Raw genomic sequence first — 57,554 nt, 5'->3', positions numbered from 1 at the left:
GTTCCGTCTCCGTCTCCACGCCCTCGGCCGCCGCCAGTCGTTCGAGGAGCGTCGCGCCCTCGTCGAGTGCGCTGGCGGCGTACCCCTGTACCTCGGCGAGAGCGAGCGGTCTGTCCGCGACGGTTCCGTCCGCGAACCGGACGCTGTCGGCGGTATCTTTCCACGCGTTGTGGTCGAGGACGCCGTCGTCGCCGTAGTAGAGGAACGGGTCGTCCGTCGTGTCGTCGCTCGTGCGGAGAATCCACGCCAGTGCGTCGGCCAACGCGTCGGCGAGTTCCGTCGCCAACGAGTCGTCGCCGCGCCACCGACACGCCTCGGCGAGGAGCGTGACCCACAGTGGCGTCGCGTCGACCGTGCCGAAGTACGGCGTGTGAGGAACCCGGTTGCGCGCGGCGAGTTCGCCGTGGCGAATCTCGTGGAACAGTTTCCCCGGTTGCTCGCCCGTCGACGCCACGTCGTCGCGTCCGCGGTGGGCCGCGAAGTATCGGAGCGTCCCTTCGACGAGTTCGGGAGCGACTCCGACCGTCTGGTGCGCCGTGAGCAGTGCGTCGCGGCCGAACGGAGTGACGAACCACGGCGTGCCCGCCAACGGAACCGGGCCCTGCGGTGTCTCCGTCGTCAACGCGGTGAGGTCCGCCGCCGCCCGTTCGAAGACCGCATCGTACTGCGGGTCTCCGGTCTCGACGGCGGGAATCGAAACTGGTGGCGTCCGCGTCGGGAGCGACGCCCCGGACGCCTCGGCCGACTCGCCCGATTCGCCGACTCGGACGGCGAACGGCAGTTCCGCCGTCTCCTGCGGGCCGACGCGGAGCGAGAACGTGGCCGTCGTCGAAGAGAGGTCGTCCGGTATCGCGGCGAACGAGACGAGGGACGTTCGGCTGACTCGCTCGCCGTCCGCCGTCTCGAAGTCGTACCGGAACGTGACCGAGCGGTCGCCGACGCTCGTCCGAACGGTCCGGTCGACGTCGCTGCCGAACCCCCGCACCTCGAACAGGTCGGCGAAGTCGACGGCGAACCGAACCCGAACGGTCAGCGACGTCGGCGACGCCGAGTGGTTGGAGAGCGCCACCGTCTCCGCGTAGCCCGCACCCTCGTGGACGGACTGTCGTCGCTCGACGACGAGTTCGGTGTGTTTCGGGACGTTCTGGTCGTGCATCTCGTTGACCGACGGACCGGCAGTCGCGAGCGTGACCGTCCGCGCGTTCGCCGCGTCCAACGTCTCCCCGATGGGCGTCACCGTCGCTCCGACCACGTCCACCGCGAGCGACGAGAGATGTCGCGTGTCTCTGTGGTACAACCCGCCTTCCGGACCGAGCGTCGTCGCGTCCGTCCCGACGAAGAAACTGTATCCGTCGACGAGCGTCTCTAACGGCATCTGTACACCCCCCTCGCGGACCTCCGCGACGTCGATTCGCCCTCGCGAACGCGGCACATAGCTGTTGACTACGGAGCGACCGAATTAACTCTTGCGGGTAACAACAACTACGAGTAGTTGTTCTGCGTTAGATTTATCACGAACGATGTACATGGTTGCCGCATGACGTACTCTGACCGACTGACGAGACGGAACGTGCTCCGAGCGGGGACGGTCGGCCTCGCCGGAGGGCTGGCAGGCTGTGTCGGGAGTTTCGGCGGAGGCGGTAGCGGTGGGTCGGCGGACGCAATACAGTACTGGAACATCCACAACGGCGACGACTTCCGCGGCCCGATAAACGAAATCGTCGCGAGTTTCGAGGAGAGTAGCGGGACGACGGTCGAAGCGCGCTACATCGACAACGACGCCATCGCAGAGCAGATTTCGAGCGCCGTCGCGTCGAACACGCTTCCGACCGTGGGTCTTCTCGCCATCCAGACCATCCAGCGTCTGGGTGCGGACGGGTCGCTCGCTCCCGAGAGCACCACGCAAGTCGTCGAAGAGATAGGGAAAGACGACTTCCGTGAGGGGCCGCTGAAGTTCATGAGTTCGGGCGACGGCGGCTACTACGGCGTCCCCGCCGATGCGTGGGTGCAGGGAATCTGGTACCGAAAGAGCGCGTTCGAGGAGGAGGGCCTCGAACCGCCGGTGACGTGGGACGCCATCTTGGAGGCCGCAGAGACGTTCCACGACCCGGACAACGACGTGTATGGAATCGGATTCGGGACGAAGGTGACGGCCTACGCCCGGCAGTGCTTCACGCAGTTCGCGCAGTCGAACGACGCCCGCGTCCTCGACGCCGACGCCAACGTCGTCTTCGACTCCCAAGAGATGATAGAGGCACTGCAGTTCCTCGCGGACCTCGGCGAGTTCGTCCCCGGCGCCGTCTCGTTCGAGGACACGCGGAACCTCTACGGCAACGAGCAAGAGCACATGTTCATGTACTCGTCGTACCTCCTCCCCGACTTACTGGCCGACGAGGGCGAGGAGATGGTCTCCGACACGGGTCTGGCCCCCGCGACGGAGAAGAAGCGGCGCAGCACGTACGGACAGGTGCTCGGACACTGCATCTTCGGGAAGTCCGACGCGAAACAGCAGACCGGGCGAGACTTCCTGAATCACGTGATGAGCGACGACCAGTACGTCAAGTGGGTCCACACGAACCCCGGCGGGACGATGCCCGTGCTGAAGTCCACCTCCGAGAGCGAGGCGTACCTCGACAACGAAATACTCTCCGCGTGGAGCGACACCATCGAACAGATATCGTCCGCGCTCGGCAACATCGACCGGTTCGACTTCGTGGACGGGACCCTGCTGCCCGAGTTCGGGCAGATATCCGGCAACTCGCTCGTCGCCGAAGCGGTCAACCGCGTCGTCATCAAAGGCCACGCGCCCGACACCGTCGCGAAAGAGCAAGCGGAGAAGATGCGTAACGCCCTCTCGTGATGTCGGTCCGAGAGGTCACCGCATCGCTGTTCGGCGAGTACACGGAGAGCCCCGTCGACCGACGAGAGGCGTTGCTCGGCATCGTTCTCATCCTCCCGGCGGTCGTCCTCATCGGAGGCGTCATCCTGTACCCCATCGCTTACAACGTCTACCTGAGTTTCACGACGGTTCCGCTGAACCCGGACCGCGCGCCCGAGTGGGTCGGACTCGCGAACTACGTCGAACTGCTCGCGTCCCGCCGGTTCTGGTCGGCGTTCACCACGACGGTCACGTTCACCGTCGGAACCACCGTCCTCTCGACGGTCGTCGGCCTCGGCGTCGCACTCCTGTTCGACAGGGAGTTTCGCGGCAGGCGGTTCGCCCGCGGACTCGTCTTACTGCCGCACGTCACGCCCATCATCGCCGTCGCGTTCGTCTGGCAGTTCATGCTCAGTCCGCTCTGGGGGACGATACCGAACGTCCTCGCCGACTGGGGACTGTACAGCACCCGCGTCGGCCTGTTAGAACGGGGGTCGACGGCGCTCCCGGTGGTCATCGTCTTCGCCGCGTGGCGGAACTTCCCGTTCGCGTTCCTGCTGTTCGTGGCTCGCTTGCAGGCCATCCCCGAGTCGATGTACGAGGCGGCCCGCATCGACGGCGCGGGCGCGATAGCGCAGTTCAAAGACATCACCCTCCCGGAACTGAAGGGGACCATCGCCATCGTCGTCCTCCTCCGGTTCATCTGGGAGTTCAACACGTTCGCGGAGGTGTGGCTTCTCACCAGACAGATTCTGACGCTGCCCATCTTCGCCTACCAGACGGCGTTCGCCAACTTCGAGCAGGGCCTCGGGGCGGCAATCTCGCTGCTGCTGTTTCTCGTGCAAGCGCTGTTCGTCGTCGGCTTCGTGCTGTTGTTCGGAGAGGATAAGGTATGATATCGTTCGTCGCAAGCGTCGCCCGCGAGTCCGTGACCGGCCTCAGACTACTCCGCCGACAGGTCCGGAGCGACACCAGACTCCGGCGTGCCGGGTTCTACGCGAGTCTCGGACTCACGCTCTTGGTGTCGCTGTTCCCGTTCTACGTGATGTTCGCGACGAGCATCACCACCGACGACGCCATCTACGTCAACAACCCCTCGCTGTTGCCGAGAGAAGTCACCCTGTCACAGTACGCGGTGCTCTTCAGTTCGGAGACGTTCGCGTTCACGACGTACTTCGTCAACAGCGCCATCGTCGCCACCGTCACCGCGACGTTCTCGCTTTTCGTCGGCGTCATCGGCGCGTACAGTTTCACGCGATTGTCGTACCCCGGGAACACGCTGATTCGGCGCGGCGTCGTCGTCGTCTACATGCTGTCGGCCATCACGGTGGTCGTTCCGCTGTTCCAACTCATCGCCCGCCTCGGACTGGTCGACACCCGCCTCAGTCTGTTCATCACGTACACCGTGAGCACGCTTCCGCTCACGCTCTACATGCTCTGGAACTACTTCGAGAGTCTGCCCGTCGCCATCGAGGAGGCGGCGATGCTGGACGGCTACTCGCGCGTCGAGACCATCTTCCGCGTCGTCGTCCCCCTCTCGCTTCCGGTCCTCGTGGCGACGTTCCTCTTCGCGTTCAAAATAGCGTGGAACGAGTACATCTTCGCGTCGGTGTTCCTGAAGTCGCAGGCGAAGCTGACGCTCCCCATCGGTATCGAGCAGATGAACGCCGACTTCTCGAACGTCTGGGGGCAGATAATGGCCGCGTCGTTCCTCACGACGCTCCCCATCGTCGTGATGTTCCTCTACTTGGAGAAGTACATGGTCGAAGGACTGACCGCGGGGGCGGTGGAGGGCTGACCGATGCAAGAACAGGACAGAGACACGCGTTCGTCCGCCGACGGAACCGAGAGACCGCACCGCGACGACCGAACGCCGACCGACGGCGTGGTCGGTGAGGCGGGCGGCGAGACGGTCGAACTGTCGTCGCTCTCGAAGCGGTTCGGCGACGAGGAGGCCGTCGACGGCGTCTCGCTCTCCATCTCGGAGGGAGAGTTGCTCGTCCTCCTCGGCCCCTCCGGATGCGGCAAGACGACCACCCTCAGGATGATTGCGGGACTAGAGAGCGTCAGCGGTGGCTCCGTCGCCATCGGCGGCGTCGACGTTTCCGAACACCCGCCGCAGGACCGCGACGTGGCGATGGTGTTCCAGAACTACGCGCTCTACCCGCACAAGACCGTCCGCGAGAACATCCGGTTCCCCCTCCGGAAGACCGACCTGTCGAAGGCCGAGCAACGGGAACGAATCGAGTCGACGGCCGCCTTGCTCGACATCGCCGACCTCTTGGACAAGGAACCGGCGGCGCTCTCGGGCGGACAGCGACAGCGAGTCGCCATCGGCCGGGCCATCGGTCGCGAACCCTCGGTGCTCCTGATGGACGAACCGCTGTCGAACCTCGACGCGAAACTCCGCGTCCGAACGCGGTCGGAACTCCGGAGCCTCCAGCAGCGACTCGGAATCACGACGGTGTACGTCACCCACGACCAGGAGGAGGCGATGAGCATCGCCGACCGCATCGCCATCATGAACGACGGGCGCGTCGAACAGGTAGGCACGCCGGAGGAGGTGTACGAAGACCCCACGTCGGCGTTCATCGCCGGCTTCCTCGGCGACCCGTCGATGAACCTCCTCCCGACGAGCGTCGGGCCGTCTCGGGACGGCGACACCGGCGGGACGGAACGCGGAGACGAACTGGCCGCGGGTCTCGCGGCCGCCGTCCCCGACGACGCCGCGCGAGTCGGCGTCCGGCCCGAGGACCTCTTCCTCGTCGACGGGTCGGGGAGCGTCGTCGGAGACGGCCCCGCGAACGTCTCCGACGTCTACGACTGCGACGTGCACGTCGTCGAACCCATCGGCCGCGCGTACGAACTGACGCTCTCGACGGCCGCCGGTCCGGTGGTCCTCCGGGCGCGGACGGTTCCCGACGAACTCCGAGGCAGAGACCGAGTAGGTGTCGTCTACGACCGAGACTCGCTGTACGCGTTCGACGCGGACGGCGGCAGACTCCGGCGAGGTGGGAACGGATGGTAGAACTCGTCCTCGACGCGGTGACGAAGCGATACGACGACGCACAGGGGACGGAACTGGCCGTCGACGAGGTGTCCGTCACCGTCGAAGACGAACTCCTCGTCCTCCTCGGTCCCTCGGGGTGCGGCAAGACGACGACGCTCCGGATGATTGCGGGGTTGGAGACGGTGACGGAGGGTCGCATCTCCATCGAGGGGCGCGACGTGACCGACCTACACCCGAGCGAACGCTCCTTGGCGATGGTGTTCCAGGACTACGGCCTCTACACGACGATGTCGGTTCGGAAGAACATGGCCTACGGACTGAAGCACTCGACGGACCTCTCGAAGGCAGAACGAGACGAGCGAGTGCAGGAGATGGCCGAGATGTTCGGCATCGAAGCGCTCCTCGACAGAGACGTGACCGACCTCTCCGGCGGACAGAAGCAACGCGTCGCACTCGGCCGCGCGATGGTCCGCGAACCCGACGTGTTCCTGTTGGACGAACCCCTCGCGAGCCTGGACGCGAAACTCCGCTCTGAGATGCGGACGGAACTCCAGCAACTGCAGAACGACCTCGACATCACGACGGTGTACGTCACCCACGACCAGAAGGAGGCGATGACGATGGCCGACAGAGTGGCCGTCATGAACGACGGCGTCCTCCGGCAACTCGGCCCGCCCGAAGCGGTGTACGAGAACCCGGTCGACCGCTTCGTCGCCGACTTCCTCGGCAATCCGGCGATGAACCAACTCCCGGCGACGGTCGACAGACGGGGGGACGAGTACGTCCTCCGCGCGGACGTCGGTGACGGCCGAATCGCGTTCGCGTCGGTCCCGCGAGACGACTTCGACGTGCGCGACGGCGACCACGTGACGGTAGGCGTCAGGCCCGAGCACCTCCGGTTAGACGACGCGAGCGCCGACTTCGAAGCCGCAGTCACCGTCAGCGAGTACCAAGGAAACGACAACTTCGTCCACATGAGCGTCGGAGAACGCGACCTCACGGCCGTCGTGCCGCCGTCGGTTCGACCCGCCGCGGGCGACACCGTCGCCGTCTCCGTGCCTCCGAATCACATCCACGTGTTCGACGGGGAGACGGGCGCGTCGGTTCGGACGTCGTCCGAGTCGCGGCCAGCGCCGGAGTCGGAGACGTAGCGCGGACGGGCGAGCGCTGAGGAACGACACGCGGACGGAAGACGACGGAGCGAGCGAGGTGGACTACGCGGAGACGGCCGCGTCGAGGCGGCGTTCGAGGACGTCGAGCATCTCCGCCTCGCCGCGGACGCGTTCCACGCGTCGAAGCGCCCGAAGCACGGTCGGGTCGAGACCGGGAGAACGGACGAGAGATGCACCGCCGACGGCGGTCGCACGGAGAGTCCATCGCGCGTATCGCTCGACCGGTAGCCACTCGAAGTCCGTCAGCACCACCGCGATTCGCCACGCCTGGATTCGGCCCTCGGTCAGCGCGTGGTACGAGACCGTCTCGTCGAACCGGCCGAGGGCCGCGTCGACGTCGGCGATTCCCGGCGCGTAGAGTTCCGTCAGCGCGTCCTGTTGGGCGTCGACGAGACGTAGCAAGACGTCGTCGACGCCGACGTGGTCGGCGTACTTCCCGCGCCGGTCGGGGTCGATTCGAACGTCGCAAAGCGCGAGTGCGAGGTCGTAGTTGATGTGTGCGTTGATGCCGAGGAAGGCGTCCTGAACGACGAGGTTGTCGCCGGTGACCGCCGTCCCGAAGGCGATTCGCCACGGGTCGGGCACCGCGTCGAACCGACCGCGTTCGAAGGCCGAGAACGCCCGTCGGTAGTACTCCGCGAACGAGACGACGTAGGCTCGCATCCACGCCGCGTCCGAGAACGCACCGTCCTCGATACCCCGTTGCATCTCGCGCGTCATGCGAGCGTAGACGGTGAGAAACACGGCTCTCCGGTCGTTCCGTTCTCGCAGTCGCTCCTCCAGACGGTCGAGGCGCGTCCGGACGTCGGCGACCGATTCGAACGGCCGGTCGGTGAGTTCGACCAGTTCGGAGTCCGTCGCGTGGTCTCGCTCCCACGCGCCCGTCCGGACGCGGAGCGCTCGGTTCATCGCTCGAAGCCGTCTACGGTCGACCAACCCGAGCAGTTCGGTGTACTGCGGCATACGTTCGCGAACGCTAGCGACGACGCCTCGGACCGATATGTAGCTAGCGACGGCCCGAGAGAACGAACGGTGACGTCGGCGCAGTCGAACTCAGAACGGTACGGACGCCGTCGCTCGGCGAAGTTCGAAACTACCGTCCTCGCGGGCGACTTCGGCGAACAACTCCCACTCGTCGCCGTGTCTCAGTACGTCGAGGTAGCGACACGTTCCGAACGTCGAGAGGCCGGTCCGGCGGTCGGCGGCGGGCGAGGAGTACAGTGGACCGTCGGGGCAGGTGTCGGTGAACGTCTGCAGGTCCGTCGACACCGCCACGCCCGTCCGGAGGTTCCACGTCCGGCCCTCGTCCGCGACGCCGCTTCCGTCGTAGAACGCGAGCCAGACGGGAGCGTCGGGGGCCGGAACGACGGCCGAGACGCGCGTGTGGTGGTCGTGCCAGTAGCCGCGTTCGACGACGGGGTTGTGCTCGGCGCGCGTCCACGTCTCGCCGTCGACGCTCGTCGCGAGGTGCGCCCGTTCGGAAACGCCGTCGGCCCCGGCGTAGAACATGTAGTACCGACCGCCGACGGTGACGATGGCGGGGTCTTTCACGACGCCCGCGTCCGTCTCGCCGGGTCGGGGTCGGAGGACGGGTCGCGCGGTAGTCGGGTCCACCGCTTCGACGGACGAGGCGTCCGCGCACTTGGCGATGACCCAGTCGTTTCCGCCGCGGTCCAAGGGGAGGTACAGTTGGACGTCGCCGGTTCGAGGGTGCGTGACGAGAGACGCGCGTTCGATGCTGACGACGCCCAAGGCTTCGGCGGTCACCTCCAACGCGACGTCGCCGATACCGTCGTCGTACTCGTAGACGACGACGCGGTGCCCGCGTCGGTCGGTGTCGCGTTCCCGAACGGCGAGGTACGTCGTCTCGCCGTGACGGTACGAACAGGGCGCACCGACCCAGTTTCCCTGCCCCGTCTCGTCGGGGGCGAGGAGCGTCTCCGCCTCGCCGAAGTCGACCGTCGGTGCCGTCGCGTACATGTCGGATGACAACCACTCGGAGATGTTATAGCTTTCTGCGTCCTCTCTCACCTCGACGGTGACGAATCGAGAAATCGGTGGTGTGATAGGCGGAGCGACGAGAGACGAGACAACGGAGGCCCCCCACGTGGGGGCGGGGGAGAGAACACTGCCATGACAGAGCGAGAACTCTTGCAAGAGCTACAAGATCTCGGCCTGACCGAGTACCAATCGAAGACGTATCTCGCGGCCGTTCGGGCCGGGGAAGCGCGTCCGAGCGAACTCGTCGACGACTCGGGCGTTCCGCAAGGGCGCATCTACGGCGTCATAGACGCCCTCGAAGAGATGGGACTGCTCGAAGTTCGGTCGGGGACGAAGGGCAAGGAGGTGAGCGCACCGTCACCGAAGGCGGTGCTCGACGACCTGAAGCGACGGCGCATCGACGACCTAACCGAGACGGTTTCGTCCGTCGCCTCCGGCCTCGAAGAACTCCACCAACGGACCGACGGCGAACCGAGGAGTTTCGTCTCGATGGTCAAGCGGGACGAGACGGCGCTCCGACACGCGAAGCGCGCGATAGACGCCGCGGAGTACTGGTTGACCGTGAGTCTCCCGAACGAGCGCTACGCCGAACTCGAACCGCGTCTCGTCGCCGCCGCGGAACGGGGCGTCACCGTTCGGGTGCTGTTCGTCGGCACCGACCCCGACGAAATCGGCCGCGTGTTCCCCGAGCAGTTCAGCGTGCGTCATCGCGCCGCGGCGGACACGTTCGTCGTCGCCGACCGGACGTACGGTATCTTCTCCAGCAAACATCCGATTCAGGACCGCCAGCCCTACATCATCACGCAGGAACAGAACCTCGTCCTCCTCTTTCAGAACTACGCCGAACAGGTGTGGGACACCTCGCGCGTCGTCCAGAGCCCGCGGACGTTCCCGCGTCGCTATCTCGACCCGTGGCGCGTCGTCATCGAACTCAGAGACCAGTTCGACGCGGGAGCGCAGTTCTCGGCCGTCGTGCGAGGGCGGCGAACCGGAGCGCGCGAGCGGGAAACGTGGGAGGGACCCGTCGTCGCGTACGACGTGAGCGGGTCCGACGACGGCACGGACTACATGAGTTCGCCGCCGACGTACGCCTCGCTGACCGTCGAGACGCCGAACGAGCGAGTGACGGTGGGCGGGTGGAAAGCCACGTTCGAAGACGTCGCCGCGTCGGGAATCGAGGTTCGGCGACTTGACCCGCAGGACGAGTCGCCGGCGAAATCCGCGTCCGGGCGAGAATCCCGAGCAGAGCGAGAGTCCGCGTCCGAGTCAGAGAGCGAGTGACTCCGGCCGAGTCGGCCTCACAACTCGAACTCGGCCCACAGCGGGTAGTGGTCCGAGATGTGCCACGACAACGAGCGGTTCGAGAGGTCACGCCGCGGGAGTGCGACGTCTCTGAAGTCGAAGTGGCCGCTGTCGCGGTACGTCAGCGAGAGGGCCGGGCGGCCGCGCCCCTTCGTGAACCACGCGATTTGGTCGTAGAACTTGTCCGGTCCGTCGCCGAAGATGGTGCGCGGGACGTCGTGGAGGTGGCTCGGTACTTCGAGGCCGGTGGACGTGAACGCCTCGTAGCGTTCGTCGTCCTTCCGGTCGATGTTGAAATCACCCAGCGCGACGAGGTTGTGCCCCCAGGCGTTCACGTCGCGAGCCCACTCGTCTAACCACTCGGCGATGGCGCGGAGTTCGGGCGTTCGCGCCGCCGCGTTGTCGCCGTACAGGACGTGGAGTGTGACGAGGATGAACGTCTCGTCGCCGCACCGAAAGCTCACCGCGTACGGCGTCCGTGCGAACTGTCGTTCGAGCGCACCCGGCCGTATCTCCTCGAACTCCTCGTCCGGGACGACCAGTTCGCCCGCGAGACCGCTCATCTGTACCTTCCGCCGGTCGAACAGATAGCCGAGTCGTTCGTCGTTTCCCGCGTCGCCCCGCGTCACGTCCGTGAGGACGAGGCCCCAGTCGGAGCCGAGAACCTTCAGCGTGTGTCTGAGCGCTTTCAGATTCCCCTTTACCTCCTGGAGGGCGACGACGTCGAACCGCCGAATCACCTCTGCGATGACGCGTACCGACTGGAGGTCACGCTTCGGACTGTCGTCCCCGCTCGACGCCCACTTCTCCGTGAGACCGCCGAATCCGCGGATGTTCCACGTCGCGACGAGGAGGTTCCGGTCGAGCGTTCGCGGGGGGAGTTCGGCGTCTAGCGTCTCGACCAACGCGTCGAGGTCACGCGCGATTTCGGTCGGCGGGTCGTCGGTGACGTGCGGCATCAGACGTTATATATCGTCACGGTTACACAAAAAGGAGCGTGCTCGACCGGCCAGCGGTCGCGACAGTCAGCGGACCCCGAGCAGTCGGAGACGGCCGGCGAGAAGTCCCATCACCGCGCCGGCGAAGTGCGCGACGAGCGCGCTTCCGGGGGCGCTGAACGCCAGTGTCAGTCCGAGGGCGACGGCGGCGACGAGGACGACGAGGACGCGCGGCGGGAGTCTGAGGGTGTCGAACAGCATCCCGGACGCGGGGTTCGCCGCGAGGACGTAGCCGACCAGCGCGAACGCGGCACCGCTCGCACCGAGGACGGCGGTCGGACCGCCGAGGAGACCGGTCGCCCAGACGTGTGCGACGCCCGCCAACGCGCCGGTGACGACGAAGAACAGGTGAAAGCGGAGTCGCGTCGTCGAGAGCGAGACGAGCGTTCCCGCGAGGGCGACGACGACGGCGTTCGAGAGGAGATGTCCCGGTCCGGCGTGGGCGTAGACGCTGGTGACCAGTGTCCACGGCGGGAGCAACACGGGCGGTGCGAGGGCGAACAGACCGACGAGGCCGACGAACGACGCGCCCCACGTCAGGAGGGAGACGGCGACCATCGCGACGAGCGTCTCGACGACGGGGTTGCCGAAGAGGAGCGTCCGGGGGGAGGGTCGGTCACGGGTCGGGGCGGAGGCGGCGGACACGAGTGCTCGCAGAGAGTCGGTCGGGACGGAGCAAAGGTCTTCGGTCGGAGCGCCCGGTCACTCTTCGGGTCGCGCGTCGAGACCACCCGACGTCGCGTCGGGACCCGCGTCGCCGGTGTGGCACCGCTGCCCCTCGAACAGTCGTTCGGTGTCCGAGGCGGCGAGCGAGGGGCGCAGCGCAGTGGTCGGCCGGTCGAGCGACCGGAGGCGTTGGAACTGCCTGTGGACGCCGGTCCCGTAGGCGGCCGCGAGATATCCGAACGCGGCGACGGCGACGACGGGGAGCGAGAGCGGACCGGTCAGCGCGCGAATCAGGCCCAAGGTGAGCCCCACCGCGCCGCCGACGACGAAGAGGATGGCCACCGTGATGAGGAACGCGGCGCGCGCGTTCGCGACGGCGTTGAGGCGAATCCAGTCGGCGTAGCTCCGCACGAGCGTGCGTCGGAACTGCCGTTCCGCACCCGACTCTGCGTTCGCGACCCGTTCGAGGTCCGACGGGCCGACGCCGACGACCCGCGGCGAGATGGCGTACGTCACGCCGGCGACGACGGCACCGACCACGAGGAGTGTGAGCCCGGCACCCAGATACGGCATCGAGTCGAGGTTCGCCCCCGCGTCCGCCAGCGAGAGAACCGAGACGACGAGACCCGAGAGACCGACGGCGAACTGCAGCAGTCGAATCGCCTTCGAGTCGATGTCTTCGAGCGTGTCGAGTTGTTCGTCGAGCGTTCGACGCGCCTCTCTCGTCGCGACTCGGAGGTCGGGACGGGAGTCGGCGTCGCCGCCCGGTCGAGAGTCGGCTCCGGGGACGGAGGGTTCGCCGGAGTCGGAGTTCATGTCCGCCACCTTCGAGAGCCGACCACTTACGCTCGTCCCCGGCGGCGGTCCGACGACGGAATCCGAGCGAGGCGAGTCGCCTACGACGCGCCGGACGTTCCTCCGGGGCCGCGGTCACCCGCCCGAGTCACGAGGACGTGATAGCCGAGAACGCCGACGGCGGCGCCCGTGACGGCGCCGACGGGGATACCGACGAGCATCGACGGCCAGATGTACGGGTCGAGGAGGGCCGTCACGCCGAGACCGACGCCGGCGAAGGTGACGACGGCGGCGAGGAGACTGGCGAGGAGGGGGACGGCTCGAACACCCGGTGCCGACCGGTCGGCGTCGGACCGGGCGGCGCGGTCCGTCCGGTCTGCGCGGACCACAGCGCCCAACGCGCCGCCGACGCCGGCGACGACGGCTTGACCGGCGGCGGCGACGATCCAGAGCGCACCGGCGAGGAGAAGTCCGGTGGCGGAGACGCCTTCGACACCACCGACGCCGAGCGTGGCCGCGGCGATACCCACCGAGAGGACGCTCTCCGCGACGGCGACGACGAGTCCGGTGAGACCGCCGACGAGCGAACCGCGCCGGACGTTCCCGCCTTCGAGGAAGCCCGCGACGCCGCCAGCGACCAAGGGGGCGACGAGCGAGACGAACGGGAGATAGCTCGCGACGAGTCCCACGAAGGCACCGACAGCGACGGTGCGTCCGGTAGTCCGAGTGAAGCGAGTGGTCATGATAGCAGATACGTCGTCGGGCGGCCACTGCCTATCGATGGTTCTCGAAAGGGGAGAGACGAGCGTTGCAGGCTCGGAAACGTCCGACTAGCGGGGCGTGAGTCACGCCCCGGGGATGAGAGCCGTCACACCGGTCGACTCCGCGAGCATCCAGCCGACGAACACCGCGTAGACGGCGAGGAGACCGTACGCCTCGAAGTCCGTCAAAGAGAGGTCGGTCCGTAAGACGGTGAAGAGCAGTACCGTCGCGAGCGTCAGAAACCCCATCGTCGGGACGGCGATGGCGAAGTCGATGGCGGCGGCCCCGACGATGAAGACGCCGACGGGGATGGCCACGAGGAGGTCGAACGTGTTCGACCCGAAGACGTTCGCGAGGCTGGTGACGCCGCGCCCGTTCTTCGCGGCGCGGACGCTGACGAGCGTGTCGGGAAGACTCGTCGCCGCGGCGAGGACGGTGACGCCCCAGAGGAAGTCGGGTGCGCCGTAGACGTCGCCGACGAACTGGACGGCGTGGACCAACTGCTCGACGGCGACGAGGATGACGACGAGTCCGGCGACGAGCGTCCCCCACTCGCGCAGGACGTTCGCGTCGGTCACCGGGTCGGCCTCGTGTTCGGCCGTATCGGCGTATTGGATGAAGACGTACAGCGCGTACAGCGCCAACGGAAGCGCCGCGAGCGGACGTGTGACGGTGCCGGACAGTCCCGGTCCGGTCGGGTAGTAGATGACCGCCATCGCGAACGTGATGACCACGACGGAGACGGCTATCATGTAGAACTGCGCCTCTTTGTAGACGAGCGTTCTGCTCGCCTCCACGTCCTCGTCGGTCAGGATGCCCGAGAGCGCGGGAATGACGAGGACGTTGAAGATGGCGGACCCGACGATGGCGCCGACGCCGAGGCCGAACGACCCAGAGAGCGCGGCGAAGACGACGCTCGCCAGTTCGGGAAGACTCGACCCGACGGCGGCGACGATGGCACCTTGGACGACCAGCGGGAGTCCGTAGTACCGAGAGAGCGTCTCGCTTGCCGATTCGAGCCACCCGCTGCCGACGTAGATACCGGCCGTCGCGGCGAAGATGAGCGCGACGTTCACCGAGAGAGATTCGCTCATTCGTTCGGCGGTTAGCACGTGAAAGCAAATGCGTTCGGGTGTCGTCGCCAGTCGCCCGAATACAACTGAATTTGTCTTAGTACAACTGAGTTGGAAAACTTTATCACCCGGTCGCCGAACAAGATACCGTACGGCCGGCCACGGAAAACCGGCAGACAGCGGACGAATCGGGCAGGGGGTCGAACAGTGGCGACGCTGGGCTGACGAGTCGACGCAGCCGGCGGCGGCGCACCCCCACGAGACGACGCAGAGCGACGAGAGGCGACGGCCGACCGACGAGAAGCGACGGTTGACCGACGACAGACAGACGAATCTCCAGATGGCACACACACAGACGACACGGACGACGGACGTACAGACGATTCTCGACGGTGCGCGCGACGGCTACGAAGCCGTCGTCACCGACGAGGTGCGAGACGGACTCCTCGCCGAGACCGAACGGAACCTCTACGACGAGGCGTCGGCGGACGAGGTGTACGAGGCGCTCGAACAGGTGCTGACGGCGCGGGTCGAGCGTGACCCGGCGTACAAGTACGTCGCCGCCGACGTCCACCGCCAGCGACACATCCGGCGCGTGACCGGCGACGCGCCGAGCGAGACGGACGACACCGACCGCACGTATCGCGAGACGTTCGTTCGGAACCTCGAACGCGGCGTCGAGTGCGGACTGCTCGACGACAGACTCGTCGACGGGCGGTTCGATACGGACGCGCTCGCCGAGGCGCTCGCTCTCGAACGCGACGACCTGTTCGACTACACCGCGATGTCGACGCTCACGCAGCGGTACTTCATCGAAGAGACCGACGGCGGCCCGCTCGAACTCCCGCAGGCGTTCTGGATGCGCGTGGCGATGGGTCTCGCACTCGAAGCGGACGACCCCCAGCGGAGAGCGCTGGAGTTCTACGAGGTGCTCTCTCGGCTCCTGTTCACGCCGTCGACGCCGACGCTGTTCCACAGCGGGACGACGCACCCGCAGTTGTCCTCGTGTTACCTCACGACGGTCGAAGACGACTTAGAGCACATCTTCGACTCGTACAAACACCACGCACAGCTATCGAAGTGGAGCGGCGGGCTCGGTAACGACTGGACGAACCTCCGCGCGGAGGGCGCACTCATCGAGAGCACGGGCGTCGAGTCGACGGGGACGGTCCCGTTCCTGAAGATAAGCAACGACGTGACGGCGGCCATCAACCGCTCCGGAAAGCGGCGCGGGGCCGCCTGCGGCTACCTCGAAGCGTGGCACCTCGATTTCCCGGCGTTTCTGGACCTCCGGCGGAACACGGGCGACGAACGCCGCCGGACGCACGATATGAACACCGCCGCGTGGGTTCCGGACCTGTTCATGAAGCGCGTCGAGAACGAGGAGACGTGGACGCTGTTCTCGCCCGACGAAGTGCCGGAACTCCACGAGACGTACGGCGAGGAGTTCGAGGCGCTCTACCGGGAGTACGAAGCGAAGGCCGAGGCGGGCGAACTCCGCCAGTACGAGACGGTCGACGCCCCCGACCTCTGGCGGACGATGCTCACTCGCCTGTTCGAGACGGGCCATCCGTGGATCACGTTCAAAGACCCCTGTAACGTCCGGTCGCCGCAGGACCACGTCGGGACGGTTCACTCGTCGAATCTCTGTACCGAGATAACGCTGAACACCAGCGCGGACGAACACGCCGTCTGCAACCTCGGGAGCGTCAACCTCTCGAACCACGTCGCGGGCGGAGAACTGGACCGCGACTCCCTCGCGGAGACCATCGAGACGGCTTCGCGGATGTTGGACAACGTCGTCGACCTCTGTTTCTATCCGACCGACGAAGCGGAGTACTCGAACATGCGTCACCGGCCGGTCGGTCTCGGCGTGATGGGCTTTCACGACGCGCTGATGCAGGTCGGAGCGCCGATGGCGTCCGAAGAAGCCGTCGAGAAGGCCAACCGCTGGCAGGAGTTCGTCTCCTATCACGCCATCCTGAACAGTTCGCGACTGGCGAGAGAGCGCGGCGCGTACGAGACGTTCGAGGGGAGCAAGTGGGACCGAGGCATCCTCCCCCACGACACGGTCGACCTGTTGGAGGCCGAACGCGGCCGGGAGATTCCGACCGACCGAACCGAGACGATGGACTGGGACCGCGTCCGCGAACACGTCGCCGAGCACGGGATGCGCAACTCGAACACGATGGCCGTCGCGCCGACGGCGACCGTCTCGACAATCAACGGGACGACGCCCTCTATCGAGCCCATCTACTCGAATCTCTACGTCAAATCGAACATGAGCGGCGACTTCACCGTCGTCAACGAACACCTCGTGGACGACCTGAAAGAGGCGGGACTGTGGGACGACGACCTGAGAGACCGTCTCAAGTTCCACGACGGGTCGATTCAGGAACTGGACGACGTGCCCGAAGCGACGCGAGAACTGTACCGAAGCGCGTTCGAGATAGACCCGCGCCACCAACTCCGTCTGACGGCCCACCGAGGGCAGTGGATAGACCAGTCCGTCTCGCACAACGTGTTCTTCCCGAGCACGGACGGGTCGCTCCTGGACGACGTGTACAAAGCGGCGTGGCGACTCGGCGTGAAGACGACCTACTACCTGCGGACGCTCGGCGCGTCGCAGATAGAGAAGTCGACGCTGGACATGGCCGAGTACGGCCGGACGCAACGACGGAACGGCGCGTCCGCCGAGACGGACGCAGAGACGGGACGCGACGGCACCGACTCGGGAGAGACGAGCGAATCGTCGCTCGCCCGCGTCGAAGACCCGACGTGCGACGCCTGCCAGTAACGACTCCGAGACGGACGACAGACACCGAGAGACACCAGCGACCGACGACACACACATGCCCATACTGAACCACGACGCGGAACACGACCCGAACAAGATACTGCCGATAGACTACGAGTGGGCGCGCCAGTACTACCGCGACGGCGTCGCCAACAACTGGGTGCCCGAGGAAGTGCCGATGCAGGAGGACGTCGCCCAGTGGAACGGCGACGCCCTGACCGACTCGGAGCGACAGCTAGTGGAGTGGAACCTCGGGTTCTTCTCGACGGCCGAGTCGCTGACGGCGAACAACATCGTCCTCGCACTCTACGAGTACGTCACGGCCCCGGAGTGCCGACAGTACCTCCTCCGGCAGGCGTACGAGGAGGCGATTCACACGGACACGTTCATCTACTGCTGCGACTCGCTCGGGTTCGACCCCGACCATCTCTACGGGATGTACGACCGCATTCCGTCCATCCGGGAGAAAGACGACTTCGTCGTCGAGTTGACGAAGAACCTCGAAGACGACGCCGACCTGTCGACAGACGAGGGCGTCCGTGACCTCCTCCGCGACCTCGTGGGGTTCTACGTCGTCATGGAAGGGGTGTTCTTCTACGCCGGATTCGCCATGATGCTGGCGCTGAAGCGGCAGAACAAGATGGTCGGCATCGGCCAGCAGTTCGAGTACATCATGCGCGACGAGTCGCTGCACGTGGGGTTCGGCGTGGACCTCGTCAACCAGATTCGCGCCGAGAACCCCGACGTCTGGACCGACGAGTTCGACGACGAGGTTCGCGAGTTAGTCGAGCGCGCAGTGGAGTTAGAACAGATATACGCCCGCGAAGCCTGCCCCGACGACGTGTTGGGGATGAGCCCCGACCAGTTCGCCGAGTACGTCGAGTACATCGCCGACCGGCGACTCGGTCAGTTGGACATCGAGGAGCGCTACGGGACGGACAACCCGTTCCCGTGGATGAGCGAGGCCGTCGACCTGAACAAGGAAAAGAACTTCTTCGAGACGCAGGTCACCGAGTACCAAAGCGGCGGGTCGCTCGACTGGTAGGTCGCGGTGCGACTGCGTCGGTGTCGGTCAGTTCTCGAACGCCGAAACCGCCCCGGCGTCGTCGACGAGGTGGTTCACGCTCCCGTTCTCGCCGACGGCGGCGGGTCGTTCGAGCGACGCGCGAACGAAGGAGACGCCGCGTTCGACGGCGGTCGTCAGGTCGTCGCCGTGCGCCGTGCGGGCCGCGATGGCGCTGGAGAGCGTACACCCCGATCCGTGCGTGGTGTCCGTCTCGATTCGCTCGGCGGCGAACGTCGCGCTGTCTCGGGGCGTAACCAAGCTATCCCGCACCTCGTCGCTCGCGCCGTCCGCCTCGACGTGGCCGCCCTTGAACAGGACGGCGTCCGCGCCCCACGCGAAGAACCGCGCCGCGGCCGCCTCGCGCGACTCCGCGGAGTCGGGCCACTCGCCCGTCAGTCGCTCCGTCTCGTCGGCGTTCGGCGTGACGAGCGTCGCGCGGTCGAACAGGTCGGTGTACGCCTCCACCGCGTCGGGTTCGAGGAGTGGGTCGCCCGAGGTGGCGACCATCACCGGGTCGACGACGACCGGTGCCTCGATAGCCGCGAGGCAGTCGTCGACGGTTCGGACGGCGTCGGCCGTCGCGAGCATCCCCACCTTCACCGCGCCGACGGGGAAGTCGTCGCGGACGGCCTCGAACTGCGCGCGAATCTCCGCGAGTGGGAGGACGTGCGTTGACCGGACGCCGCGGGTGTTCTGCGCCGTCGCGGCGACGAGGACGGACCCGCCGTAGACGCCGAGACGCGTCATCGTCTTCAGGTCCGCTTGGATACCGGCACCGCCGCCGGAGTCGCTGGACGCGACCGTGAGCGCGTACGGCGGCGCCTGCGGGTCGGGACGAGTCATCGGAAGTGCATCCCTCCGTTGACGCTCAGCACCTCGCCGTGCGTGAACGAACTGTCGAGGAGGTATCGAACCGACTCGGCGACGTCCGCGGGCGAACAGGCGTACTCCGGCAGATGGGTGTCGACGTTCTCGTGGCCGAGGAACTCGGTGGACTCCAAGTGGTCGACGATGGTGCCGTTCATCGACGTGTCGACCGGACCGGGCGCGACGGCGTTGACGCGGACGCCGTCCGGGCCGACTTCTCGCGCGAGTGCGCGGACGAGGCCGTGGAGGCCCGACTTGCTCGCCGCGTAACTCGTGTCCACCGTCCCCGCGGTGCCGCCGACGCTGGAGAGGAAGACGAGCGACCCCGCCGACTCGCGGAGAGCCGGGAGAAGCGCTCGGGCGACGCGGGCGGACCCGACGAGGTTCGTCTCTATCACGCGAGACCACTGCTCGTCGGTCGACTGTTCGAGGAGGGCGGGTTCGACGACGCCGACGGTGTGGACGACGCCGTCGACGCCGTCGAGCGTCGCCGTCGCTCGCTCGGCGAAGCGTTCGACCGAGTCGGTGTCGGTCACGTCCATCTGAACGGCGTGTCTGTTCGTCGAGGAGTCGGCGGCGGAGACGAGCGACTCCGCCCCGTCTTCGTCGCGGTGGTACGAGAACACCACGTCCGTCTCCGCGGCGGCGACGACGGCGCGACCGATACCGCCTGTCCCGCCGGTGACGACGAGACCCATCTACGCTTCCACCACGCGTTCGATTCGGGAGTCGGCGTCCGGTAGGTCGACGCCGTCGAGGCCGGCGATGGCGTCGAGGAACGCGACCCGATAGCTGGCCGGACCCGCGTAGTCGCCGAACTGACCGTCCGCCGCGACTTCGCCCGCGAGTCCGTACGCGAGGGTTCCGGCGAGGGCGGCCCGTGCGACGTCGTCCGCCGCGCCCGCGAACGTCGCGAGAGTCACGCCGAGCATACAGCCGGTTCCGACGAACCGCCCCATCATCTCGTGACCGGCGTGGACCTCGAACGCCTCGTCCTCGGTCGCCACCACGTCCGTCTCGCCGGAGGCGACGACGACGGCCCCCGTCCGTCGGGCGCAGGCCATCGCCGTCACCGCGATGTCGGCGTACTCGCCGACGGATTCGACGCCGCGAACGTCGGCGTCCTCGCCCGCGATGGCGCTTATCTCGCCGTAGTTCCCGTTGAGTACGTCGACCGAGAGGTCTGTCACGAGTCGGTCTGCGACGCGGTCCCGAGTCGGCGTCGCGCCCACGCCGACGGGGTCGACGACGAGGGGGACGCCGTTCTCACCCGCGGATTCGCCCGCGGCGACCATCGCCGCCTCGCCCTCCTCGCTCACGGTGCCCATGTTGAGCAGACAGGCCTGCGCACCGGCGACCATGTCGCCGACTTCCCGTTCGTCGTCGGACATGACGGGGAGGCCGCCCCAGTACAACGTCGCGTTCGCCACGTCGTTGACCGTCACCGCGTTCGTCACGCAGTTGACCGTCACCGCGTTCGTCACGCAGTTGACGAGCGGACTCGCCGATTCGATAGTCGAGAGCGTCTCCGCGAGGTCGAAATCGAGGGTGGAACTCACGCTTCGACCCTCCGGTCCTCGACGGCCGCACGCAGTCGGCGCGTCGCCGCCGCGGGGTCGTCGGCCGCGGTAATCTCGGAGACGACTGCGACGCCGTCGGCACCCGCGGCGACCACGTCGCCCGCGTTCTCGGAAGTGACGCCGCCGATACCGACGAAGGGAATCTCGACCGCCTCGGCTATCGCTTCGACCCGCGAGAGTCCGATTTCGGCGTCGTCAGCGCGGACGTCTTTCGTCCGCGTGGCGAAGACGGCCCCGACGCCGAGGTAGTCCGCGCCGGCGCGTTCGGCCTCGCGGGCGGCTTCGACCGTCGACACCGACCGTCCCACGATGGCTCCGTCACCGAGTTGCTCGCGGGCGACGGAGACGGGGAGGTCGTCGTCCCCGAGGTGGACGCCGTCGGCGTCGACGGCGACGGCGAGGTCCAGACGGTCGTTGACGACGAGGGGGACGTCCGCCTCCCGGGTGAGTTCGCGGAGTTCGCGCCCGAGTTCGTACCGTTCTCTGGCCGTCGCGTGTTTCTCTCTGAGTTGTACCACGTCGACTCCGCCCTCGATGGCGGCGCGAACGACGTCCGCCGTCCCCCGGTCGAGAGAGTGGTCCGATTGCGTCACGAGGTACGTCCGCATTCTATTATTCATCGGTTGTATAGTTCAGTTGTTGGCAGCGGTAAAGCGTTGTTGGAAGACCGGTGGCGACGGGAGAGAGGTTCGAGAGGAGAAGTGAGTGAGGAGAGGATGACGAGGGGAGGCAGAGAGGAAAGGAGGGGAGAAGAAAAGAGAAGAGAGGAAAGGAGAGGAGAAGAGAGCAGAGACACAAAGACGCGTTTGCGCCTACGGCGTGGTTATGTCCTCGAACGGAGATATCGTAGCTGTGAACACGACACGACGCGCACTCGTCAGTTCCTGCGGCATCGGGACGCTCGCCCTCCTCGCGGGGTGTCTCGGCGGCAGCGACGGTAGCGACGGCGACGACACGGAGACTCCCGACGAGACGCTGAGTCCGGGTGGAACCGACAACGAGACGGGCGGCACCCGTCCGCGTGGAACCGGCGGACCGGGCGTCACCATCGTCTCGCGCGACGGCGACCCGGACGCGCCCGTCCGACCGACCGTCGAAGTGACCGAAGAGGCGGCGACGGAGGAACACCCACCGGTCCTCACCGCGACGGTGACGAACGAGAGTGACCGGGCGGTGACCATCGGCGAGGGCAGAGACGTGGTCTTCGCGTACCGGTCCGACACGGACGACCAGTTGATTCTCCTCCCCACCGACGGCGACTACCCCGCCGAGGCCGGGTGCTGGCGACTCGCAGAACAGATAGCCGTCACCGAGGAGTACCGGATGGTAACGCTCGAACCGGGCGAGTCGACGAGCCAAGAACTCGGACTGTACGCGTTGCCGGGCGAGGACGCCTGTCTCCCCGTCGGCGAGTACCGTTTCGAGTCCTCCTACGCGGTGATGGACGAACCCGACGGCGAGCGCCAGAACTCGTTCACCTGGGGGTTCAGCGTCCTCCTGGAATGACGCGGGCGGACGCGTCGAACCCAGCCGTCCCCGGCTAGCGACCGAAGCGCGGAGCGTCACGCCACACTTTTCGTTATCCCCGACGACGGTCCGATATCGTGACGGTCGTATGAACCAAGTCGAGTGGCGGACGAGTCTCCGACTGGTCGGAACGGTGCTCAAGTGGTTGTGGGTTCCGTTCCTGCTTCCGCTCGGAATCGCCCTGTACGACGGAACAGCGGTGACGCCGTTCGTCCTCCCGATGGCCGGCGTCGTCGTCGCCGGAGAGGGACTCGAACGGTTGACGACGGACACGACGTTCAGAGAGCGAGAGGCGTTCTTGATGGTCGCCGTCATCTGGTTGGGCGTCGCCGTCGTCGGCGCGGTTCCGTTCGTCGTCGCCGGTGCGGGGACGCTCGCGGACCCGGTGAACGCGCTGTTCGAGAGCATGAGCGGAATCACGACGACAGGTGCGACGGTCATCATCGACTTCGACGCTCACTCGCGGGCCATCCTCATGTGGCGAGCGGTACTCCAGTGGTTGGGCGGCCTCGGTATCCTCGTCCTCGCGACGGCGGTGCTCTCGCAACTGGGGGTCGGCGGTGGGAACCTGATGGAGACGGAGAGTCAGACGCGAGACGTGACGAAGCTCACGCCGAAGATATCGGAGACTGCCGGGCTCATCTGGCGGTTGTACCTCGGTCTGACTGGTCTGCAGGTGACCGTGCTCTACGGACTCCACCTCGGCGGGTTCGCCCCGAAGATGACGCTGTTCGACGCCGTCGCACACGCGTTTACGACTATCTCCACGAGTGGGTTCTCTCCGCGTGCGGCGAGCATCGCCGCCTTCTCGCCGGCGGTGCAGTGGGTCATCATACCGTTCATGGTGATCGGAGCGACGAACTTCATCCTCATCTACTTCGTCTCACAGGGGCACTTCGAGCGACTCCGCGATAGCGAAGAGTTCCGCTTCTATCTGGCTATCCTCGCGTTCTTCACCATCGCCGTCGCGGGCATCCTGTTTCTCGACGGCGGGCCGCACACGGAACCGGAGTCGGTCGTCAGGCACTCGCTCTTCCAAGTGGTCTCGATCGTCACGACAACCGGCTACGCGAGCACCGATTTCAACTTCTGGTCGTCGGGCGCGAAACACCTGCTCTTCGTCTGTATGTTCGTCGGCGGAATGGCCGGGAGTACGACGTGTTCTATCAAGGCGCTCCGGTGGCTCGTCGTCTTGAAGGCGTTCCGTCGGGACCTGTTCGTCGCCTCGAACCCTCGCGTGGTCCGTCCGGTGCGACTGAGCGGGTCCGTGGTCGACGAGCAGACGATTCGAGACATCTACGCGTACGCGCTCGTGAGCCTCCTGTTCTTCATCGGTGCGACGATATTCGTCGCCGTCGACGCGTCGCGCGGCCAACTGACCGTCAGCGAGTTCGAGGCGATGGGGGCGGCGGCGGCGACGTTCTTCAACGTCGGTCCCGCGTTCGGAATCGCGGGCCCGTTCGAGAGCTACGAACCGTTCTCCCGGTCGACGAAGCTTCTCATGACGTTTCTGATGTGGATCGGACGAATCGAGATTATCCCGGTACTCGTCCTCCTGACGCCGTCGTTCTGGCGGACGTGACGGGCCGTACCTTCAGGCGAACCGCACCGTCACGAACCGCTGAAGCGGCTTTATCACGTCTAGAATCGAACAGTATTCATGCAGAGCGTTACCATTCGGCCCGCCGTCGACGCCTCGAAGCTTCCGAGCGTCGAGCGTCTCGGGGGAGACAGCGTCGCGGAGACGGACGACGTGTTCCCGCAGTCCGTCGCCAGCGGCGGACCGACGCCGACGGGGGTGATTCTCTGGACGCGTATCGCACCGGAGCAGTACGACCCGCCGACGGCGCTCAGAGTCGAAGTCGCGGCCGACGCCGACTTCGAGGACGTGATTCTCCGGTCTGAACTCCCCGAACCGAGCGTGAAGCCGAGCGACAACTACACCGTTCGCGTCGACCTGGCGGGCGTCCTCGAACCGAACAGCACCTACTACTATCGGTTCGCGTACGGCGGCGTCAGGAGTCGGACCGGGCGGTGCCGAACGCTCCCCGCGCGCGACACCGAACTCAGGCGGTTGCGACTCGGACTGTTGAACTGTCAGAACTATCAGAACGGCTACTTCGGGGCGATGGCGCATCTCGCGGCGGCGGACGTCGACTTCGTCCTCCATCTCGGAGACTACGTCTACGAGTACGCCGACAGCGACGAGGGAGCGTCCGGACCGTACCGCGACCGGACCATCGAGTTGCCCAGCAAGTCGTCGCTCCCGATGAGTCTGGACGACTTCCGAGCCATCTACGAGACGTACAAACGCGACCCCTACCTCCGCGAACTCCACGAACGCCACACCGTCTTGCAGACGTGGGACGACCACGCCATCGCCAACGACCGCTACTGGGATTACGACGCCGACGCACCGGTGTTTCCCGACCATCCCTGCGGGACGGTACCTCAGTTCACTCGGTATCTCACTCGCGTCGGCATCCAGGCGTGGTGGGAGTTCGTCCCCGCGAGAATCACGTACGACCCGGACGCCGACCACCTGCACGACTCGTTCGAACTCTATCGCGTCCGACAGTTCGGTGACCTCGTGACGGTGTTGCTGACGGACGAACGACTGTACCGCAGTCGCCCGCTGTCGCTCTCGGAGAGCGTACCGGGGCGCGACCGGAAGCGAGACTCGTCGCGGACGATGCTCGGGGCGCGGCAGCGAGAGTGGTTCCTCGACGAACTTCGCGACAGCGAGACGACGTGGACGGTATGGGCCAACGCGGTGCTGTTCGGGTCGTTCACGCTGGGGCGGCCGTGGCTCCGACCGTCGAGGGATTCGTGGGACGGCTACGAAGTCGAGCGAGGGGACATCCTCGCCGTCCTCGAAGAGAGACGACGTGCGAACGGCCCGAACTTCGTCACGCTGACCGGCGACATGCATACGACGCTCGTGAGTCGTATCCGGAGCAGAGACGGCGAACGCCGCCGACTCGGCGTCGAGTTCATGACGCCGGGCGCGACGAGCGTCAACTTCGCGGAGAAAATCGGGGAGGTTCTCAGCCGTCGGTTCGGAAATCGCCGCGCGCTGAACCGCACGTTCCCGGCCTACCTCGAACGGGCGATGCGGCGTCTGGCGCGACGACTCAACGTCGACTTCGAGTTCTTCGACAGCGCACACTGGGGCTACTCGGTGGTGACGTTCACTCCGGACGACTGCACGTGGGAGGTGTTCTGGGTCGACAAGACGGTAAACTCCGCGAACGCCGAACGGAACCTCGCGCACGAAGTGTGCATCCCCGTCGAGGACGGCCCCGGAGACGAACAGACGACCGGACCCGGACCGAGAGAACGAGCGAGAGGACGAACGCCGCGAGTGCCGCGGACGCGAGTCTGAGACTCAGCCGTCGACGACGAGTCCGTCGACGGCCTCACGCGAGGGGACCGCGGACTGGACGCCCTCGCGTTCCGTCGAGAGCGCACCGGCGACGGTCGCCAGTCGAACCGCCGCTTCGAGGCCCCGCCCGTCGGCGAGTTCCGCGCCGAGGTACCCCGTGAACACGTCGCCCGCACCCGTCGTGTCGACGGGGTCGACGGTGGGCGACTCGACGGTGAGTCGAGGGTCGTCGCGCCCCGAGTCGGCGTCCCAGACGACGACGCCGTCCGCACCGCGGGTGTGGACGACGGTGCCGGAGAACGCGTCCACCTCGGCTTCGAGACGGGCGTACTCGCTCTGGTTCGGCGTGACCACGTCGACGCAGTCGTGCGAGAGAATCTCCGCCGCGCCCGCGGCCGGTGCGGGGTCGTAGACGACGGTCGGTCGCGCGTCGCTCTCGGCGAGACGGTCGAGTGCCGTGTGAATCGTCGCCGGCGGAAGTTCGTTCTGAACGAGGAGGCAGTCGGCGCTCGCGAGTGTATCGACGTGGCGGGAGACGTACGCGTCGTCGACGCGGCCGTTCGCCCCCGGGAGGATGGCGATGTAGTTCTCCCCCGTCTCGTCGACGGCGACGTACGCCGCGCCCGTCGGCCCGTCCGTTTGCCCCAGTTCGCTCACGTCGACGCCGCGTTCGGCGAGAGTGTCGCAGACGGCGTACTCGGCTTCGTCGTCGCCCACCAGACCCAACAGCGAGGTGTCAGCGCCGGCGGCGGTGGCCGCGACGGCCTGATTCGCGCCTTTCCCACCGAGATACGTCTCGGAGTACTGCCGTGCGAACTCGTCGGGGACCGCCCCCACGGTCACCGTCTCCCCCGGCGACGGGAACCAGTCGTACGACGTTGCGGTCGACCGAATCTCCGCGCGCGTTGTGTACTCCACGTGGTCGACGTTGATGCTCCCGAGACTCACGACGCGGCCCATACCCGTTCGAGACGGCGCGGCGATAAGACCCTTCGGCGTTACGTCCGCACTGCAGACTGTTGAGTCGACCCACGCATACTGTTATCACTTTCCGCCCAGAAAGGTAGGCAGTATGTCACTTCTGGACGGCGAGACGGCGGTCGTCACGGGCGGAACGAGCGGAATCGGACGCGCAATCGCGGAGATGTTCGCCGACCACGGGGCGTCGGTCGTCGTCGCCGACCGTCGCGAGGAACCCAGGGAAGGAGGAGCGCCGACGCACGAATTCCTCGAAGAACGGGGTGCCGAGGCGACGTTCGTGCAGTGCGACGTCAGCGACTACGACGACTGCGTGGCCGCCGTCGACGCCGCCGACGAGTTCGGCGGATTGGACGTGATGGTGAACAACGCGGGCATCGTCGGTCCGCAGGTACCGTTGACCGAACTGGATTTCGACGACTACCGGACGCTCATGTCCGTCAACGTGGACGGCGTGTTCCACGGGTCGAAGGCGGCGGCGCTGAAGTTGGTCGAACGGGGAGCGGGCGGGAGCATCGTCAACATGTCGAGCGTGGCGGGGTTCGTCGGCTACGGCGGTATCACGCCGTACTCGGCGGCGAAGGGCGGCGTCCGCCTGTTCACGTACGCGTTAGCGAGCGAACTCGGGCCGGAGGGAGTTCGGGTGAACGCCGTCCATCCCGGCGTCATCGAGACGGCGATGACCACCGAAGACTCGCCCATCGTCGGAACGGAGGCGGGCGAGCAACTCGAACAGTCGGTGCCGCTTCGACGGTTCGGAAAGCCGGAGGACGTCGCCGGCGTCGTGACGTTTCTGGCGAGCGACCTCGCCTCCTACGTCACCGCCGAGTCCGTCCTCGTCGACGGCGGGTACGTCAACAGCGAGTGACCGCGAGGCGTCGCTCGTAATTCCGTGCCGTTAAGCGACCACGCGGGGAACGTCCGCCATGAGCAGACGGGTCATCATCGACACCGACACCGCGGGCGACGACACGATGGCGATTCTCATGGCGGCGCTCGCAGACTCCATCGAACTCGAAGCCCTCACTATCGTCTCCGGCAACGTCGAGTTCGACTACGAAGTCGAGAACGCAAAGTACACCCTCGAAGTGGCCGGCGCCACCGACGTGCCGGTCTACGAGGGTGCCCGGACGCCCCTCGTGAAGGACCACGAACACGCCGACCACGTCCACGGCGAGGGCGGACTCGGGGGCGAAGTCATCGCCGACACCGACGTCCCCTCCGCGGAAGGTCACGGCGCGAACGCCATCGTCGAACGCGTGAGAGAGTCGCCCGGCGAGATAACGCTCGTCTGTATCGGTCCGCTGACGAACGTCGCACTCGCGCTTCGTCTCGAACCCGAGTTACCGGAACTCGTCGACGACGTGTGGGTGATGGGCGGCGCCGTCAACACGCTCGGAAACGACACGCCCTCCGCGGAGTTCAACTTCTGGGTCGACCCCGAAGCCGCGAAAGTCGTCGTCGACGAACTGGACGTCTCGCTCGTCGACTGGGGCCTCTCGCTCCGTCGCGGGACGTTCGGGCCGGAGATGCTGCGCGAGACGGAGTCCATCGACACCGAGTACGCCGACTTCTTCGACACCGTCTCCACTCGCGCCCGGGAGTTCGCTCGCGAGCGACACGGCGAGGAGAGCACCAGCCAACCCGACTCGTTGACGATGGCGTGCGTCCTGAACCCCGAACTCGTCACCGAGTCGAGTCACCACTACGTCGACGTGGACGAACGGGAAGGGATGACCCGCGGCTACAGCCTCGTCGACGAGAACGCGATAACCGAGGGCGAACGGGACACGCACGTCGTCGACGACGTGGACGGCGAGACGTTCGAGACGATGTTCCTCGACATGCTTCGCTACGGCGACCCGGAACGGTCGCTGTAGTCGCGTCTCTCGTCTGTGTTCGGCGACTGCGCCGCGGTTCCGAGACGGTTGCGAAAAACGCGAGGTCGAAGTCTTTCGGAGTCGTCGCGCGAGAACGGCGCGCGCGGGTTCAGAACCCGAATATCGGGACGAATCGGAACGTGAGGTAGGCACCGGCCGTCGCGATAGCCGGGACGACGTTCTGCATCAGGACGACCCGAGCGGTCGTCACGGGGTTGAAGAGCGCTCCCGGACTGGGGATGTCCTCGACGTCCTCCTCGCCGATGGGAGGCAACGGCTCGCCCTCTTCGTCGGCCGCGAGTGCGTCGACCGTCACGCGCGGTCCACCGTCACCAGCGACGACTTCGGGGGCGGTCATCGGTCGGGTCGCTCTCCCCCACCCGAGTCCGACGATGGACATCGTCGCGATGATGACGAAGCTCGCGGGGATGCCGAGCGCCGAGAGGAAGACGACCAGCGTAGAGGAGACCGACGCGACGACGATAGCCGCGGTCAGGGGGAGTTCGGTGATGTCGCTGCCCATCGTTTCGAGCGTCCGCCGAGCGATGGTGAACGCGCCGATAGTGACGGCGAGGCCGCCGAAGGCGATGGCCGGGTTCATCGCCAGTTCGCCGCTGCCGACCAGCGGTGCGACGGCGTTCGCGATGTTCGAGGTGCCCGACGAGAACGCCATCAGACAGCCGATAGCGACGACGGTGAACGTCCCGGCCAGTTCTCGACGGTTCGTCGTCTGGTGGACCCGCGGGATGGGGACGACGCCGGACCGGTCGACGTCGAACAGCGGTCCGGTACTGCGCTCCATCGCGACCATCCCGTTCAGTCGCGCGTAGAAGTACCGGCCGATGACCAGCGAGACCCAGAAGCCGATGATGGGCGAGACGACCCACCAGATGACTATCTGTCCCATCACGGCGAGGTCGAGGACGCCGCCGGCCAGACCGAGACCGGCGATTGCGCCCACCGCGGTCATCGACGTCGAGGCCGGGACGCCGAAGACGTTCCCGACCAGCAGTGCGACGCCGATGAAAAACAGCACCGCGATGGACGATTCGAGCGTGAAAATCCCCGTGTCGACGACGAGTTCGGTTCCGAGTTTCGTCACGACGTTCCGACCGAGCGTCCACGCCCCGACGAAGAAGAACACCCCCATCAGGGCCGCGGCGACGGGTTTGGAGATGGCGTCGGCACCGACGGCCGGGCCGAACGCCGGACCCGTCGTCGACCCGCCGATGTTGTAGGCGACGAACATCGAGACGAGGACGCCGGCGACGAGGAGGACGCTACTCATCCGCCTTCTCCTCGTCGTCTCCGAGCGTCTCGTCGTCCGCTTCGCCGTCTCCGTCTTCGGCCGCGGACTGTTCTTCCAGCGTCTTTTCGACCGTCTCTCCGACCTTCTCTTCGACCGTCTTCTCCACCGTCTCGCCGACCGTTTCCTCTACCGTCTTCTCTACCGTCTCACCGACCGTCTTCTCTACCGTCTCACCGACCTTCTCGTCTACCGTCTTCTCTACCGTCTCTTCGACCGTTTTCTCGACGGTTTCCCCGACGGTCTTCTCTACCGTCTCGCCGACTTTCTCTTCGACCGTCTCGTCCACTGTCTTCTCGACCGTCTCACCGACCGTCTTCTCGACGGTTTCTCCGACCGTCTTTTCCACCGTCTCGCCGACTTTCTCTTCAACTGTCTCGTCCACTGTCTTCTCCACTGTTTCTCCGACGGTCTTCTCTACCGTCTCGCCGACCTTCTCTTCGACCGTCTCTTCGACCGTCTCTTTGACCGCCGTGGTCATCCAGTTCGGGTCGAACCGGGCCATCTTCCAGACGACGTGCAGGATGTAGGAGACCAGTACACCGAACCCGAACGCCAGTCCGACGGTGTTCCCGGCGACGACGATCAGACCGACCGAGACAGCGATCAGCAACCCGTAGGTCAGGTCGACGATGGAGTCGACGCGACTCGGATTCACGGCTCACCCGAGTCGGAGACGACGCTCCCGGAGAGAACGAATCGGGGTTCGATAGCTGTGAAAAAACACATACGTGTTATAAACTCCGCTCGCTGAAGTAAGTTGGCAAAGCGTTCGGTGCAGACCGAAGTGACCGAACTGAGCGAGGTGCGTCGGTTTTGGAGTCTCGGCAGAAGAGACGCGACGGTGTCGAGACGCGCGACATCGACACAGACGACATCGATACACACGGCATCGAGGTGCAGGCGGAAGGCAACGCGACGGGAGAGTGAACCGGCGTCGAACCACTGTTACGTCTCCGGTTCCGAGTGTGGCCGATGACCGTGCCACCACCGAGCGTCGACGACCACGACATCGGGACCGAAGAGGTAGACCCGCGGCCGTTCGCGGACCTCGTCGCCGCCGTCATGGAGGTCCGTTCCTGCTCGAAGCCCGACGCGGAGTCGTGGGTCGAAGACGTTGGGATAGACCACGCAGAACGGGTAGTACGGGCACGATGGCGGTGATATTCGCCCGGGCGTCACGCCCAGTTCATGTGAGCCAAACAGACAGAGATTTAATAGCTTACGAGATGACAGAGGACCATGCATAGCCGTATCACGGGGGATTCGGCAGTGGGGTGTGCGTCTCCGAGTGGTGACGGAGGCACGTCGGTAGAACGGGTGCTCTGTCTGTTCGATCCCGGCGAACAGGCTACCTGCCGGTTCGTCCGGACCGCCGTGATGTTGGCGAACGGCGGGAGATTGGTCGTTCCCGTCGAGAACGCAAGCGTCGCGCAGTCGCTGAAACCGGAGGCGACGGACGCCCCGGTATCGTACGAGACGCGGTTTCTCGAACGACCGCCGCGTATCACGAACGCGTGGGTGAAAGACGTCGTGGATCGGTTCGATATCACCATCATCTTCGATATCCGCGACCGGAAGTCGGTCCTCGGCGGCGGCGAACTCGCGTTCGCATCCCGGAGTACGCACGTGACGGTCACACCGGGTACCGAAGACGACAGCATCTCTTCCTGTCTGGTTCCGGTCACCCGCGGACCACACCTGGACGCGACACTCGACGTCGCACGGGCCGTCGCCGAGTCGAACGACGCGTGGTTGGACCTGTTCCACGTCGTACAGGGAGACGGACGAGAACGGGAGACGGACGCGTTGTTCCAGTACTGCACCGAACGTCTCGACGGCTTCGAGGATTTCGATACGTGGCGCTACGAGGGTTCCTCGCCCGCAGAGGCCATCGTGGACCAGTCGTCGTACTACGACACGACGATCGTCGCCGCACCGCGAAAGGGCAGACTCCGGGAGTTCGTCGACGGGTCCACGACGGAGATCGTCCAGTCGCTCTGTGACAACACGGTCGTCACCGTGCGAAGCGGCGACGTGGACTTCTCCCGACTCGACCGATGGCTCGGCGAGTTCCTCGCGCCGAAGCGCTGAGCCGACGGTCCGGAAGACGTGTTTTCTGAGTCACAGTTATGCTGGAGTACCGTCTCTCTCCGGCCGAGTCGCCAACCGACTCTGATACACTATGAATCTCGACGAATTCGTCTCGGCGCACGCCCCGAAAGAGGGAGGAGAGTCGTTCCAACTGGAGAACTCGAAGCTACTCGACGTCGCACTCGACGGGTCCATCCTGGCGAAAGCCGGGTCGATGGTCGGCTACACCGGCGACGTGAAGTTCGAGCGCAAATCCGCCGGCGGACTGACCGGGATGCTGAAAAAGCGAGTGACGGGCGAGGGGGCCGTGATGATGGAGGCGAGGGGGACCGGTCACCTCTACCTCGCCGACCAGGGAAAGGAGGTTCAAATCCTCGAACTCGACGAGGAGGACGAAATCAGCGTCAACGGGAACGACGTCCTCGCGTTCGAGAACTCCGTGGACTGGGACATCAAGATGCTCACCAGTATCGCCGGTACCTCGACGGGCGGACTGTTCAACGTCTACCTCACCGGTCCCGGACACGTCGCCATCACGACGCACGGAAAGCCGTTAGTCGTCAGGACGCCCGTGAGCACCGACCCGAACGCGACCGTCGCGTGGTCCAGCAACGTCTCACCCAGTTCCAAGCGTGACCTGAACATCAAGGGCTTCCTTGGACGGACGTCCGGCGAGACGTTCCAACTGGAGTTCGCCGGTGAAGACGGATTCGTCGTCGTCCAACCGTACGAGGAGTCGACTCCCGAACAGTAGGCGACCGTTCGGCGTCGCGGTTCGACATCGAAACGGCGTCCGAACGGTCCGCGTACGTACGTCACGGCGTCGTCGGTGACTCGACGTACTCTGCGAATCTCGAACTCTCTTCTCACGACTACTGTCAGGTACTCAGAGAAGAGGCGAGCGTCGGAAACTGAGAACGGAACGTGATTCGGTCGAGTCGCGAACGTCGGCGTTTAGAGCCGTCTGTCGTTGTGCTAGCGAGCCACGTCGAAAGTTGTCATTCGTGGCCATATGACAGAAAGGTATGATTTCTGCGAAATGTTTATCATATCTTCAGATTTGACTGAATTATCTACTTGCCTTACACTCCCCATATAACGAACGTTCTCGCCACCGCCGCACGCCACTTCGACGGCGACGTGTTCGTCTCGTTCGTCCTCTGGCAGTTGCTCCTGTTCCACACGCTTCCCGTCGGATACTGGCTGTACATGATGGTCACCTACGCCGGGAGCAGAGGAGACACGACACCGCCGTCGGTGCACGGACTCGGCGCGGTGCAAGCGAGAGTGTTGACTGTCGACGCCGAAGCGGTCGTCCAGCGAACGGTCGACTCGCTTCCTGAGGGACTCGACGACGTCCTCGTCGTCGCCGAGAAACCGATAGACGTGCGAGGCGCTCGCGTCGTCGTCGTCCCGGAGACGTTCGAGTGCGAGGCGACCAACAAAGGTCGAGCGGTGGAGTGGGCGCGGCGAGCACACCCTACAGACAAAGAGTACGTCCTCTATCTGGACGAAGATACCCTCGTCGGCGAACTGGACGGTATCCCGGACGCCGACGTGGTTCAGTTCCGCGAACGGCCACAGCGGACGGGGTCGCTACTCGCGTACCTCGCCGAGATTCACCGCGTCGGGTTCAACACCGAACAGCGCGGGTTCGGACGGTTGCGCTACCCGCTCTACGCGTGGGGCGGCGGCGTCGCGATTCGCCGGTCGCTCGAAGATCGAGTGACGTGGGACGTCGAGACCATCGTCGAAGACTCGGTGTTCGTCTGGCGCGCCCTCGACGCCGGTGCGACGTTCCACGTCTCGGACGTGACGTTCCACAACCAGGCACCGCCGTCGGTTCGGTCGATGGTCGGTCAGCGACGCCGGTGGCTGACGGGAACGCGGATGCAACGCGACCTGCTCCCCTACGACTACCAGTTGCTGTACTACATCCGCGATTTCGGGTGGGCGACGTCGGTGTTCGCGCCGTTCCTGTGGTTCCTGTCGGTGCTCGACTACGCGGGCGTCGTGCCGTTACCCCTCGATATGGTGCTCCTCCCGGAGGTGTACTTCCCGCTCACGATGATACTGCTCACGGTCGTCTACGGCTGGTCGGTCCTCGGACTGGTCCTCTATCGCGAACGCCCGGCCGTGTGGGCACTCCTGTTGCTCACGACACCGCTCGTCGTCCTCGTCCACTCGCTCGGGGCGTTCTACGGCATGACCGTTCCCGTGACCGACTTCCAGGTGACCGAGAAAGCCGCCGACCACGACGACTCCGCGACGGACGTCTCCGCGGACTAGTCCCGCGAGCGTCGGTGAAGGGAATTTGGGTGAGAAGCGGGGACCACTCTGGACGGAATGTTGTCGGAACTCGGAATTTCTTCATACGTGTCCTGTACCTCGACCAGAGTGAGCATGAACGCGAACGACTCCTCGTCCGACACCACGAAGCAGACTCCCCGCACCTACGACCGACGCCGCATCCTCGCCGGGGGAGCGACCCTCGCCGCCGTCGGCCTCGCAGGCTGTTCAGGCAACAGCGACGGCGGTTCGACCGCGACGGAGTCGTCGACGCCGACGGCGACGGAGACGCCGACGATGACCGAGACGGAGATGGAAACGGAGACGGAGACGCCCGAACCGACGAATCCCGACGTCCCCATCCTGAACTACGCGCTGACGCTCGAACACCTGGAGAACGCCTTCTACCGCGACGGCCTGAAGATGTTCAGCGACGACGAACTGATGGGGGCGGACGTGCTGTCGAAGTTCAACGAGGAACTTCGGATGGACGTCCCGGAGTATCTGAAAGTCGTCGGCGACCACGAGGCGGGCCACGTGGACGCCCTGACGCAGACGGTGACAGACCTCGGCGGCGAACCCGTCGGCGAAGCCGAGTACGACTTCGGCTACGAGACGCCCTCGGAGTTCCTCGCGACGGCACAGGCGTTGGAGAACACCGGCGTCTCCGCGTACGCGGGTGCCGCGCCGAAGGTGACGAACAACGCCATCCTCGCCGCCGCGGCGGGCATCCACAGCGTCGAGGCCCGCCACGCGAGTTTCCTCAACCTCGTGAACGGCGCGTCGCCGTTCCCGAAGGCCGTCGACGAGGCGCGAACCGTCGACGAAGTCCTGGAGATAGCCGGACAGTTCGTCACGAGTGGCGTCGACCCCGCGGCGTTCGAACGCGAGGAGGACGGCGAGATGGTCACGTACGACCGCAAGAAGAAAGACGACGTGAGCGACCTGAACGTCCTGAACTACGCGCTGACGCTCGAACACCTGGAGAACGCCTTCTACCGCGACGGCCTCGAAGAGTTCAACGACGACGAACTGATGCAGGCGGACGTGCTGTCGCCGTACGGTGACGAACTGAAGATGAAGGTTCCCGGTCACCTCCGGACGGCCGGCGACCACGAGGCGGGCCACGTGGACGCCCTGACACAGACGGTGAAAGACCTCGGCGGCACGCCCGTCGAAGAGGCGACCTACGACTTCGGCTACGAGACGCCCTCGGAGTTTCTCGGCGTCGCGAAGGCGCTGGAGAACACGGGCGTCGCCGCCTACGCGGGTGCCGCGCCGACGGTCGCGAACGACCAGATATTCTCGGCGGCCATCGGCATCCACAGCGTCGAGGCCCGCCACGCCGCGTTCCTCAACGAACTCAACGTCTCCTCGCCGTTCCCGAACGCCGTCGACGAGGCGATGACGATGTCGGAAGTCGAGGAGATAGCCGGGCAGTTCATCGTCGAGTAGGCGTGTCTCAGACGCCCGGTTCCCCCGACGCTCGATACGCTTCACTCTCCGGTCCCCGAACCATAATCTACCAGCACACGACGACCGAGACGACCGACGCGAGGAGCGACCGATGAACGCGTGGGCCGCCGTCGCGCAAATCGCGTCGGGGCTGAACGTCGTGTTGCTCGCCGCGCTCTGCGTCGTGTGGGCGCGAAACGCGCTCCGGTTCCGGTCGAAGCATCCGCTCGGACTCCTCGTGTTCGGCGCGTTGCTCCTCGTCGAGAACGCGCTGTCTGTGTACTACTACACGCTGGACCCGACGCTCTCGGTGTGGTTCGCCACCTCGGTTCCGGACATCGTCTGGCGAGCGACCATGGTCGTCCACGTCGTCGAGACGTTCGCCGTCGGCTTTCTCCTGTGGGTGACGGTGGACTGACTCGACGTGCCGCCGCTCCGGGGTTCGCGCTCGAACGAGTACTCGATGCACGGTCACGCTCTCTCGCGTGAGTCGTCTCGTCGTCACTCGGCTGTCGTTCCAGACCCACCGGGCGAGACGGGTCCTCCACCGGTTCCCGTTCCGGTCGCTGGCCCGTCGTCCGTACCGCTGCTTCTCTCGGTCACGTCGTCGCTCTCGCCGGCCTCGTCGCCGAGAATCTCGACCGTTCCTCGCGTCCCGTCGATGCGGAGACGCTGGCCCGTTCGGATGCGCTCGGTAGCGTTCTCGACGGAGACGACTGCGGGAAGACCGTACTCTCGGGCGACGAGTGCGCCGTGACTGATACGCCCGCCGACTTCGACGACCATCCCCGCGGCGTTCAAGAACAGCGGCGTCCACCCCGGGTCCGACGACGGCGCGACGAGAATCTCGCCCGCCTCGACCGTCGCCTCCGTCGGGTCGAAGATGACGCGTGCGACGCCCTCGACGACGCCAGAGGAGACGCCGGTTCCGACGAGCGTCTCCGGCGGGAGGCCGGTCAGGTCGGGGGCGACGCGGGGGATTTCACCCTCGCTCGTGAGCACCGGAGGAGCGTTCAGTTTCGAGTGACGAGCGAACTCCTCGCGTCGCGCCGTCACGTCGACTCGAATCTCCTCGCCGTCGAGCGCCGCGAACAACTCTTCCAGTCGGAGGAACCAGACGTCGTCTCGGTCCGAGAGGACGCCGCGTTCGACGAGTGTCTCGCCCGCTTCGAGGTACGTCTCTCGCCACGTCGAGAACCAGTGGGCGGCCCCGTGTTTCGGGTACTCGCGGAGTTGGACGTAGCTTCGGTAGGTTCGAATCAGCCGTCGGACGATGCGGGTTCTGGCGGGTCCGAGGAGGCCGTAGTTCGCGCGGGCGGCGAGTCTGTCTCCCGCCGCTTCGCCCTCCGCGGCGAGTCGTTGGAGTCGCGCTCTGTGGTCGCCCGCGCCCTCGTTCGCCAAGTTGGCTCGAATCGCCCCGAAGAGCGTCGCGGGGTCCTCGCGCCACCGCGGTCGACTCAGGTCTATCTCCCCCGTCGCGCGGTGGCCGAACTCGTCGAGGTAGTCCTCGAACGCGGCGACGAACTCCGCCCCGCCCTCGACGGCGGCTATCTCTGCCAGCGGTTTCCGCTCCCGAATCGCGTCGGCGACGGCGGGGTGGTCCCGTGCCACGTCTGCCAGGTCGCCGAGTCCGAGGTTGAGTCGCGTGACGAGTTCGGCTTCGAACCCCTTGCCGACGGCGTTCACGTCTTCCTCGGCGTCGGGGAAGTTCCGACGAAGCCACCCGCCGACGGCGAACGCCGCGAGCAACGGCCCCATCCGGGGGTAGAGGTCGGCGATGACTTCGGAGACGTCGAGCGAGTTCGCGGCGGCGCGGGCGCGTGCCGCGACGGTGGGTCGGTCGTGGATGTCCGCCGTCGTCTCTCTGCCCCACTCCAGAAACAGTCGCTCGAACTCCTCGGGCGGGCGCGGGTCGCCGACGAACGCGTCGGCGACGCTCGCCAGCGTCGCCGGGAGCACGGGCAGGACGACTTCGGCCCCCCGCCACACGCCGCCGGCGACCGAGAAGGCAGTCGACGGCGACGGAATCTCGGTCCGGAACTCCTCAGGTCGGCGCGCGAGCAAGTCCCAGAGTCCGTCGGCTACCGGTTCGCTCAACGCGTCGAACCCGGAGACGACCTTCTCCCGGACGAAGGGGACGCGGAGGGCCGGTGTGAGGTCCATGTAGACCCGTCCCCCGGCTTCCGCGCCGAGCGAGACGCCGTCGTCGATACCGAACGCCTCCGGCATCGTCTCGATGTAGACGCCCCACACGTCCCGAACGAGCGGTGGAAGTGCCTCCGGAAACGCCTGCATGTGTCCGACCCCCACGTAGACGTGCAGTCTGTCGTCGGTGGGTGCCGGCGTCGGGACGGGAAACAGCGTGGTGATGGGGCGCGCCTGGAGGAGGACGAATTCGCCGTCGACCAGCGCCCACTCGATGTCTTGCGGCCGCCCGAACAGGTCCTCGACCCGGTCCCCGAGTTCGACGAGTTCCGTCAGTTGCCTCGTCCGGAGGACCCGCGCGTGCCTGTCGGTCGGGTCGAGTTCGACGGTATCAGTGTCGCCGTCACCGGTCGAGTACCGCGCCGTTCGCTTCGACCCGACGCGATACGACAGCACCTCGCCGGCCTGTCGGTCGATACGGACGCTATCGGGTTCGACGTCGCCGGAGACGACGGAGTCGCCGAGGCCGAAACTCGCCTCCACGACAGCGACGGTACGGTTTCCAGAGTCCGGGTCGACCGTGAAGAGGACGCCCGCGGCGTCGGCGGCGACCATCTCCTGGACGACGACGGCGTTGGCCACCTCGCGGTGCGAGATGTCGTTCTGGACGCGGTACGCGACTGCCCGGTCGGTGAATAGACTCGCCATGCAGTCGCGGACGCCGTCGACGAGGGCGTCGATACCGCGGACGTCGAGGAACGTGTCGTGTTGCCCGGCGAACGACGCGTGCGGGAGGTCCTCCGCCGTCGCCGAGGAACGGACGGCGTACGACCGGTTCTCGTCGATAAACGCCGCGAGTCCGTCCCGGACTGCGTCGGGTACCGGCCGTCCGCGAAGGTGCTCGCGGAGTTCCGCGCCGACCGCCGTCGCCCGTTCGGCGGCGGTTTCGTCCAGTTCCTCCAGTTCGTCCAAGAGTTCTTTGCTCGTTTTGTCGGCAGAGAGCTCTCGGAAGGCGTCGGTGGTGACGCAGACGGCGGCGGGGACGGCGAACCCGGCGTCGACCAGCGACACGAGGTTCGCGGCCTTTCCACCGAGGCGTGCAGGGTCCCTCACGGACCCGTCGAGTGGGACGACGAAAGCGGAAGTCATGGGAACTGCTCACAGTATCTATGAATCTACGAGCGATTGACGCTTTCGCCCCACTATCCCGACACGTACTGGCCGAAAATTGGTCTCAGACGCCGAAACTCCGGAAAACGACGACGTGTAGAAATAACTAATCTTACACGAATCGTACTGGAAGCGATGGTGGCCGGAGACGGGGATGGGAGGGCGGCGAACAGCATCACGAAGGGGTACGTCGAGTTGTTGGACGAGGCTCGGTCCGAAGTTCGCGAGTACGCGGTCGGTGAGGCGTCGCGGCGGTACGACGACGGTGCGGTGTTCGTCGACGTGCGCGACGCCCCCGAACTGTGGAAGGAGGGACGCATCCCCGACGCGGTACACGTCTCGCGGGGGATGCTCGAGTTCTGTATCGACCCCGAGAGCCCCTACTACGTCTCGCGGTTCGGCGAGGACGCCGAGTACGTCTTCGTCTGCGCCGTCGGGGGGCGCTCTCTCCTCGCGGCACAGCGAGCCAAGGAGATGGGGCTCGAACGCGTGGCCAGTCTCGAAGGTGGGTTCACCGCGTGGCGCGACGCCGGGGAACCGGTCGAACCCGCCGACCCGACGATGTGAGCGACCGGCCGGAACACGACAACTACACAACACTCTATCTCTCGGCCGTCGTACGGAGGCTATGGAAACTCCGGGTGAGCGGGTCTTCGAGGCCCGAGAGAGCATCTGTCCGTTCTGTGGCGTCGGGTGCGGCCTCTCGTACGACCCGAAGAGCGGAAAAGCGACGGGATGGCGCGCACCGGTCAACACCCGCGGCGAACTCTGCCCGAAAGGCGTCGCCGCGTTCGACGTCGTAGACCACCCCGACCGACTCACGGCTCCGCTCGTCCGCGACGGCGATGGCCTCAGAGAGGCGACGTGGGAGGAGGCGTTCGAACGAATCGAGACGGCGTTCGGCGAGATTCGCGACCGAGACGGTCCCGACGCACTGTTCTTCTTCGCCTCCTCGAACTGCACGAACGAGGAGAACTACGTCTTCCAGAAACTCGCGCGACTCCTCGGAACGAACAACGTCGACAACTGCGCGCGCCTCTGTCACTCTTCTACCGTCGCGGCGATGCAGGAACGGTTCGGCGCGGGCGCGATGACGAACTCCCTCGTCGACCTGACGGAGGCCGACGCCTACTTCGTCGTCGGAGCGAACCCCGCCGAGAATCACCCGATAATCTTCCAGTCGTACCTCGCACCGGCGATACGAGACGGGACGACGCTGATTCACGTCGACCCGCGCGAGAACGCGACCACCAAGTTGGCGGCGCATCACCTCCCGGTCAGACCCGGTTACGACATCCCGCTCCTGAACGCGATGGCGAAGGTACTCGTCGAGGAAGGACTGACCGACGACGCGTTCCTCGAAGAGCGCGTCTCCGGCGTCGATGCGTTCGTCGCCGCGTTGGACGGCGTCGACGTGGACGCGAACGCCGAACTGGCCGGCGTCGACCCGGGCGAACTCCGCGCCGCGGCGCGGGCGTACGCGAGCGTCGAACGCGCCGCCATCTTCACCGGGATGGGAACGAGCCAACACCACTGCGGGACCGACAACGTCCACGCCCTGCTCAACCTCGCGCTCCTGACGGGGAACGTCGGAAAGCGCGGGTCCGGCGTGAACCCGCTTCGCGGGCAGAACAACGTCCAAGGGGCGGGCGACGTGGGGGCGTTACCGAACGTACTGCCCGGGTACGCCCCGGTGACGGACGTGGACGCCCGCGAACGACTCGCACGAGAGTGGGGCGTCGAACCGCCCGCGGTGCCTGGACTGACCGAAGTAGAGGCGACCCACGCGTTCGGCGGGGGCGTCCGCGGCGCGTTCGTCTTCGGCGAGAACCCCGTCGTCACGGAACCGAACGCGAACCGGGTCGCCGAGAAATTCGACTCGCTCGACTTCCTCGCCGTCCACGACCTGTTTCTCACCGAGACGGCCGCGTTCGCCGACGTGGTCCTCCCGGGAAGCGCGTGGGCCGAACGCGGTGGCACCGTGACCAACACCGACAGACAGGTCCAGCGGATGCGACCGAACGCCGACCCCCCGGGCGACGCGCGCGAGGACCTCGCCGTCCTCTGCGAACTCGGGCGGCGACTGACCGGACTCGACGCCCAGTTCGACTACGATAGCCCCGAGCAGGTGTTCGAGGAGATTGCGCGCGTGACGCCGCAGTACGCCGGAATGTCGTACGCGGGGCTGGGGACGGGAAGCCAGCGCTGGCCGTTCCCCGAGGGTGCGACCGAGGGCGTGGACGTCCTCCACCGAGAGCGGTTCGCCTCCGGGGACAGATGCGCCGCGTTGCGCGTCGTCGAACACGTCGACCCCGCCGACGCGGTGGACGACGACCACCTCGTCCTCACCACCGGGCGCGTCCTCCAGCACTTCAACAGCGGTGCGCTCACCCGTCGGTCGGGACTCCTCACGCGCCTCCGCTCCGAAGACGCCCTCCAGATTCACCCCGACGACGCCGTCGAACGGGGTATCGACGACGGGGTCCGGGTCCGAGTCGCGAACGACCGCGGGTCGGTCACCGTCGTCGCCGACGTGACGCCCGCCGTGCGTCGCGGGACGGTGTTCGCGACGTTCCACTACGCCGAACCCCTCGCGAACGCCCTCACGGGCGACGCCCTCGACCCGGTGTCGAAGATACCCGAGTACAAACACTCCGCCGTACGCGTCACCGTCGAGAACGCGGAGTCGGAGTGAGGCGGGTCGGATGAGCGCTCCCGACGCCTCCGGTACGTCCGATTGGCACGCTCGGCCGGTCGACGCGGTGGCCGACGAACTCGGGACCGGTCTCGACGGACTCGCCGAAGCGGAAGCGAGCGCGCGTCTCTCGCGCGTCGGACCGAACGAACTCGACACCGACGGCGGACGAGGGGCGCTCGAACTCCTCGCCGCACAGTTTCAAAACGCGCTCGTGTGGGTTCTCCTCGTCGCCGCGGGCGTCTCGTTGGTCGTGGGACACGTCGTCGACGCGGTGCTCATCGCCGTCATCCTCCTCGCGAACGCGTTGTTCGGGTTCGCACAGGAGTATCGCGCGGAGCGAAGCCTCGACGCACTCCGAGCGTTGGCGACGCCCGTCGTCACCGTCCGACGCGAGGGCGAGGAGACGCGTCGAGACGCGACCGAACTCGTCCCCGGAGACGTCGTCGTCCTCTCCGACGGCGACGTGGTTCCGGCGGACTGCCGCCTCCTCGAAACGCAAGCATTCGAGGTGGACGAGTCCGCGCTGACTGGCGAGAGCGTCCCCGTCGAGAAGACCACCGACGCGCTACCGCCGGAGACGATACTCGCCGAACGCACGAACCTCGCCTACAAAGGGACGAACGTGACGCGCGGCCGGGCCGTCGCCCTCGTCGTCGCGACGGGGATGGAGACGGAGATGGGTGCAATCGCGACGGCGCTCTTGGCCGCACCCGAGCGTCGAACGCCGCTTCAGCGTGACCTCGACGTTCTCGGCCGGCGTCTGGGCGTCGCCGTCGTCGTCCTCTCGGCGTTCGTGGTCCCACTGCTCGCGTTCCGCGGAACGTCGCTCGTACAGGCCGCACTGACCGGCATCTCGCTGGCCGTCGCGGCGATTCCCGAGGGACTCCCCGCGGTGGTCACGCTCACGCTCGCACTCGGGGTGCGACAGATGGCCGGCGAGAACGCCCTCGTCCGGAGTCTTCCGGCGGTGGAAGCCCTCGGTGCCGTCGACGTGGTCTGTACGGACAAGACGGGGACGCTCACCGAGGGCGAGATGCGCGTCACTCGCGTCTGGGTTGACGACGTGACGCGCGCGCCCGAAGCGAGTCACGGCGCGGCGACGGACGATGGCACGACGGCCGACGGCGACGCGACGGACGATGGCACGACGGCCGACGGCGACGCGACGGACGATTCCCGGTTCCGTCTTCTCTTCGAAATCGGCGCGGTCTGCAACGACGCCGACGCGGACGCGTCCGACGGCGACCCGACGGAACGCGCACTCGTCGACGCCGCCGCGGAGTTCGGTCTCGACGTGGCGTCGCTCCGAGACGGGACCCCACGACGCGGAGTCCTCCCCTTCTCCGCCGAACGAAAGCGGATGGCGACGACGCACGACGACGCCGTCTACGTGAAAGGGGCACCGCGCGTGGTCCTCGACCGTTCGACCCGCATCCGCACCCGCGACGGGACGGACGCGTTGACGCCGGACCGTCGGGCGCGGGTCGAGGACGCACTGGACGACATGGCTGACGACGCACTGCGAGTCCTCGGGTTCGCGTACCGACCGCTCGACGCGCCCGCCTCGGGTGAGGAGGCGACGGCAGAGGCCGACACGAATCTCGTGTTCGTCGGTCTCCAGGGACTCCTCGACCCGCCGCGGCCCGAGGTGGCCGACGCCATCGCAGAGACGCGGCGGGCCGGAATCAGCGTGAAGATGATCACCGGCGACAACCCCGCGACGGCGAGGGCAATCGCGGCGCAGGTCGGTATCGGGTCGGGAGTGCTCACCGGAAGCGAGCTATCGGCCGTGAGCGACGACGAACTCCGACGGCGAGTCGAGACGGTGGACGTGTTCGCGCGGGCGGAACCGGCGCACAAAGTACGCATCCTCGGCGCACTGCGTGCGAACGGCCACACCGTCGCGATGACCGGCGACGGCGTCAACGACGCACCCGCGTTGAAGAACGCTGACGTGGGTATCGCGATGGGGGTTCGCGGGACCGACGTGGCGAAGCAGGCCAGCGACGTCGTCCTCTTGGACGACAACTACGCGACGATTCGGACGGCGATTCGGCGCGGCAGGGGTATCTTCGACAACGTCTGGAAGTTCGTCGCCTACCTCCTCAGCGCGAACGCCGCCGAGATACTCCTCGTGTTCGTCGCCTCACTCTTCGGATATCTCGTCCTTCCCGCGGTGCAACTCCTGTGGATAAACCTCCTCACGGACGGACTCCCGGCGCTGGCACTCGGGAACGACCCGACGGGAGACGTGATGCGCAGGCCACCCAGAGAACGCGAACGCGGTATCGTCGACGGAGAGATGCTGCTTCTCGTCGCCGGGTTCGGGGTGGTCGCGACGGCGGTCATGCTCGGCCTGTTGTACTACACGCTGGACGGCGCGGCGACGGTGACGCCGTACGCGATGACGATGGTGTTCACCGGCTTCATCCTCTTAGAGTTCGTCAAACTCGTCGTCGTCCGGTGGACGAAAGCGACGCCCCTGCGCTCGAATCCGTGGCTCGCCGCCGCCGTCGGCGCCTCGATTCTCGCGCACCTCGCGACGTTGTACACGCCGCTCCGAACCGCGTTCGGCACCGTTTCGCTCTCCGTCGGCGACTGGGCGGTGCTGGCCGTCACCGTCGCGTTCGGCGGACTCCTCCTCTTTGCCGTCGGGTGGAGCGTTCGTCGGTACGCCTCCGAGACGCAGACGGACGACGCGCCGAGCGAATCGGCCGCCCATCTTCGCGCGTACTGATATACGGCCTCCTCGCGTATCTTTCGGAGACCATGCGAGATATCGAGTACGTCTACACGCTCGGGATGGACGAAGACGAGGTGGACGAACGACTGCGAGAGGAGGCCGCCGGAGTGCTCTCACTGGCCGACGGCGGCACCGCGTACGCGGTTCCGGTGTCGCACTACTACGACGGCGAGTCGCTGTTCTTCCGATTCGGCGACGACGACCACAGCGAGAAACTCGCGTTCGCCGAGTCGACGACGGAGGCGTCTTTCGTCGTCTTCGGCGTCGAAGACCGGGGTGTCTCGTGGAGCATCGTCGCCACCGGGACGCTTCGGGAGTTTCCCGACTACGAACGCGAGGACTACGACGCCGCCGAACTCAACGACCGGTTCGGCCCGATTCGGGTGTTCGACGAGACGGTCGAAGACGTGGAAATCCGGCTGTTCGAGTTACAGATAGCGACGCTGACCGGGCGGAAGACGAGCGAGTAGAGGGAGAACAAACAAGCAAAACTGGCAAAACTAGCAAAATAGTCTTTGTCGATAAGTATAAGTTTTGACGGGCAAGCCGTGCTGTATGACTGGTCCGGCAAAACTCTGCGTCTCGAATCAGAAAGGCGGGGTCGGAAAGACGACGATAGCCATCAACGTCGCGGGCGCTATCAACGCGCGCGGGCACGACGTGTTGTTCGTCGACTTAGACCCGCAGGGCAACGCGACGGAGAACCTCGGTCTGATGGACGCCTACGACGAGGAACCGCCGACGCTGTTCGACTGTCTCACGAACCCCGAACAGCGAGACGTGGTGGCCGACATCGTGCGCGAACACGAAGAGATGGACGTCATCCCGTCGAACATCGACATGACCGCCGCCGAACCGGAGTTGACGCTGTCGCGACGGAGCGGCGAACAGTTGTCGCTCGTCCTCCGCGAGATAGAAGACGACTACGACTACGTCATCGTCGACTGTCCGCCCAACCTCGGGAACCTGATGGACAACGCCCTGTTCGCCACGCAGAACGTCCTCATCCCTGCGCTGGCGGAGTCCACCTCGAAACGGGCGTTCGAACTCCTCTTCGACCACGTCGACGCCCTGGAGTACGACTACGAGATAGACATCGCAGACCGTGGGGTCGTCATCAACCGCATCGACGTGCGAAAGAAGCAGGCACAAGAGATGGTCGAGTGGATAAACGCCGCCTTCGACGACGTCCCGGTGTGGCAGATTCGAGAACGGGCGGACGTACAGAAAGCGCTCGACTCCGGCGTCTCGCTCCTCGAATTCAACCCCGAGTGCGACATGTGCGAGGTGTTTCTCGACATCGCCGCCGGCCTGGACGAACAGTTCGGCATCGAGGCCCAGGAGGTCGAAGCATGAGCGGAGAGGACCGAGCCGACAGGCTTCGGCGTCGGCGACGGCGTGCGAAAGACCGCGCGCGGACGGACGAGACGGACGAGACGGACGAGACGGACGAAACAGTAAAGACGGCAAAACCGGACGAAATCGACGAGACCGAAGAGACGGGCGAAACGGACGGGACGGACAAAACAGACGGGAGCGACGAAACGGACGAGAGCGACGAAACGGACGAGAGCGACGAACCGCAACTCTCCGTCAAAGACGAACAAAAGCCGACGTACATGTATCTCCCGCACTCGGTTCGCCGGGACTTAGACCGCGCGTACTCGATGCTGAAAGCCGACTACGAGTACGAATATCAGGAGGGATTCGAGAAGAACCGGCACTTCTACCCACTCGTCGTCTCTCTCGGATTGGAAGCGGTCGACGAACTCGACGCCGAAGACGTCCGCGCCCGTCTCGAAGACGAACTCTGAGTTCGGACGGCACCGCTGGCAAAGCTGGTTTTGCTAGTTCTACTCTCGCACAGAAAAACGAAGAACGTGTCAGACGGCCCGTTTCAGAGGTCTTTCAGGCGAATCTCGTCGTCGGTGATGACGTCGATACGGGCTTCCTGAAGCGGGTAGTCCTCGTCGTCCGAACTGTCCCAGCCGAGTTTCGCGAGCAGTTTGTCCGTGAGGCCCGGGTCGGGGTCTACGTGCGCGGTGCCGTGTTCGACCGCAGAAACGACGCCGATCTTGTTTCCGTCGCTGTCGACGACCGATTTACCGGTCTCGTCGTCGGTGACAGTTGTCGCCATAACGTCTGTCGCTTCGCCGGAAACGGATATGGCGAGTGTGGCTGTATATACAGTGTGATTTATGTGTGGCTCCGCTCGGGGGGGTCGCGCAGGCGTGTCCGCTGAAGGAGAAAAGAGAGCTTTGAGGAAGAGTAGCTAAAGAGAGCAGAACCGTAAAAGAATCAAAACTGGCAAAGACGTACGAGCGCGCTGTGAGGCGAGAGACGCCTTTCCGTGGACGCCCCCTCAGGAGTCTCCGGTCGGTGTGCCGTCGCGGCGGATGAGTTCCAGCACACCGTGGTCGAGGATTTTCCGGCCCGCGGGAGTGAGTTCGTAGTAGGTGTGCTGAGCGTCGGCCGCACTTCTCGCGTGTTGGCCCGTCTCGACGAGTCCGACGTCGGAGAGTTTGTTGAGATGGTAGTGAAGCGTGTTCGCTCGGACGTCGACGTGGTCAGCCAACTGTCCCGGCGTGTGCGGGCCGTCCGTGGCCAGCGTGTAAACGACGAGGAACCGCGTCCGGTCGCCGATAGCGGCCTGCATGGCGAGGTAGTCGTCGAGCGTCCGCGAACCCGACGCCGGAAGGAGTTTTTCGAGGTCCGACGGAACGGCCGCGTCGTCGGACGCCGAGGAGTTCATCGTCATGGCCGTAGTTGTGCCGTTGAGCCGCTTAAACGTTTTAGCCGTCAGCCGACGAATCCCGCGGGCGTGAGCGGTCGAAGAGACAATCTGAGTATCACGGGTGAGAACGAAGACTCGAATTTTTAACGGGGGTCGACCAACGGTCGCGTGTGATAGTCGGGGAACGAGCAGACGGGATGGCGTACCTCTGTGCGGACGGCACCGTCAGACAGGGGTACCGACTCGGCGACGCGCGGCCGCTTCGGAGCCTCGGTCGCATCCAGTACGCGTGGGACCGAGAGCGGGACGGCGAACAGACCCGAGAGTACGTGACGACGGCCGGCTTTCTCGTCCGCGACGGCCAGTTGGTTGCCGCGAACGTCGCCGCCACCCTCCACTTCGAACGCGTCGTCGACGCCGAACACGTCGAGACGTTCGCGGACGCCTGCCAGACGCGCCCCGACGAGATACGGTCGACTGCCGCCGCGCAGTGTCGGCCCGAAACCCTCCGCGCGAACGCCGCCGACGCCGTCGAGTTCGTCAACAACGCCGCGAGGGGTGCGGCCGAACAGCGGTACTGGGGACAGAGTCGAGGCGAGACGCCCATCGGTCGTGACGGACGGTTCGAACAAGCGCTCTCGGACGGCTTTCACGCGGAACTCCGCGACGCGCTCGAAGCCGAGTTCGAGTGGGCGTCGTGGGCGGAGGCGACGGTCCTCGCCGACATCACCCCCAAGCGCGTGCGCGGTGTCGTGCGGTTCCAACGCGGCGAGGAACGCGGTCCCGCGACTGCCGCCGACGTGACGGAGGAGATGTCAGAGACGGTCAGACCCGCGGGTGACGAGGCGACGGCGAGCGACGCCGAACAGTGGCTCTCGGAACCCGACCTGACGTTCGACGACGTAGCGGCGATGCGCGAGGTCAAAGACCGCCTCCGACAGACGGTGTTGGACCCGCTTCGCGACCCCGAACTGTTCGAGACGTACGGCCTCGGAACGATCAACGGAATCCTCTTGCACGGCCCGCCGGGGACCGGGAAGACGTATCTGAGTCGCGCACTCGCGGGCGAACTCGACAGACCGTTCTTACGAATCACCCCCGCGAACGTGACGAGCAAGTTCGTCGGCGAGAGCGCCGACAAGGTGGCCGAGGTGTTCGAGGTGGCGCGGGCGCACCAACCGAGCATCGTCTTCATCGACGAACTCGACGCCCTCGGAACCGACAGAGGTGCGACGCACAACACCCAGAGCGAGCGACAGATGCAGAATCAACTGCTCGTCGAGTTGGCCGAGTTGGACGGTGACGACGTCGTCGTCGTCGGCGCGACGAACAAACTGGAGGAGTTGGACGAGGCGCTCACGCGGACGGGACGCTTCGACGAGTGGATAGCCGTTCCTCTCCCGAATGCCGAGTCCAGACTGTCGATTCTCCTGCACCACCTCAGAGAACGGCCGACCGACATCGAGGACTCGGACCTCTCGGAACTCGCGACGAAGACGCACGGATTCAGCGCGAGCGATATCGAGTCGGTCGCGAACGAAGCGGCACGGCGCGCCATCGACGAGACGTACGAGACGGGAACGCGGCAACCGATAGCGGCGCGTCACCTCACCGCCGCCGTCGAAGCGACGGACTCGCACGCCGACCGGACGAGAAACGGCGAGAACGACCGAGAGAGTGAGCCGAGAGAGCGCGGCGATTCCGAGCCGGACCCGACGGACCGTCACCCGCAGATGACGTTCTGAGCGGCTGTAGATTGGTTTTGGCGGATGATGGTTCAACGCGAGAGAGCGACTGAAGAGTAGTCAAAGCTAGCAAGGACAGACAAGATAGTTTTGATAGAAAAATTAGGCAAGAGAACCAAGAGAAGCAAGACAGGCGAGAGATGCGAGAGCGAAGAGAGACGAGGCAACGAGACGCTTCGGAGACCGAAGCGTTCGGCGAGTCCGTCACGCGGCGTCGCCGGTGACGGCTTCGACGGCCCGGACCAGAAGACGTTCGGAGAAGCCACCGACGAACGCGACGGCCAACAGGAGACTCGGTGACGCCGAATCGATTCGAAAGACGAGTTCGAAGATACCGGCGATGAAGAACACGACCAGCGAGAGTGCGGCGGCACCGCCGACGACGAGTCGACCGACCGAGAGCCAGATCGTTCCGACGTGGTCGGGAACGCTGGCGGTGCCGAGTACGTCCGACAGCGAGAGGATACCGCTGGTGGCCGCACCGAGGACCCCGAAGAGGACGGCGGTCACGAGCAGTGCGGGCGTCGTCGTCTCGGCGTCGAGTGTGCCGAGCATCCCGAAACTCGCGAGGATGCCCCCCAACGCGAGGACGGTGACCGAGAGGAACGTGACAAACTGTCGTTCTAACGTCAGCGTCCTGTCGCCGCGCCGCGAGCGTTCGATCTGCCACTCGTGGACGAGGCGAATCGCCGCGTACACGTCGTCGGCCGTCACGTCGGGACGAACCCGGTCGTCGTCGTCGAGGAGGAGGGCGGAAACCGCCGCCGTCTGGTCCGCGGGAAGGTCGCTCACCGCCGCCAGATAGACCTGCTGGGCCCGCAGTCGCAGTCGGTCGCTACGTCCCTCGAACGACTCCCACGCGACCAGTTCCGCGTGTTTCGCCGCGGCGAGGTACCGCCAGAACGACACCACGTCGCCCTCGTTCAGTGCGGTCTGTGCGACGTTCATCAGTCGAAACGAGTAGTCCGTGAACTGCACAGCGACGTCTGCATCGTCGTACGCGAGTTCGCTGCCGTCGAATCTGAACCGTCGACCCGCCTTCGCGAGTTCGGCCTGAAGGTCGCGGACGCCGACGCTGAAGATGACCAGTTCGGTCTGTAAGAGGCCCCGTGGAGACGCCTCCGGAGGTGAGAAGAACGCGACGAACCGACGCCACACGGAGTCGCCTCCCTCCCGTCCGCGGAGCCATCGACCACCTCGTGTTCTCCCGCCGCCCGGCGGGTCGGAGACGCTCTCGGACGTATTCGTTCGCGGTTCAGATGGTGTCATAGTACCGATAGATACGTCCGGGGAAGACAAATAGACGCGCGCGGTGAGAAGGCGGGTCCTCCGGACGGACTCAGGTGAACGAGCCAGCGACACCCAGCAGTCCGAACACGGAGACGACGACGCCGAGTGCGCGGACGAGCATCACGTGAGAGTCTGCGGGTTCTGCCTCTGACCACCGTGTCTTGCTTCCGAAAGTGAGAAATCGAACTCGCAGGCGAGCAACTCTGTACGGCCATATCGCGAACGGGAGACCGATTGCGAGCGGGACGAGCGCTAGCGGATGGGCCATCTGTCGAGTGTCGACAGTATCCGATGATAACTATTCTGGGTGCGAGCCGTACGGTCGACGTTGCAAAGAGAGCGTGCGCCGAAGGCGGTGTCGTCAGTCCAGCGAGACGAACGGCACCGTCGCCAGTTCGTCGGCCGAGTACGACAGGGCGTCGGACTGCGAGACGCCGTCGGGCGTGACGAGATCCATGACTCGGGGGGTCCGCCCGGCCGCACCCGCCTTCGCACCACCGAAGACGTACTCCTGTGCTTCCTCGGCGACCGGACGGAGCGTGCCCCGGTCTTCGGATTGGACCATCGGGACGACTTCGAGCGTACCGGCGTCGACGCCGCCGAACGTCGCCCGGTCGAGCGTCAGCGTGACCGTTCCGTTCTCGACGTCGACGTTCTCGCGAACGGCCGCGCGAGTGCCGTCCGCGGTCTGGAGAGGCGCACCCGACGCCTCGACTGCGCTCTTCGTGAACCCGCTGAGTTCCAGTCGGTAGTGCCACGGCTTCTCGAACGCCGTCGTCGCGACCAAGTCGTCCAGACTCTCCGTCGCGCCACCGTCCACGGTCGGGTCGCGGACCCAGAGGACGAACATCTGCGGGGAGAAGCCACGGGAACTCCCGAAGGCGTTGTAGAGGTTCGCCACCTCGAAGGAGAACTCGTAGACGCTCGGCGTCTGCGACACCTCGAACGAGCGGAGATCGAACGCGCCGGGTTGGAACGCGTCGTTTGTCGGGTACGTGTACGCGCCGGGACCAGCGTCGTCCCCGCCGGGGTCGGAGAACGAAGCCACCGTCGTCGGAGGCTTGACGCTCACGTCTCGCCGTGCGAGAACATCGCCGTCGGTCGTGCGAACGGCCACGTCGTACGTTCCCGGCCGCTCGATATCGAACGACAGCGTCGTGGCGTCGTCCGTCGAGTTCGGGGGGAAGCGAACGTTCGCCGTCGCCGAGACGTCGCCGTCGACGACGACTTCGACCGTCGTCCCACCGACGTAGTCGCCGTCGTTCGACCCCGTCGCGGTGACGAACTGCTCTTTGACGAATGTCTCCGCCGGGAGCGACACGTCGACGTCTTGCGTCGGTCGTTCGTATCTCGGTAACTCCGCCTGCTCACCGCCCTCTGCCGGTCGAAGTCGTATCGCCGTCCCGCCCGACCCGACCATCGACGCGAGAATCGTGGTTCGGGGGCCCACGATGGCTCTGTCCACGCGAACGTCCGCGAGGTTGTCGTCGTACGCGGCGTCGATGCCGTCGGAGTATATCTCCGCGACGTACTTCGGACCGCGGGGTGCGCTCCCCGCGTTTCCGTCGTTTCCGTCGTTTCTGTTCTTGCCGTTGTTTCCGGACTGGCGTCCGTTCCCCCCGGAGTCGTCACCGCTCGCGCCGGGCGCGAGGAAGTCCAGCGGAACGTCGAGTGCGCGGCCGTCTTCGCCCGTCATCGCGCCGACGAACCACTCGTCGTCTTTGCGCCGCGCCGTGAGCGTGTACTCCCCGATGTCGGCCGCGAGGACGCGCGTGTCGTTCCACCCGGCCGCCGGGACGTCCTCGACGAACTGGAACGCGGGCACCGTCGGTCCGAGCGTCGGGTCGTCGTCGGGTTCCGGCATCGACGCGCCCGTCTCCGTGACGGAGACGGCGTCGAGGTTGAATCCGCCGGTGTCCCCGTCTACCAGCGACAGCGAGAGGTCGTTCGAACCGGATTCGAGCGAGAGCGTCGCCGCAACCGTCGTCCACGTGTCCCAGTACGTCGTCGGTTGGAACGTCACCTGCGTCGCCTCGCCGCCGTTCGCGGTGAGCGTCGCCGTCCGCGGGGTGTCGGCGGCGACGGCGTTGTTCTCGGCGTCGCTCGCGTACCGGAGGTGGACGTCGTACTCGCCGGCCTCCGGAACGCCCTCGACGGTCCAAGACAGCGACGACCCGGAAGCGACCGTGTTCGGGTCGAACTCGACGTACCGACCGCCCTGGGCGTTCGGCCAGCGTGCGGCGCGCGAGAGACCGTCTCGGTCGCCGAACTCCGCCTGCAGAACGCCGCCGAGTTCGGCCACCGCGTCCCGTTCGGCGAGGTACGAACTCGGGAGGTCCGCGACCATGTGGAGACCGCTGAGATACGTCGGGTACATCGCGAGTTGCTTCGCTCTCGTCGTCTCGATGCCGCCGGACCCCGAGTCCATGTCGAAGATGCCGGGCGTGTACTCGACGGGGCCGCCGAGCATCCGGGTGAAGGGGAACGTCACGTGGTGGTCGGGGCTGACGTACCCGAAGGAGTCGTACTCCTGTCCGAGGACACCCTCGCGGGTCATCACGTTAGGGTACGTCCGGCGCTCGCCCGTCGGTTTGATGGGTTCGTGCACCTCCAACATCTGCCGGTGTTTGGCCGCCTCGCGGTAGACGAGTCGGTGGTGGTTGACGAGGGGTTGACAGTGGTGGTTGTACGTCGTCCCGTCGATGGTGACGCCGTCGTCCGCGACGTAGCCCGTCTTTATCGAGCGAATCCCCAACTCCTCGTAGTCGGCGAACGGGTTCGGCGCGTCGTCCAACTGCGACTCGTAGTTCGAGACGTTGCCCGCCGTCTCGTTGTGCGACGTCATCCGCACCGGCGGGTCGAGACTCGCCCCGTAGTCGGTCACCGCTTCGATGTCGAAGTCGGGGTAAGTGTCGTCGAAGTCCATCGCACTGCCGTCGCCGGGGTAGGTGCTCCACCCCTCGTTCCAGCCTTCGACGAGGACGCTCTCGATGCCGTGTTCGCTCGCGAAGTCCATGTAGCGCTTCATCCGCCCGGTCTGCGCGCCGTGGTTCCCCGACTGTCGCCCGGTGAACTCCCAGTCCGCCCGCCCCGTTATCATCAGCCACCAGATGCCGACGAACTTCTGCGGTTCTATCCAGTCTGTCCCCTTCGGGAACCGTTCGGGGTCGAACGGTTCGTTGAGGTTGACGACGAGGTTCGACTCCACGAGGTCACCGGGACGCCGCCCGAGTTGGACCGTTCGCCAGGGCGTCCGGTGAGGGGCAGACGCCGTCACCTTCGTGCCGTTGGGGAGCGGTGCCAAGACGGATTCGAAGGTGGCCGCGTCGCCGTCGGCGGCCGGTTCCAGCGCCATCGCCGCGTAGTCGACGAGGTTCGCTTCGTGGACGCTGAGATACGCGTCGTCTCCCGCCTGCATCGTCAGCGGCGTGTGTGCGCCGCCGAACGAACTTCGGTCGCCAATCTCGCTCACCGGTGTCTGTTCGTAGGCGTACTCGTAGCTGTTGAAGTCGTTCTGTATCCACCACGAGTCGTAGTCGTCCGCGAACGCGAACTGCGTCTTCTCGGCGGTGACGACGAAGTCGCCGAACCCGCTCTCCTCGGGGAAGACGTACCGAAAGCCAACGCCGTCGTCGAACGCCCGAACCTCGAAAGTGAGTGCGCGGCCGGGGTCCGTCGTCTCTCTGAGTCCGATTCGGAGTTCCTCGTAGCGTTCGGATATCTCGTCGTACTGGTCCCACACGGGCGTCCACCGGTCGTCGACGGTGGCGCGTTCGCTCCCGGTCACCTCGACGCCGTCGGCGAAGGCGGGTTGGTTCTGGAACTCGAATCCGAGCGTCGACTCCGAAACGACCGTCCGACCGTCGAACGCGAGGGCGTAGGTGGGGACGCCGTCGGAGACGTCGAACGCGACTTCGACGGTGCCGTCCGGCGACGACACCGTCTGCGTCGATTCGGAGTCGCCCCCCTCGACCTGTGCGGAGGCCGCTTCGGAGAGACCGAGCGAGAACGTCGACGCCGCCGCGAGCGACGTGAGACCACTCACGAACGCTCTGCGGGGAAGCTTCGTGGACGGCTGATTACTTAATTCATCAAACATCATATTCACAGAGCGACACGACCGACAAAAGCGTAGTGTCGAATTCGTGATGTGAAAACGAACCTCAGATAGTGCGGGGAGAATCGTCCGTCCGAGAGACTGTCTCGTCGGGCATCAGTGAAGCTATGTCGATAGCGTGACAACAGAGAGAGATGAGCAACGCAGAAACGAACGGTATCCGAACCGCCTTCGAGGACGGCACCGTCGCACTCGGCGTCTTGGAGAACGCGTACAGTCCGGCACTCGTCGAGTTCTACGGCGAACTCGGCGCCGACTTCGTGTGGGTCGATTTGGAACACGGCGGTCCGACGCAGAACGATGGACCCGAACTAGAGAACCTCCTCCGGGCGGCCGAGCGAACGGGAACGGAACTCCTCGTCCGTGTCTCCGATACGGAACCGTCGTCGGTCAGGAAGGCACTCGACCTGGGCGTGCGAAACGTGTTCGTCCCGCGCGTCGAAGACGCGGAGACGGTGCGCGAGGCGGTGAAGGCGGCGCGGTTCCGCTACGAAGACGGCCCCGGAAACCGCGGACTGGCCGCCCCGCGTGCGCGACGCTGGGGACTCGTCGAAGACTACGTCGCGACCGAGGACAACGAAACGTTGGTGGGCGCGACTATCGAGACGAAAGCGGCCGTCGAGGCCATCGACGACATCCTCGCCGTTCCCGAGTTGGGGTTCGTCTTCGTCGGCCCACTCGACCTCTCGGTGTCGTACGGCCATCCCGGGGAACTCGACCACCCGGACGTCGAAGACGCCGTCGAGACCGTTCGGGCGGCCGCCGTCGACGCCGGTGTCCCACTCGGCGGACTCGGCTTCGGGATGGACGACGTGAACGAGAAAGCCGCGAACGGCTACCAACTCCTCCACGTCGGCAGTACGACCGGTGCGCTGAAGCAAGCCGTGACCGGGTGGTGGGACGCGTTCGAGGGTGAGCGGCCTACTCTCCGGTGAGTGGTGGGTACGCCACTTCCCAGTAGTGTCCGTCCAAGTCGGTGAAGTACCCCGAGTATCCACCCCAAAACGTCTCGCGCGCCTGTGTGACGATACGGCCGCCCGCCGCTTCCGCTTCGGCGAGGACGGCGTCAACCTCTCCCTTCGTCGAGACGTTGTGCGCCAACGTGACGCCAGAGAACCGTGACTGGGACTGCGGACTCTCCTCATCGGGGTCACCGACGCCGGCGTCTTCGGCGAGTAACGTCCGAGGGTAGACGGCTAACCACGTCCCCTCGAGCGCGAAGAAGGCGATATCGCTTCCCTCCTCGCGGTCCTGCATGGGAAAGCCGAGGCCGTCGCGATAGAACGAGACAGCGTCGTCGACCGAGTCGACACCGAGCGTAACGAGCGTGATACGTGGATTCACCACCGCTAGTCGCTGTCAAGACCGAAAATCGTTCGCGTCGCCGAGACGGGATATCGAAGAGCGAAGAACGACGGAAACGTGGGGAGAGACGAAGGTTCGTGGGGACGATGACGGGCCGAGAACGACGGCGGGTCGAGAACGACGGAAACGCGGGGGAAGAATGAACTTAGACGGACACGACGCTCGTCAGAACGAGTCGAGCGACGCGTTTTCGGGGTCGGACTGCGCGAGTGCGAACTGTTCGTCGTCCATCGCCGTCTGATGGACGATGTCCAGGTCGTGGTCCGGTTGTAGACGAGCGTAGATGGTGATTCCCCCCGCGCGCCCGAGGTTCTGTTTCCGGAGTTCGAGGATGTCGAGGAAGGCGAGTCGGCGGACGAAGTCGCGAACGCGGCGGTCCGACCGCGTGGAGGTACCGGTCGCCTCGCAGAGTTTCGTGTACGTCTCGATAATCTGTGCCATCGAGAACTCGTCGTCTTCGGTCCCTTTGTGCAGCGCCGTCACCGCCGAGAGGACGAGTTTCTTCTGGACGGTCAACCCGCCGATGAGGTCACGGAAACGGTCTTTCTCGGCCTCCATCTTGGCGTCTTCGACGTGGTCGCGGGTGACGACGTCCGACCCGTCGCGTTGGGCGAGCATCCCCGCGTTGCGGAGGACGTCGATGGCCTGTCGCGCGTCGCCGTGGTCTTGCGCGGCGTACGCGGCGCAGAGCGGAACGACGTCCTCCGAGAGCACGCCTTCTCGGAACGCGTCGCGTCGATGACTGAGAATAGCGCGGAGTTGGTTGGCGTCGTACGAGTGGAAGTTCAGTTCGCGGGGTTGCAGCGACGACTTCACCCGGTCGTTCAGGTCCTCGGCCCATCGAACCTTGTTGCTGATGGCGATGAGTCCGATTCGACAGTCGGTCTTTCCGGTCTCGACGGCCCGCGAGAGCGACATCAGAATCTGGTCGTCCGGATGCATGTCCGCCTCGTCAAGGATGATGATGACCACGTCGTACAGTTGGTCGAGGATAGCGTACAGGCGCGTGTAGTACGCCGCCTTCGCGAGTCCCGTCTCGGGAACGCGAATCTCCGTCGTCGCCTCGTCGTTGAGGTTGCGAGCGATACTCGAGATGGCCTGCGTCTCGGTGTCGTCCGTCGAACAGTCGACGTAGACGGTGCCGATTCTGACGTCCCCCGCGTTCGACTTCGCCGCCTTCGCCACGTGCTTTGCGACGAGGCTCTTCCCCGTCCCCGTCTCGCCGTAGAGGATGACGTTCTCCGGTGAGTCACCGTTCACCGCCGACCGTAACTCCGTCGACAGAGCGCGAATCTCGTCGTCGCGGCCCACGATTCGCTCAGGACTCGGGACGTGTTCGACTTCGACCAACGATTTGTTCCTGAAGATGGGGTCCTCCTGTGCGAATATCTCTGCGGCGATGTCCTGTGACCCATCTTTCTCCATGACCCACAGGAGAGACCGGATATACAAAAAACCACCCCCGAGACAGCCCCCGAGTTTCCGACGTTTCCTCTCGAATGAAACAGACACGGTGCAGAATTCGGCGGTTTCAGTCTCGGCGGACGTTATCCGCGTTTCCGCCGTTCCGGACACACCCACCCCACGTTTCCGTCGTTCTCGGTCTGAGGTGGGGTCCCGACGTCTCGGGAGCAGTGTAGAGACGTCCGCCCCCGGGTTTCCGTCG

At 65.8% G+C, this 57,554-nt stretch carries 49 protein-coding genes and 1 pseudogene (1 of these 50 running past the window's edge); 27 read left to right on the top strand and 23 right to left on the bottom strand.

The genetic code is table 11. From position 1 onward, the window contains the following. On the bottom strand, window positions 1–1,432 hold the 5' portion of the coding sequence (locus BM282_RS14275; RefSeq protein WP_139229734.1) for an amylo-alpha-1,6-glucosidase. It extends 626 nt beyond the left edge of the window; the window shows 1,432 of its 2,058 coding nt (coding positions 1–1,432); its start codon is at window positions 1,430–1,432; its stop codon lies off the left edge, out of view. A gap of 105 nt (window positions 1,433–1,537) precedes the next feature. On the opposite strand from BM282_RS14275, the gene BM282_RS14270 reads away from it, so the two are divergent. From BM282_RS14270 to BM282_RS14250, 5 genes are read left to right on the top strand one after another with little or no spacing between them, the layout of a single operon-like run. After that, window positions 1,538–2,860: an ABC transporter substrate-binding protein gene (locus tag BM282_RS14270; RefSeq protein ID WP_089882267.1), complete on the top strand. Its 1,323-nt coding sequence runs from the start codon at window positions 1,538–1,540 to the stop codon at window positions 2,858–2,860. Beyond that, window positions 2,860–3,774 (top strand): carbohydrate ABC transporter permease, encoded by a 915-nt coding sequence (locus BM282_RS14265; RefSeq protein ID WP_089882266.1) that lies wholly within the window; start codon window positions 2,860–2,862, stop codon window positions 3,772–3,774. The genes BM282_RS14270 and BM282_RS14265 overlap by 1 nt, the downstream gene beginning before the upstream one ends. Further along, on the top strand, window positions 3,771–4,676 hold the full coding sequence (locus tag BM282_RS14260) for a carbohydrate ABC transporter permease (RefSeq protein ID WP_245758377.1): 906 nt from the start codon (window positions 3,771–3,773) through the stop codon (window positions 4,674–4,676). The genes BM282_RS14265 and BM282_RS14260 overlap by 4 nt, the downstream gene beginning before the upstream one ends. Before the next feature lie 3 nt (window positions 4,677–4,679). Next, on the top strand, window positions 4,680–5,906 hold the full coding sequence (locus BM282_RS14255; RefSeq protein WP_089882263.1) for an ABC transporter ATP-binding protein: 1,227 nt from the start codon (window positions 4,680–4,682) through the stop codon (window positions 5,904–5,906). Then, window positions 5,900–7,039 (top strand): ABC transporter ATP-binding protein, encoded by a 1,140-nt coding sequence (locus BM282_RS14250; protein ID WP_089882262.1) that lies wholly within the window; start codon window positions 5,900–5,902, stop codon window positions 7,037–7,039. Before BM282_RS14255 ends, BM282_RS14250 begins: the two co-directional genes overlap by 7 nt. A 63-nt stretch (window positions 7,040–7,102) precedes the next feature. On the opposite strand, the gene BM282_RS14245 is transcribed toward BM282_RS14250, so the two are convergent. Together BM282_RS14245 and BM282_RS14240 are read right to left on the bottom strand one after the other, a co-directional pair. Then, window positions 7,103–8,023, bottom strand: a complete 921-nt coding sequence (locus tag BM282_RS14245) for a DUF5995 family protein (protein ID WP_089882260.1) — start codon at window positions 8,021–8,023, stop codon at window positions 7,103–7,105. A gap of 90 nt (window positions 8,024–8,113) precedes the next feature. Then, complete coding sequence (locus BM282_RS14240; RefSeq protein ID WP_089882258.1) at window positions 8,114–9,040, bottom strand: hypothetical protein; 927 nt, start codon at window positions 9,038–9,040, stop codon at window positions 8,114–8,116. Between the two features lie 153 nt (window positions 9,041–9,193). Here BM282_RS14240 and BM282_RS14235 point away from each other — a divergent pair, with 153 nt between their 5' ends. Next, window positions 9,194–10,342 carry a TrmB family transcriptional regulator gene (locus BM282_RS14235; protein ID WP_089882257.1) on the top strand — a complete coding sequence of 383 codons (1,149 nt, stop codon included), beginning with the start codon at window positions 9,194–9,196 and terminating at the stop codon, window positions 10,340–10,342. A 17-nt stretch (window positions 10,343–10,359) separates the two neighbouring features. Here BM282_RS14235 and BM282_RS14230 read toward each other — a convergent pair whose 3' ends face one another. The 5 genes from BM282_RS14230 to BM282_RS14210 all read right to left on the bottom strand — a co-directional run bounded on the left by BM282_RS14230 (window position 10,360) and on the right by BM282_RS14210 (window position 14,678). Further along, window positions 10,360–11,322 carry an endonuclease/exonuclease/phosphatase family protein gene (locus BM282_RS14230; RefSeq protein ID WP_089882254.1) on the bottom strand — a complete coding sequence of 321 codons (963 nt, stop codon included), beginning with the start codon at window positions 11,320–11,322 and terminating at the stop codon, window positions 10,360–10,362. Between the two features lie 66 nt (window positions 11,323–11,388). Further along, window positions 11,389–11,919, bottom strand: coding sequence for a rhomboid family intramembrane serine protease (locus BM282_RS14225; protein ID WP_089882784.1), 531 nt, complete (start codon window positions 11,917–11,919; stop codon window positions 11,389–11,391). Between the two features lie 144 nt (window positions 11,920–12,063). Beyond that, window positions 12,064–12,843, bottom strand: coding sequence for a hypothetical protein (locus tag BM282_RS14220; RefSeq protein WP_089882252.1), 780 nt, complete (start codon window positions 12,841–12,843; stop codon window positions 12,064–12,066). An 80-nt stretch (window positions 12,844–12,923) separates the two neighbouring features. Beyond that, the gene (locus BM282_RS14215) at window positions 12,924–13,565 is read right to left on the bottom strand and encodes a DUF5518 domain-containing protein (RefSeq protein ID WP_217642709.1); all 642 of its coding nucleotides are present in this window, start codon (window positions 13,563–13,565) and stop codon (window positions 12,924–12,926) included. 102 nt (window positions 13,566–13,667) lie between these two features. Then, entirely contained in the window at window positions 13,668–14,678 is a 1,011-nt protein-coding gene (locus BM282_RS14210; protein WP_089882248.1) for a sodium:calcium antiporter, read from the bottom strand. A gap of 319 nt (window positions 14,679–14,997) precedes the next feature. Here BM282_RS14210 and BM282_RS14205 point away from each other — a divergent pair, with 319 nt between their 5' ends. Both BM282_RS14205 and BM282_RS14200 read left to right on the top strand, forming a co-directional pair. Beyond that, window positions 14,998–17,454: a ribonucleoside-diphosphate reductase subunit alpha gene (locus BM282_RS14205; protein ID WP_089882246.1), complete on the top strand. Its 2,457-nt coding sequence runs from the start codon at window positions 14,998–15,000 to the stop codon at window positions 17,452–17,454. Between the two features lie 25 nt (window positions 17,455–17,479). Further along, window positions 17,480–18,499 (top strand): annotated as a pseudogene (locus tag BM282_RS14200) (ribonucleotide-diphosphate reductase subunit beta); the annotation flags it as partial. Between the two features lie 27 nt (window positions 18,500–18,526). Here the strand turns inward: BM282_RS14200 and thiD are convergent. From thiD to thiE, 4 genes are read right to left on the bottom strand one after another with little or no spacing between them, the layout of a single operon-like run. Next, on the bottom strand, window positions 18,527–19,363 hold the full coding sequence (gene thiD / locus BM282_RS14195; protein ID WP_089882241.1) for a bifunctional hydroxymethylpyrimidine kinase/phosphomethylpyrimidine kinase: 837 nt from the start codon (window positions 19,361–19,363) through the stop codon (window positions 18,527–18,529). Next, the gene (locus BM282_RS14190) at window positions 19,360–20,085 is read right to left on the bottom strand and encodes an SDR family NAD(P)-dependent oxidoreductase (protein WP_089882239.1); all 726 of its coding nucleotides are present in this window, start codon (window positions 20,083–20,085) and stop codon (window positions 19,360–19,362) included. The genes thiD and BM282_RS14190 overlap by 4 nt, the downstream gene beginning before the upstream one ends. Further along, window positions 20,086–20,946, bottom strand: coding sequence for a hydroxyethylthiazole kinase (gene thiM, locus BM282_RS14185; RefSeq protein ID WP_089882238.1), 861 nt, complete (start codon window positions 20,944–20,946; stop codon window positions 20,086–20,088). Then, window positions 20,943–21,575: a thiamine phosphate synthase gene (gene thiE, locus BM282_RS14180; protein WP_089882236.1), complete on the bottom strand. Its 633-nt coding sequence runs from the start codon at window positions 21,573–21,575 to the stop codon at window positions 20,943–20,945. The genes thiM and thiE overlap by 4 nt, the downstream gene beginning before the upstream one ends. Window positions 21,576–21,819: 244 nt before the next feature. On the opposite strand from thiE, the gene BM282_RS14175 reads away from it, so the two are divergent. The 3 genes from BM282_RS14175 to BM282_RS14165 all read left to right on the top strand — a co-directional run bounded on the left by BM282_RS14175 (window position 21,820) and on the right by BM282_RS14165 (window position 25,879). After that, window positions 21,820–22,473 carry a hypothetical protein gene (locus BM282_RS14175; RefSeq protein ID WP_089882235.1) on the top strand — a complete coding sequence of 218 codons (654 nt, stop codon included), beginning with the start codon at window positions 21,820–21,822 and terminating at the stop codon, window positions 22,471–22,473. Window positions 22,474–22,582: 109 nt separating this feature from the next. Then, complete coding sequence (locus BM282_RS14170; RefSeq protein WP_089882233.1) at window positions 22,583–24,076, top strand: TrkH family potassium uptake protein; 1,494 nt, start codon at window positions 22,583–22,585, stop codon at window positions 24,074–24,076. 78 nt (window positions 24,077–24,154) lie between these two features. Further along, entirely contained in the window at window positions 24,155–25,879 is a 1,725-nt protein-coding gene (locus tag BM282_RS14165; RefSeq protein ID WP_089882231.1) for an alkaline phosphatase D family protein, read from the top strand. Window positions 25,880–25,882: 3 nt separating this feature from the next. Here the strand turns inward: BM282_RS14165 and BM282_RS14160 are convergent, their stop codons facing one another. Further along, entirely contained in the window at window positions 25,883–26,839 is a 957-nt protein-coding gene (locus tag BM282_RS14160) for a PfkB family carbohydrate kinase (protein ID WP_089882229.1), read from the bottom strand. A gap of 112 nt (window positions 26,840–26,951) precedes the next feature. Here BM282_RS14160 and BM282_RS14155 point away from each other — a divergent pair, with 112 nt between their 5' ends. Then, the gene (locus BM282_RS14155) at window positions 26,952–27,725 is read left to right on the top strand and encodes an SDR family NAD(P)-dependent oxidoreductase (RefSeq protein WP_089882227.1); all 774 of its coding nucleotides are present in this window, start codon (window positions 26,952–26,954) and stop codon (window positions 27,723–27,725) included. 58 nt (window positions 27,726–27,783) lie between these two features. After that, on the top strand, window positions 27,784–28,737 hold the full coding sequence (locus tag BM282_RS14150) for a nucleoside hydrolase (protein WP_089882225.1): 954 nt from the start codon (window positions 27,784–27,786) through the stop codon (window positions 28,735–28,737). Between the two features lie 109 nt (window positions 28,738–28,846). Here the strand turns inward: BM282_RS14150 and BM282_RS14145 are convergent, their stop codons facing one another. Continuing rightward, entirely contained in the window at window positions 28,847–30,025 is a 1,179-nt protein-coding gene (locus tag BM282_RS14145; protein WP_089882223.1) for an inorganic phosphate transporter, read from the bottom strand. Further along, a complete protein-coding gene (locus tag BM282_RS14140; RefSeq protein WP_089882221.1) occupies window positions 30,018–30,701 on the bottom strand; it encodes a hypothetical protein in 684 nt (227 codons plus the stop codon). Before BM282_RS14140 ends, BM282_RS14145 begins: the two co-directional genes overlap by 8 nt. 317 nt (window positions 30,702–31,018) lie before the next feature. On the opposite strand from BM282_RS14140, the gene BM282_RS14135 reads away from it, so the two are divergent. The 6 genes from BM282_RS14135 (at window position 31,019) to BM282_RS14110 (ending at window position 36,299) form a co-directional block, all read left to right on the top strand. Then, the gene (locus tag BM282_RS14135; RefSeq protein WP_089882219.1) at window positions 31,019–31,207 is read left to right on the top strand and encodes a hypothetical protein; all 189 of its coding nucleotides are present in this window, start codon (window positions 31,019–31,021) and stop codon (window positions 31,205–31,207) included. A gap of 78 nt (window positions 31,208–31,285) precedes the next feature. Beyond that, complete coding sequence (locus BM282_RS14130) at window positions 31,286–32,137, top strand: universal stress protein (protein ID WP_089882217.1); 852 nt, start codon at window positions 31,286–31,288, stop codon at window positions 32,135–32,137. Between the two features lie 91 nt (window positions 32,138–32,228). Then, complete coding sequence (locus tag BM282_RS14125; protein WP_089882215.1) at window positions 32,229–32,891, top strand: AIM24 family protein; 663 nt, start codon at window positions 32,229–32,231, stop codon at window positions 32,889–32,891. Window positions 32,892–33,214: 323 nt separating this feature from the next. After that, window positions 33,215–34,426, top strand: coding sequence for a glycosyltransferase (locus BM282_RS14120; protein WP_089882213.1), 1,212 nt, complete (start codon window positions 33,215–33,217; stop codon window positions 34,424–34,426). Between the two features lie 114 nt (window positions 34,427–34,540). Beyond that, window positions 34,541–35,881 (top strand): ferritin-like domain-containing protein, encoded by a 1,341-nt coding sequence (locus BM282_RS14115; protein WP_089882211.1) that lies wholly within the window; start codon window positions 34,541–34,543, stop codon window positions 35,879–35,881. A gap of 112 nt (window positions 35,882–35,993) precedes the next feature. Beyond that, window positions 35,994–36,299, top strand: coding sequence for a hypothetical protein (locus tag BM282_RS14110; protein WP_089882209.1), 306 nt, complete (start codon window positions 35,994–35,996; stop codon window positions 36,297–36,299). Between the two features lie 83 nt (window positions 36,300–36,382). Here BM282_RS14110 and BM282_RS14105 read toward each other — a convergent pair whose 3' ends face one another. Next, window positions 36,383–39,175: a PEP/pyruvate-binding domain-containing protein gene (locus tag BM282_RS14105; protein ID WP_089882207.1), complete on the bottom strand. Its 2,793-nt coding sequence runs from the start codon at window positions 39,173–39,175 to the stop codon at window positions 36,383–36,385. A 156-nt stretch (window positions 39,176–39,331) separates the two neighbouring features. Here BM282_RS14105 and BM282_RS14100 point away from each other — a divergent pair, with 156 nt between their 5' ends. From BM282_RS14100 to BM282_RS14075, 6 genes are all read left to right on the top strand, one after another. Further along, window positions 39,332–39,763 carry a rhodanese-like domain-containing protein gene (locus BM282_RS14100; RefSeq protein ID WP_089882205.1) on the top strand — a complete coding sequence of 144 codons (432 nt, stop codon included), beginning with the start codon at window positions 39,332–39,334 and terminating at the stop codon, window positions 39,761–39,763. A 61-nt stretch (window positions 39,764–39,824) separates the two neighbouring features. Then, window positions 39,825–41,891, top strand: coding sequence for a formate dehydrogenase subunit alpha (gene fdhF / locus BM282_RS14095; RefSeq protein WP_089882203.1), 2,067 nt, complete (start codon window positions 39,825–39,827; stop codon window positions 41,889–41,891). Between the two features lie 10 nt (window positions 41,892–41,901). After that, complete coding sequence (locus BM282_RS14090) at window positions 41,902–44,631, top strand: cation-translocating P-type ATPase (protein WP_089882201.1); 2,730 nt, start codon at window positions 41,902–41,904, stop codon at window positions 44,629–44,631. Between the two features lie 32 nt (window positions 44,632–44,663). Further along, complete coding sequence (locus BM282_RS14085; protein ID WP_089882200.1) at window positions 44,664–45,107, top strand: pyridoxamine 5'-phosphate oxidase family protein; 444 nt, start codon at window positions 44,664–44,666, stop codon at window positions 45,105–45,107. A gap of 85 nt (window positions 45,108–45,192) precedes the next feature. Further along, window positions 45,193–45,993 carry a ParA family protein gene (locus BM282_RS14080; RefSeq protein ID WP_089882198.1) on the top strand — a complete coding sequence of 267 codons (801 nt, stop codon included), beginning with the start codon at window positions 45,193–45,195 and terminating at the stop codon, window positions 45,991–45,993. Further along, window positions 45,990–46,451 carry a hypothetical protein gene (locus BM282_RS14075; protein WP_089882195.1) on the top strand — a complete coding sequence of 154 codons (462 nt, stop codon included), beginning with the start codon at window positions 45,990–45,992 and terminating at the stop codon, window positions 46,449–46,451. The genes BM282_RS14080 and BM282_RS14075 overlap by 4 nt, the downstream gene beginning before the upstream one ends. Window positions 46,452–46,534: 83 nt before the next feature. Here BM282_RS14075 and BM282_RS14070 read toward each other — a convergent pair whose 3' ends face one another. Together BM282_RS14070 and BM282_RS14065 are read right to left on the bottom strand one after the other, a co-directional pair. Continuing rightward, window positions 46,535–46,774: a hypothetical protein gene (locus BM282_RS14070; protein WP_089882193.1), complete on the bottom strand. Its 240-nt coding sequence runs from the start codon at window positions 46,772–46,774 to the stop codon at window positions 46,535–46,537. Window positions 46,775–46,999: 225 nt separating this feature from the next. Then, entirely contained in the window at window positions 47,000–47,395 is a 396-nt protein-coding gene (locus BM282_RS14065) for a winged helix-turn-helix domain-containing protein (RefSeq protein WP_089882191.1), read from the bottom strand. 146 nt (window positions 47,396–47,541) lie between these two features. On the opposite strand from BM282_RS14065, the gene BM282_RS14060 reads away from it, so the two are divergent. Then, entirely contained in the window at window positions 47,542–49,116 is a 1,575-nt protein-coding gene (locus BM282_RS14060; RefSeq protein ID WP_245758376.1) for an ATP-binding protein, read from the top strand. A gap of 204 nt (window positions 49,117–49,320) precedes the next feature. Here the strand turns inward: BM282_RS14060 and BM282_RS14055 are convergent, their stop codons facing one another. The 3 genes from BM282_RS14055 to BM282_RS14045 form a co-directional block, all read right to left on the bottom strand. Continuing rightward, window positions 49,321–50,274, bottom strand: a complete 954-nt coding sequence (locus BM282_RS14055) for a hypothetical protein (RefSeq protein ID WP_089882189.1) — start codon at window positions 50,272–50,274, stop codon at window positions 49,321–49,323. A 181-nt stretch (window positions 50,275–50,455) separates the two neighbouring features. Next, window positions 50,456–50,674 carry a hypothetical protein gene (locus BM282_RS14050; protein ID WP_089882187.1) on the bottom strand — a complete coding sequence of 73 codons (219 nt, stop codon included), beginning with the start codon at window positions 50,672–50,674 and terminating at the stop codon, window positions 50,456–50,458. A 93-nt stretch (window positions 50,675–50,767) separates the two neighbouring features. Then, on the bottom strand, window positions 50,768–54,505 hold the full coding sequence (locus BM282_RS14045; RefSeq protein WP_089882185.1) for a glycoside hydrolase family 97 catalytic domain-containing protein: 3,738 nt from the start codon (window positions 54,503–54,505) through the stop codon (window positions 50,768–50,770). 152 nt (window positions 54,506–54,657) lie between these two features. Between BM282_RS14045 and BM282_RS14040 the strand changes: the two genes are divergently transcribed. Then, entirely contained in the window at window positions 54,658–55,458 is an 801-nt protein-coding gene (locus BM282_RS14040; RefSeq protein WP_089882183.1) for an HpcH/HpaI aldolase family protein, read from the top strand. Here the strand turns inward: BM282_RS14040 and BM282_RS14035 are convergent. Together BM282_RS14035 and BM282_RS14030 are read right to left on the bottom strand one after the other, a co-directional pair. Continuing rightward, entirely contained in the window at window positions 55,445–55,867 is a 423-nt protein-coding gene (locus tag BM282_RS14035) for a VOC family protein (protein ID WP_089882181.1), read from the bottom strand. The genes BM282_RS14040 and BM282_RS14035 overlap by 14 nt on opposite strands. Before the next feature lie 186 nt (window positions 55,868–56,053). Next, complete coding sequence (locus BM282_RS14030; RefSeq protein WP_089882179.1) at window positions 56,054–57,313, bottom strand: Cdc6/Cdc18 family protein; 1,260 nt, start codon at window positions 57,311–57,313, stop codon at window positions 56,054–56,056. Between the last annotated feature and the right edge of the window lie 241 nt (window positions 57,314–57,554).

It is taken from the genome of Halogeometricum limi (assembly GCF_900115785.1).
In the GTDB taxonomy this organism is placed as follows: Archaea; Halobacteriota; Halobacteria; order Halobacteriales; family Haloferacaceae; genus Halogeometricum; species Halogeometricum limi.
Note: the sequence above shows the minus strand (reverse complement) of the source record. Positions and strands in the feature narration are given on the sequence as shown.

What these genes read in the sequence shown, in the direction of transcription:
- BM282_RS14255 (WP_089882263.1), top strand. Translation starts at nt 4,680, where the DNA reads ATGCAAGAACAGGACAGAGACACGCGTTCGTCCGCCGACGGAACCGAG.
- BM282_RS14145 (WP_089882223.1), bottom strand. Translation starts at nt 30,025, where the DNA reads ATGAGTAGCGTCCTCCTCGTCGCCGGCGTCCTCGTCTCGATGTTCGTC.
- BM282_RS14235 (WP_089882257.1), top strand. Translation starts at nt 9,194, where the DNA reads ATGACAGAGCGAGAACTCTTGCAAGAGCTACAAGATCTCGGCCTGACC.
- fdhF (WP_089882203.1), top strand. Translation starts at nt 39,825, where the DNA reads ATGGAAACTCCGGGTGAGCGGGTCTTCGAGGCCCGAGAGAGCATCTGT.
- BM282_RS14250 (WP_089882262.1), top strand. Translation starts at nt 5,900, where the DNA reads ATGGTAGAACTCGTCCTCGACGCGGTGACGAAGCGATACGACGACGCA.
- BM282_RS14265 (WP_089882266.1), top strand. Translation starts at nt 2,860, where the DNA reads ATGTCGGTCCGAGAGGTCACCGCATCGCTGTTCGGCGAGTACACGGAG.
- BM282_RS14270 (WP_089882267.1), top strand. Translation starts at nt 1,538, where the DNA reads ATGACGTACTCTGACCGACTGACGAGACGGAACGTGCTCCGAGCGGGG.
- BM282_RS14130 (WP_089882217.1), top strand. Translation starts at nt 31,286, where the DNA reads ATGCATAGCCGTATCACGGGGGATTCGGCAGTGGGGTGTGCGTCTCCG.
- BM282_RS14245 (WP_089882260.1), bottom strand. Translation starts at nt 8,023, where the DNA reads ATGCCGCAGTACACCGAACTGCTCGGGTTGGTCGACCGTAGACGGCTT.
- BM282_RS14030 (WP_089882179.1), bottom strand. Translation starts at nt 57,313, where the DNA reads ATGGAGAAAGATGGGTCACAGGACATCGCCGCAGAGATATTCGCACAG.
- BM282_RS14125 (WP_089882215.1), top strand. Translation starts at nt 32,229, where the DNA reads ATGAATCTCGACGAATTCGTCTCGGCGCACGCCCCGAAAGAGGGAGGA.
- thiD (WP_089882241.1), bottom strand. Translation starts at nt 19,363, where the DNA reads ATGACTCGTCCCGACCCGCAGGCGCCGCCGTACGCGCTCACGGTCGCG.
- BM282_RS14040 (WP_089882183.1), top strand. Translation starts at nt 54,658, where the DNA reads ATGAGCAACGCAGAAACGAACGGTATCCGAACCGCCTTCGAGGACGGC.
- BM282_RS14115 (WP_089882211.1), top strand. Translation starts at nt 34,541, where the DNA reads ATGAACGCGAACGACTCCTCGTCCGACACCACGAAGCAGACTCCCCGC.
- BM282_RS14240 (WP_089882258.1), bottom strand. Translation starts at nt 9,040, where the DNA reads ATGTACGCGACGGCACCGACGGTCGACTTCGGCGAGGCGGAGACGCTC.
- BM282_RS14085 (WP_089882200.1), top strand. Translation starts at nt 44,664, where the DNA reads ATGCGAGATATCGAGTACGTCTACACGCTCGGGATGGACGAAGACGAG.
- BM282_RS14070 (WP_089882193.1), bottom strand. Translation starts at nt 46,774, where the DNA reads ATGGCGACAACTGTCACCGACGACGAGACCGGTAAATCGGTCGTCGAC.
- BM282_RS14090 (WP_089882201.1), top strand. Translation starts at nt 41,902, where the DNA reads ATGAGCGCTCCCGACGCCTCCGGTACGTCCGATTGGCACGCTCGGCCG.
- BM282_RS14100 (WP_089882205.1), top strand. Translation starts at nt 39,332, where the DNA reads ATGGTGGCCGGAGACGGGGATGGGAGGGCGGCGAACAGCATCACGAAG.
- BM282_RS14110 (WP_089882209.1), top strand. Translation starts at nt 35,994, where the DNA reads ATGAACGCGTGGGCCGCCGTCGCGCAAATCGCGTCGGGGCTGAACGTC.
- BM282_RS14230 (WP_089882254.1), bottom strand. Translation starts at nt 11,322, where the DNA reads ATGCCGCACGTCACCGACGACCCGCCGACCGAAATCGCGCGTGACCTC.
- BM282_RS14155 (WP_089882227.1), top strand. Translation starts at nt 26,952, where the DNA reads ATGTCACTTCTGGACGGCGAGACGGCGGTCGTCACGGGCGGAACGAGC.
- BM282_RS14065 (WP_089882191.1), bottom strand. Translation starts at nt 47,395, where the DNA reads ATGACGATGAACTCCTCGGCGTCCGACGACGCGGCCGTTCCGTCGGAC.
- BM282_RS14050 (WP_089882187.1), bottom strand. Translation starts at nt 50,674, where the DNA reads ATGGCCCATCCGCTAGCGCTCGTCCCGCTCGCAATCGGTCTCCCGTTC.
- BM282_RS14170 (WP_089882233.1), top strand. Translation starts at nt 22,583, where the DNA reads ATGAACCAAGTCGAGTGGCGGACGAGTCTCCGACTGGTCGGAACGGTG.
- BM282_RS14220 (WP_089882252.1), bottom strand. Translation starts at nt 12,843, where the DNA reads ATGAACTCCGACTCCGGCGAACCCTCCGTCCCCGGAGCCGACTCTCGA.
- BM282_RS14165 (WP_089882231.1), top strand. Translation starts at nt 24,155, where the DNA reads ATGCAGAGCGTTACCATTCGGCCCGCCGTCGACGCCTCGAAGCTTCCG.
- BM282_RS14105 (WP_089882207.1), bottom strand. Translation starts at nt 39,175, where the DNA reads ATGACTTCCGCTTTCGTCGTCCCACTCGACGGGTCCGTGAGGGACCCT.
- thiE (WP_089882236.1), bottom strand. Translation starts at nt 21,575, where the DNA reads ATGCGGACGTACCTCGTGACGCAATCGGACCACTCTCTCGACCGGGGG.
- BM282_RS14210 (WP_089882248.1), bottom strand. Translation starts at nt 14,678, where the DNA reads ATGAGCGAATCTCTCTCGGTGAACGTCGCGCTCATCTTCGCCGCGACG.
- BM282_RS14260 (WP_245758377.1), top strand. Translation starts at nt 3,771, where the DNA reads ATGATATCGTTCGTCGCAAGCGTCGCCCGCGAGTCCGTGACCGGCCTC.
- BM282_RS14225 (WP_089882784.1), bottom strand. Translation starts at nt 11,919, where the DNA reads ATGGTCGCCGTCTCCCTCCTGACGTGGGGCGCGTCGTTCGTCGGCCTC.
- BM282_RS14190 (WP_089882239.1), bottom strand. Translation starts at nt 20,085, where the DNA reads ATGGGTCTCGTCGTCACCGGCGGGACAGGCGGTATCGGTCGCGCCGTC.
- BM282_RS14150 (WP_089882225.1), top strand. Translation starts at nt 27,784, where the DNA reads ATGAGCAGACGGGTCATCATCGACACCGACACCGCGGGCGACGACACG.
- BM282_RS14080 (WP_089882198.1), top strand. Translation starts at nt 45,193, where the DNA reads ATGACTGGTCCGGCAAAACTCTGCGTCTCGAATCAGAAAGGCGGGGTC.
- BM282_RS14160 (WP_089882229.1), bottom strand. Translation starts at nt 26,839, where the DNA reads ATGGGCCGCGTCGTGAGTCTCGGGAGCATCAACGTCGACCACGTGGAG.
- BM282_RS14135 (WP_089882219.1), top strand. Translation starts at nt 31,019, where the DNA reads ATGACCGTGCCACCACCGAGCGTCGACGACCACGACATCGGGACCGAA.
- BM282_RS14215 (WP_217642709.1), bottom strand. Translation starts at nt 13,565, where the DNA reads ATGACCACTCGCTTCACTCGGACTACCGGACGCACCGTCGCTGTCGGT.
- BM282_RS14205 (WP_089882246.1), top strand. Translation starts at nt 14,998, where the DNA reads ATGGCACACACACAGACGACACGGACGACGGACGTACAGACGATTCTC.
- BM282_RS14045 (WP_089882185.1), bottom strand. Translation starts at nt 54,505, where the DNA reads ATGTTTGATGAATTAAGTAATCAGCCGTCCACGAAGCTTCCCCGCAGA.
- BM282_RS14075 (WP_089882195.1), top strand. Translation starts at nt 45,990, where the DNA reads ATGAGCGGAGAGGACCGAGCCGACAGGCTTCGGCGTCGGCGACGGCGT.